The organism is Fluviispira sanaruensis, from assembly GCF_004295685.1.
Taxonomy (GTDB): domain Bacteria; phylum Bdellovibrionota_B; class Oligoflexia; order Silvanigrellales; family Silvanigrellaceae; genus Silvanigrella; species Silvanigrella sanaruensis.
Window position 1 is genome coordinate 57672 of sequence record NZ_AP019368.1, and the last position, 57671, is coordinate 115342.

The window sequence follows — 57671 nt, forward strand, 5'->3', positions numbered from 1 at the left end:
ATCAAATTAATGATTTAGTCTCTGCTATTTACAAGAAGATTGGTTTGACCATTCTTCTAGTTTTGGGCGCTTCTACTGCTTTTTTTCAAAAAGCAGCTTCTGCTGATGTAGTGGGCAAAGCTGAGATTGATTGGTTGTATGGTGTATTTTGGCCTTATTTCCAGTTTGGTGTTTTTGTCTTTGCGCTTGTTTATTTTGCAAAAAAGCCTATAACAGCAATGCTCGAAAAAAGACGTGACGATTTTAAAGCAAAACTATCTGAAGCTAAAGAGGCTGCTTTATTAGCGGAAAGAAAAATTAAGGAATATGAAAGTAAAATTGCTTCGTTGCAAAATGAAATCAATGAATTGAAAGAACGTAATTTATTCGATGCTAAAATTGAACGTGAGAAAATATTAGTAGAAGCTGCTAAGGTTTCTGAATCCATTTTAAGAGATGCTGAGCGCGCTGCGAAAGAACTTATCCATCGTAGTCAAGAAGAAATCAGACAGGAACTATTTATTTTAGCACTTGAAGAAGTTGAAAAGCGTCTTTCTCCCGAAAAATTGCTCTCACTTGACTCCAAATTAAAGTCAGAAACAATCGAAGGAATAAACTCTCTTAATTAATTTCTAAGTATTATTTTCTTGTTTTCTGTGGAGTATTTTTAAGTATGAAAAAAAATTCTGGACCTATAGCAAGACGCTACGGCACAGCTTTATATGAGTGTGCCATTGATGTAGCCAAGAATAGTGATGAATATTCTTTTGAAAAGTTTGCAGACACTGTTAGGGAATTGCTTGCTATATTTGATAAAAAAGTATTGTCTCATTTTAAGAGCCCAATTTTAACGATTGAAGAAAAGAATGCGCTTCTTGAATTAATTTTAGATAAGATCTATGCAAATAGTAACGATTTACCATTGGAACTAAAAGATTTTTTAAAGCTTATGATTGAAAACGGTCGTTTTTCAGAATTACCCATTGTTTTAAATAATTTTTTGATTAAAGCGGATAATTATATAGGTGTTGCGCGTGCAACTTTGGTATCAGCTAATAATTTATCTGAAACTGGGCGTGAAGAATTTTCTCAAGCTTTGTCTTCAGTATTAAAGAAAAAAATAGTTCTCGAAACGAAGATTGATGAATCACTTCGTTCAGGTTTTATAATTAAAGTAGGAAATACAAACGTAGATGCGAGTCTGCGTTCTCGTCTTTTGAATCTTAAAGAGTCTTTGAGTTAGGAGTTGAATTCATGGAGCATATCCGGGTTGATGAAATTAGCCAATTGTTGAAGCAGAAAATTCAGGCTTTTGGTCAGAAGGCAGAAGTGTCTGAAACTGGAACAGTCGTTTCTATTGCAGATGGAATGGCTCGCATTTATGGACTTGAAAAAGCGCTTATAAGTGAACTTGTTCAGTTTGATAATGGCGTTAAAGGTATTGTTTTAAACTTAGAAGAAGACAATGTCGGTGTTGCTGTTTTTAACGGCAGCGAAACAATTACTGAAGGTATGCAGGTTCGTAGAACTGGAAAAGTAAATAGCGTTCCAGTTGGACCAGAGCTTCTTGGTCGCGTTGTCAATGCTCTTGGTGAACCAATTGATGGTTTAGGTGACTTAAACGCATCTGAAACTTCTGTAGTTGAAGTCAAAGCTCCTGGCATTATGGCTCGTAAAAGCGTTCATGAGCCTATGCAAACAGGCCTTAAATCCGTTGACTCTATGATTCCAATTGGACGTGGACAGCGTGAATTGATTATCGGAGACCGTCAAACTGGTAAAACTGCGATTGCAATCGATACAATTATCAACCAAAAAGGCAATGGCGTTAAATGTATTTACGTTGCCATTGGTCAAAAATACTCAACAATTGCTCAAATTGTTGAAAAACTTCGCCGTGCGGGCGCACTTGAATACACGACAATCGTAGTGGCCGGTGCTTCTGAAGCTGCGACACTTCAATACATGGCTCCATACACTGGATGCACTATTGGTGAATACTTTAGAGATCGTGGTCAGCATGCGGTTATTTTCTATGATGACTTAACAAAACATGCACAAGCGTATCGTGAACTTTCCCTTCTTCTTCGTAGACCACCAGGACGCGAAGCATATCCTGGGGACGTTTTTTATCTACACAGCCGCCTTCTTGAACGTGCGTGTAAATTAAATGATGAACTTGGCGCTGGAAGTTTAACTGCATTTCCTATTATCGAAACGCAAGCAAACGACATTTCCGCATATATTCCAACAAACGTAATCTCGATTACGGACGGGCAAATCTTCTTAGAAGCAGACTTGTTCAATGCCGGTATGCGTCCAGCAGTAAATGCGGGTCTTTCCGTGTCTCGTGTGGGTGGTGCTGCGCAAACAGGTGCTATGAAACAAGTTGCTGGTAACATGCGTCTTGAGCTCGCTCAATATCGTGAACTTGCTGCATTTGCGCAGTTTGGTTCCGATCTCGATGCCGCAACTCGTAAACAGATTAACCGTGGACAACGTTTGACTGAATTGCTTAAGCAAGCTCAGTACTCTCCATTATCTGTGGAAAAACAAGTGCTTACTATTTTTGCTGCAATCAATGGATTCCTTGACAATATTGAGGTGCGTCATGTCCGCACTTATGAACGCCAAATGTTGAATTACTTTGAAGCTGCTCATCCTAAAATCATGGCTGAAATTGCTACAGGTAAGAAATTGAGTAACGAACTTCAAGCAGAGATTAAAATAGCTCTCGATGACTTCGCAAAGAGGTTTGAACCAAATGCCAGCAAATCTTAAGGACCTTCGCAATAGAATTAAAAGTGTTAAAAGCACTCAGCAAATTACAAAAGCAATGAAGCTTGTTTCTGCTGCTAAGTTTGGACGTGCACAACACAATGTTGTGAATGCTCGTCCTTACGCTCTTTCTCTTGCGCAGCTCACAGCAAAACTTGCAGGTTTAGTGAGTGGGGGTAGCAATCACCCGCTTATGAATGAAGTTTCTAGCAAGGTTGCTGCAGTGCTGATCATTTCTTCGGAAAGAGGTTTGTGCGGTGGATACAACTCGAACGTTTCTAAACAAGCTATAAGAACGATTGAAGCTCTTGAAGCCGAAGGGTTCAAAGTTACTGCTATTTGTATTGGAAAAAAGGCTTTTCAAACTTTAAACAGAAGAAGAAGAGTTGTCTTAAAAAAGAAAGACGATGCTAATTATCTTTCTGAAAATGATTATGTAGCAAACGCAAGTGCGCTCATATCGGATTCAGACTTAGTTTCTATTACAACTCCATTTGATAAGCCAACAAATGCGATGGCAACACGTTTGTCAGAAGCATTTGCTAAATTGTATACAGAAGAAAAAATAGGAAAGTTTGTTATTGTTTATAATAAGTTCCAGTCTGCAATGTCTCAAATTCCGACTGCTGATACTGTATTGCCTCTCCATGTTGGACCCGCTTCTGTTGAAGCGGAACCTATTTTTGAGCCAGAAATTGATGAGCTACTTGAGCACGTAATTCCTCGCTATATGACATCTAGACTGTTTCAAACACTTCTTGAGTCTGTCGCAAGTGAACAAGGCGCTCGAATGACTGCAATGGACAATGCAACTCGTAATGCGAAGGAAATGGAGCGTAAGCTACAAATTACTTACCAACGAGCTCGTCAAGCGGCAATTACAAACGAACTTATTGAAATTATCAGCGGTGCTGAGGCATTGTAAAATTAAAAATTTGGAGCTTTTTATGTCTGAATTAGGGAAAATTATTCAAGTTATGGGACCTGTTGTCGATGTGCAATTTTCACAAGGCAATCTTCCTGAGATTTTTCACGCATTACGTACAACAAATACATCTATCAACTCTTCTAAAGAAAATCTTGTATTAGAAGTAGCTCAACACTTAGGTGAAAACATTGTAAGAACAATCGCAATGGATTCAACTGAAGGTCTTTGCCGTGGTGTCGAAGTTCGCAACACTCATGATCAAATCACTGTACCTGTTGGAAAACCAGTTTTAGGTCGTATTCTCAATGTGACAGGAGATCCTATCGACGGAAAAGGTGATGTTCCTTCTGAAAGACGCTATCAAATTCACAGAAAAGCTCCTGACTTTACTCGTCAAAGTACAAAGCTTGAAATGCTTGAAACGGGTATTAAAGTTGTGGATCTCCTTGCTCCTTATCAAAAAGGTGGAAAGATCGGACTTTTCGGTGGAGCGGGCGTGGGTAAAACCGTTCTTATTATGGAATTAATCAACAACATTGCGAAGCAACACGGAGGATACTCTGTATTTGCAGGTGTTGGTGAGCGTACACGTGAAGGAAATGACCTTTATCATGAAATGAAAGACTCTGGAGTTCTTGACAAAGTGGCACTTGTGTACGGCCAGATGAATGAACCACCTGGAGCTCGTGCGCGCGTTGCATTATCAGGACTTTCTGTTGCAGAATATTTCCGTGACGAACAAAACCAAGACGTGCTTTTTTTCGTAGATAACATTTTCCGCTTTACTCAAGCGGGTGCCGAAGTTTCTGCGTTATTAGGACGTATTCCGTCTGCTGTGGGTTACCAACCTAACCTAGCAACTGAAATGGGCGATCTTCAAGAACGCATCACTTCAACAAATACAGGTTCTATTACATCTGTTCAGGCTATTTACGTTCCTGCGGATGACTATACAGACCCTGCACCTGCAACAGCTTTCGCCCACCTCGATGCAACAACAAATTTGGATCGTTCTTTAACTGAAAAAGGAATTTATCCTGCCGTTCACCCATTAAACTCTACAAGTCGAATTCTCGATGCGCAGATCGTTGGTGATGAGCATTATGATACTGCACGTCGTGTTCAGCAGATTTTACAACGCTACAAAGAATTACAAGATATTATTGCAATTTTGGGTATGGATGAGCTTTCTGAAGAAGATAAACTTGTCGTTGGACGCGCACGCCGTATTGAGCGTTTCTTGTCTCAACCTTTCCACGTTGCTGAAGTCTTTACAGGTAACCCAGGTTGCTATGTAAAAGTTGCAGATACTGTTCGCAGTTTCAAAGAACTTTGCGACGGTAAATGGGATCATCTTCCTGAATCTGCCTTTTATATGGTGGGTGGAATCGATCAAGCAGTAGAAAAAGCTAAAAAGATGGGCGTTAGCGTTTAATTTGGGGTACTAAATTATTATGATCGATGCAAAAGACAAAATGAGAGTTGTTATTCTCACTCCATCTAAACGTCTCCTAGATTTATCTGGTGTTTCGGAGCTTTATTTTCCATCGGAACACGGTGCTCTTGGGGTATTGCCTGGTCACGCTCCAATGGTGACAGCTGTTGGTACGGGTGTTGTGCTTTACTCACAAAATGATGTTTCTGGATTTTTTAAAGTCGCTGGTGGTGTAGCGGAAATTACAGGTAATGCTGTTAATTTATTAGTAGATGTAGGAGAAGAAGCTGCTACGATTGATTTAGACAGGGCCAAAAGATCTCTTGAAAGAGCTGAAGGTAGATTAGCTGCGAAAGAGCTTGGCAATGTAGATGTCAAAAGAGCAGAGGGTTCTAAAGCAAGAGCGCTTGCACGTATTGAAGTTGTAAATCTTCATACAAACAAGCATGCAAAAGATAAAAAATCTTCTTAGATTTTATGTATTAAGCAGGCTAAAAATCTTCTTTATACCTTTAAGCATGAAAAAAACTATAGCTTAAACACATGATCATTTGATGACTGTGTTCGAAGTACTAGCAGCTTACCCAATATTATTATGTTATTATTTTTGGAAGGGTTTGAATAAAGCTCTTCCTTTTTTTAACTAAAGAATAATGGTGCTAAAGATGGTCTCACAAAAGAGTTTAGTACAAGATGTCTTATATAAAGATAAATCAGATATCGTTTGGCTTGCTATTGATGGGAGAACAGCCCAACAAGGTGTTGTTTCGGGAATTTCTCGATTTGTTATTGGTCTGACACGCGCTTTGGTCTTAGAATTAGAAAATAGAAAAAAAAATCAAACTGAGAGTAAGAGAATAAAGATACTTATTGTCTCGAAATCTGAACCTGCGCAGTGGGTTGTTGAGCTTGTCCATAAATATCCAGATATCATTTCATATTGGAGTGGTGGTCCAGGGGCTTTGCAGAAATCCTACGATAAACCTATTTGGCTTTGGCCCACTTTTACTTTGAAACGTATACAAAAACTCACCCATAACCAAATAATTTGGTTTGCTCCGGCAAATTTTGATAGACCTCTTTTTATTTCTCGAAACAGTATGTCATCACGCGTGATACAGGTTATTCATGACTGTATTCCATTTATGCCTATTAAAGGTGTTGGATTTTTATTTAAAAGACAATTTAAATTTTTAGTTAAAAGAACCCTTTCCCGATTGCCTTTTGTTACGACTGTGTCCCCTCATTCTGCTAAACTTCTTCAAGGGCTTGTTAAAAAAAGAACTGCTCCTTTGCACATAATTGGAGATGCGGTTGATTTAGAATTTGGCAGTCAGCCTAAGATCAGACAAGCACGTGAATTGGTTTCGCGAAGAGAAAAGTTTTTAGAGCAGTTGGTTGAACCTGGGGAAAATGATAAATTTAGCACAGTGATAAACAAATTTCTTAAAGAAAAATGGGTTCTCGGTGTAGGTAGAAATCAAAAATATAAATACTGGGATCTGGCTGCGCAGGCAATTCAAAAAATCACTCCAGAAACAACAGGATTAGATGTTTGGTTTATTCGGATTGGTGCAGATAATAAAGAAATATCGAGTTATTTAAAAAGATGTGTTCCTCGAGAATGTGGTAAAATAATAGTTTTTGATAGCCTAAAAACAATTATTTTACCAGTACTGACTGATAGTGAATTGGCTGAGCTCTATCGAATTTCTGATCTCTTAGTTCATCCCTCAATAGCTGAGGGATTTGGATTACCCCCATTGGAAGCGGCGCTTAGCGGAACACCTGTACTTTATCGAACATCCACTGCTGTCGATCTGCATTTTCCTCCAGGAATATTACCAAGCAATTATTGGCTCGGGAGTGATTCAAGTTCTCCCTCAATATGGGTAAAACAAATTGAAAAACTTTTGCTTGATAAAAAAGATTCTGAATTTTATATTGGCTTGCAGAATGCAGATTCGACAAGAAAATATATTATAAAGAGATCGCAAGGAAGAAGCTTTGAATGGAAAGAATCAGCAAATTCATTACTAGCTTGGTTGATACAAGGTTCAGACATTTTAAAAAAGATAAATAAAAAGCCTTCTACTTATACTTAGAAGATTAATTTTGGGGAAGTAATGAAAACTGGAGTTTTGTTTTGGGGATTTAAAGATATAAATATAACAGCGGAATGTGCAAAAATACTTAAAAAGGGAAACCATATTCGTGATGTATATATTCAAATCTCTACCCATGAAAAAACTGTGTCCCTTCTGGATATATTTCCTGAAGAGATTATTCGTTGTGAACATGAAGATTTAAATTCATTGCAAGTGTGGTTACAAAAAAATGATAAAAAAAATATTATCATTGTCATAGATTTCTGGCCTTTTTTAACTTCCAAAAACTTTTCTGATAAGCTGAACTATTTCAAAGTTATATTAAAAATGCCCTTCCAATTTATTATTTATCTGCCTAAATATTATCACGAGATCAGTTTAAGAAGGAGTAATAAGAAATTAAATTCAATTTTTGAAAAAACAAATGAATTATTTTCGAAAGTAAGAGCAATATATGAGCTATCTTTAAATAGCACATCTTCTATTGCTATGCTTTCTTCTGCGCCAACAATTTCTTTTTTAAATAGATTGTGTAGACAAGAATTTTTTACGAAGAAAGAGCTTGGGTTCATAACATATGTACCAAATTTATTAAAGAATTATCCATCAAGTTATTTGAGTAATAAAAAATTTATTGATGATTTAGTAACTAAAATTTGTGAAATAAATGAAGGCATTCAGTTTTACAAGAATAGGGATTTTGTTAGTAATTTTAAAAATGAAATTAATTCAGATATTTTAAATATATATTACAAGGAAAATAAGAATAATAATAAACTATTTAATTTTGTTTTTACGTCATCAATAGATAGTTTTTATAAAATTAAAACCAAAGAAGAATATCGAGTTCTTCTTTGGTGTATTTACTTAGGAATAATTGAATATAAATATAAATATTCAGACATTTCTATTGAAAATTCTAAAAATGATGAATTAATATTCTCACGCATTTCTGTGTGAATCGTCTTTTCTCCGCATAAATGCTGGAGTTTCAAAGTCTGAATCATCGATTTCAATATCAGATAATTCCTTTGCAAGTTTTATTGCGCTTTCAGCGGCATCTTCTTGAGATATTTCTTCACTCTTTGATGACGTAGCGCCCATAACTTTCGCATCATGAGTACCGCGATTTATGTTTTGCTGATGGGAAGCCATATCAAAAGTCCACTTAGTTAAATCTTCAAGTTCAGAACTTGAACTTTCTGGTTTTGCAGTTGGACTTTGTGCTTGAGTCTGAAGACTATCATTGGATTGATTTTGTTTAGGAGTGTTCCAATTTAAATTTGTATGAGTCGACTCATTCTTGTGAATAGGCTGATGATGTTGCTGAATTGTTTGTGAATTTCTCATTTCGGATTGCGGATTATTGCGAAATCCAGAATTTATATTTACATGAGAGTTATTTAAATCATTAGGTGCTCTATTGATAAGTGGTGACTGTGTATTTACGGATGGACTGTTACCAAAACTTGGTTGAGAATCTCTGCCAAACTGGGGTCTTGGAAAATGGTTTGGTTGAGCATTTTGATTGAATTGATTTTGATTAATTGGTTGTTGAGTGTGATTTTGTACTTGACCTCTGACATCATAAGGGTTCACTGCTGGTATATTTTGCGCAAAATTATTCTGTGGGCGCTGAGAATTCATACCTGCGAATGGCTGTTGTGGAATGCTTTGCTGAGGTTGACTACTCACATTATTTTGCATGAACTGACCTTGTTGTGGAATATTCGCAAATCCATGAGCAGACTCTGGAAATGCTACGCGCGCTTGATCAAATCCTGTTGCAATCACAGTAACCCGAATTCTATCTTCCATAGCTTCATCGATAACAGCACCAAAAATAATGTTCGCATCTTCATGGGCAGCTTCCTGAATAAGTGTAGAAGCTTCACTGATTTCATGAAGTGTCATTGTGCTTGTACCAGTAATATTAATAAGAATACCAGTAGCACCTTCGATATCAATATCTTCAAGCAATGGTGAATTGATTGCTAAACGCGCTGCTTCAGCAGCACGATTTGGACCTGTTGCATCGCCAATTCCCATCAGTGCCATACCCATTTCGGACATAATTGTTTTTACATCGGCAAAATCTACGTTTACTCTTCCTGGGATATTTATAATATCTGAAATGCCTTTAACTGCATTTAAAAGAACTTCATCAGCTAATTTAAATCCATCAAGCATAGACATTTCAGGTGATGCAATACTTAAAAGTCTTTGGTTTGGAATCGTTATCAGAGTATCCACGGATTGACGGAGAGACTGTATACCATGTTCAGATTGTTGTTTTCTTCGTTTACCTTCAAATGTAAAAGGTTTTGTTACCACTCCTACAGTTAATGCACCTAATTCTCGAGCAACTTGAGCGATAATAGGAGCAGCTCCCGTTCCTGTCCCTCCGCCCATACCGCCAGTGACGAAAACCATATCTGCACCACTTAATACTTCTTGGAGGATTGCTTTGTCCTCGAGCGCGGCATTACGACCTGTTTCAGGGTTTGCTCCTGCACCGAGACCTTTAGTGAGCTCTCTGCCAAGTTGAATTTTGATGGGTGCAAGATTTGATTGCAGGGCTTGAACATCTGTGTTTGCTGCTATGAATTCAACACCTGACAAACCGGATTCAATCATGGTATTCAGAGCATTTCCTCCTCCTCCTCCCACGCCGATCACTTTAATTATTGCATTTGATGAATATTTATTACCTTTATCTGCTTTGTCACTCATTATATAAGTCCTCCGTCATTCTTATTTGTTAAAATATTATACATTATCGAGAAGCAAATGGTTCCTTTATTCGATGCCATATTTTTGTTGCGAATGAACTAATTCCAGATATTTCTTCGGTTTGTTGCAGTGAGTTATCCCCATGAACGGAAGCAAAAAGAGGTGATAATGTCCCAATGCTAGATGCCCAAATAGGAGATTTGAGGCCTTCAATTGCTCCAATAATATTTGCAGGCATTCCTATTCTTGCATTTAAAGAAAATATTTCTTCAGTTGCAAGGGTCATACCGCTTAATAATGCTCCACCACCCGATAAAACAATTCCTTTCGAAGTTCTTGCAATCAATCTTGATCTTCTCAAATCTGCATAAACGGTTTGTAAAATTTCACGAACTCTTGGTTCGATGACTTGATTAATTTCTTTGCGCGTTACGTAGCGGATTGCATTTCCGTCTATGCTGCTAATTTCAATTTTTTCATTTATATCTTTTGAAGAAGTTTCAATTGCTTTGCCAATTTCTTTTTTTACTCTTTCTGCTTCAGCTTGTGTGGTTCTTAAGCCGATTGAAAGATCTTTAGTAATATGATGTGAACCTATTGGATATTCTTTAGAGTAAACAGGAATATTTCCTAAGTAAACAGATGCGTGTGTTAAATGTGCGCCAATAGAAAGGGAAATACAGCCAAATTCTTTTTCATCACGCGTAAGCACTCCTTCCGCTGCAGCTAGTGGTTCGAAAGCAAAACTTTGTACGCGCACTCCAGCATTGTTGCAGGAACGTACAATATTGTGCAGATCGGCTTGAGGATAAAAAACCCTGTGATGCATAATCGAAAGAGTCGAGCCTCTCATACCTATTGGGTTTTGAATGCCATGCTTTCCGTCAACTGAATACGAACTGGGAATCATATGGACAAAATCAAAACCCATAGGTGGTTTTTGATTACGCACAGCCATAGAGACCTTTTCCAAATCTGAAACACGTATTTCTTCGCCTTTGATAGTACAAGTTTCAACATGATTATCGAATTGAGCGGCTGTTCCTGCAATGCATGCGCGGACTGATTCTATTTCAATTCCAGATTGTCGCTCAACTTCATCAATTGTTTCGAGTATTGAAGCAGTAACTGCATCAATACTTGAAACAACACCTTTTTTTATAGCGCCATTGTTTGCAATTCGAGCAGCACCAAGAATTTGAATTCGATTTGATTCTTTTTCATAAAAAGGAAGATCATCATGACTCATTTGCAAATCTTTATTTTCATAACTCGCAGCAACAAGACTTGTGTGTGTTGAACCAAGTGAAAGGGAAATACAGATATTTTTATTTAAAGATGTTTTCATTTCAATTTAACTTTGCATGCAAAATGTTTAAAAAGCATTTTGTGAACGCGATCTCATTAAACTTACACAATGAGAAAAAAAAAGTCATTAGTTGAAATTAAAAAACACTAAAATGATGGATTGAGATTTGATCCAAGAATCTTGAATGTAGCTTTATCTGAAAAGTCAAGATCAACTTCACTTGGATAAATATTTTTATTTGAAAGCTCTATTAAGAGTATTTTAAGCTTATCCATTTTGTCTCTAATTTGGCCATCTCCAAGTAAAGCATCAAATTCGATTAATTGATTGTTTATTAATTCTTCAGCATGCTGATCTTGCTTATCAGATTTAAGTGTATTTGATTTTTTATTCTTTAACATTTGAATGTTTCTATTTATTTTTAAAGAAAAGCCTGACTGAGAGGACCATATGATTTTGGCTAAAGAATAGCCAGATCCAACGTTTTGAATCTCGGAATTAATAAGGCGTATTTGCTTAATTAGCCAAGGGAAATTTACAGGACCGCTCGTTTCGGTACCTTTGATATCTGCTTGAAGTGATCTATTTTTTTTCAGTTTACTATAAAAATTTTTAGAGTGCCAATTTATTTTTAACTCTGGGGCTTCAACTTTTAGAAGCGAAGCAAATTCTTCTTGAGGTGGATTTTTAGAAATTATTTTCATATTATTGCTAATTATATATCGGTCATTATTTTTTGCTTCTATTATCATCACAGGGATTTGCATGATTGCATTTATTTGTAGTTTTCCATCAAGACCCAAACGAATCCAGTATTGATCAATAATATCAATTGAATTTAAGATGCTATCAACAGACTCTAAAAAGTGCGAACGCTTTTCATTTTTCTTAAGTGAAATTGCTAATTCTTTATTAATCAATGAATAAAGTTCGGATGTAACTTTGCTATTATCTGTATTTATTTTCACGCTATTTGGTAATATTGTTTCGCTGTATATATTTACATAATAAACGCTTATTTTAATAACAATTACGATTATTATTAAAATAGAAGAAATATATGACAAACGTGGTCTTTTTCTCAGTAGTGAATATAAAAATAAAGTTGATTGGTTTGCTTTTAAAAAGAACGTTTTAATGAAAAAAAATACTTTTGAAAGAAAAAAAGTTTTCTCTTGTTTCTTAATTCCTTTTCTATTGCGTGGTCCTGGTTTTTGAGCAATTAATAAATTAACTCGCCTTTGTTTTTTATTTCCATTCAAGACTCAGCTTCTCCATTATCATATGACCTGCTTGTCTAACATTGCCGGCACCTAAGGTTATCACAATTGCCCCATTTTCGGGAGGTTTATGATTCAATATATTTATTGCAGTTTCTGACGCTTCTTCTAATGAGTTGACTGAATAAGTGGTTCCTGGTGTATTATTAAAACTATTAATTTTGATTTGATGAGTAATATTTTCTTTATTTATTCCTTCGAGCGGAGATTCACCTGCAGCATAAATAGGAGTGACTATGACTTTGTCAGCATCTGCAAAGCATTTGGCAAAATCCTCCATTTGGAATTTTAATCTAGAATATCTATGCGGTTGAAAAATAGCAATAATTTGTTTCTCTGGAAAACTTTCTTTCGTTCCCTTCAGGACAGTTTCTATTTTTTTAGGGTTATGTGCATAATCATCAACAATAAGTACATTTTTTATTTCTGCAAGAATCGAAAAACGATGTTGCACACCTTCAAATTCGGAAATTGATTTACAGATTACGTTCATATCTAAATCAAGCAGAGATGCAACTGCAAATGTAGCCAAGGAATTTGTTAAGTTATAAAGACCAGGCATTTTTATTGTAACTTGTGATTGATATTTACCAAAAATTACAGGTGTAAAAGTGGTATTCATACCGTCTGTCAGCTTGTCAACTGCAGTTATGTCTGCATCTTGTCTTAAACCATAAGTAATTATTTTACGCCTTATTTTTGGAAGAATCATTTGAACAATAGGATCGTCAATACAAGCACAAACTGCTCCATAAAATGGGACTTTATCTATAAAAGTTTCAAAAGCCTTAACGATATCATCGAGGCTGCTATAGTGATCGAGATGATCTTTATCGATGTTTGTAATAATAGCAATTGTAGGAGTCAGTCGTAAAAAACTGCCATCACTTTCATCTGCTTCGGCAACGAAGAGATCTCCTTTGCCAAGTTTTGCATTGCTCCCAAATGAGTTTAATTTTCCTCCAATAACCACTGTTGGATCGAGGCCTGCATGATGCAAAGAAGATGCTAAAATACTTGTCGTTGTTGTTTTTCCATGTGTGCCAGCAACGATTACTCCATATTTCATACGCATAAGTTCAGCGAGCATTTCGCTTCTGTGTATGATTGGAATTCTTAAATTCTGTGCTTCAATTATTTCTGGGTTGTGCTTATTGATTGCGCTGCTAATGACAAGTACTTGAGAATGAGTGATATTATCTGCTTGATGTCCAATAAATATTTTAGCACCAAGTCCTTCTAATTTTTCGGTAATGGCAGTTTTTTTTATATCACTTCCTGATATTTTGTAACCTGAATTTATAAGCACTTCTGCAATTCCAGACATGCCACTTCCACCAATTCCTACAAAATGGATTCTTTTTATTGCATTAAACATAATTTATATAGCCTTTTTTAATTGATTATTTTGTAAATAAATTCGTCTTGAAATTTGAGACATTAAACCAATTATAAAATAATTAGCGATCAAAGCTGATCCGCCATTCGATATAAATGGTAAAGGAAGACCTTTTGTTGGTAAAGCTCCGGCAACAACGCCCATATTAATTATTGTTGTAATAACTAACATGGCAAAAGCTCCTGTTGCCAGTAAACGATCACGATGTGTGCTGCCATAAATTACAAGTCTAAGTATCGCATAATATAAAACCGAATATAAAATGGCAAGAACAAGTATGCCGATAAAACCCATTTCTTCAGTAATAACTGCTAATATAAAGTCGGTATGTGCTTCTGGCAGAAAGAAAAGTTTTTGTTGGCTTTCTCCTATACCTCGGCCAAATAAACCGCCATTTGCTACAGCTACGAAACTTTGTATAACTTGAAATCCAGAGCCGAGCGGATCCTTAAATGGATTTAAAAAAGTCATAACCCTTGCAATTCTATATGGTTCAAATAAAATAGCAGAGATTAATCCAAAAATAAGAATTCCAAAGATACCTGCAAAATATCTTTTTGGTAATCCGTTTATAAATAGAACTCCGAGGCAACCAGTAATAACAACAACGGTTGTACCAAGATCTTTTTGCGCAATAATAGCTATTGGGGCTAACAGTAAACAACCATATTCTATTAAGGGTGGATATTTTTTTGATTCAATATATTTCTTATTTATATTATCTTGTTTAGAAATAATCCATACCATATACATTATAGAAAAAACTCTTAAAAATTCAGAAGGCTGTATGGGCATTATCCCTAAATTTAACCAACGTGATGCACCATAGACCTTTCGACCAATTCCAGGTAAATGAGTGGCAAAAGTCATAGTTACGAGTATAAAAAATAAATATTTAATAAATTTATAATACAATTCAAATGGGATCATAGCTCCAGCTAATGCTGCTAATAATGAAGGTAACAGAAAAAATGCTTGTTTTTTCGCGAAATAAAATTCAGTTCCATAATGTTGCGCAGAATAAACAGATGATGCACTATAAACAAAGAGAATACCAAATCCTGTTAATGCAATGACAGGAACCCATAAGACGTTTCCCCCATATGTTATCCAAGTGCTCGGTTTTGAATTATCAAGAATGTTTTCAATTTTTTTAGATTCACTCTCTATCTCTTTTGATGTGTTCATTTTCTCAGATGATGTCACTTTTTATTTTCCTTTAAACAAGAAAAAGCCCATTCGCGAAAAACATTTCCTCTGTGTTCAAAGTTTCTAAACTCATCAAAGCTGCTACAAGCAGGAGAAAGTAATATAATATCACCATCATTTGCTTCATTTAACGCGAGATCTGCTGCTGCAAGCATATTTTCAGAGCTTGGAGAAATTTTATTTTTATAGGCTTTTAAATCATGTTGGATATTTTCTGAAGCTTTTCCAAATGGATATATTTTACTCAGATATTGTCTAAAAAATAATCCAATCGGTAAATAATTATCACCCTTGGGCATGCCGCCAAGTAAAAGATGCATGGGGCGTTGAAAAGATTTTAAAGCAACAAGAGTGCTTTCAACATTGGTAGATTTTGAATCATTTATAATTAAAATCTCTTTTTCATTTCCATTTGAATCGATAAATGTTTTAAATTTAGGAGAAATATATTCAAGTCTATGTTGTAAATGAGTGTATTCTGATGTTTCTAATTCCCATTGTGATAAAATAATATTATCATCTATACCTAAATGCATAGCCATAATACTTGCACATAATATATTAATCATATTATGCTCGCCAGGAATGCATGGATTTCTTATTTCCCAAGTCTTAGTAGAGTTTTTTAGCTTTAGAAATATATGTATAGAATTGTCTTTATTGTCATATTTTGCGTAGGCAGATTCAAATTCATTTTCAGACATCAATTCACTTACTGGTAGTTTTTTTAAATCATGATAAATTGCATAGGGTAATATTTTTCCAAATGAAATTTGATTGCGAATATCATACTCTCTTCGGGCTTTAATGGGGGTATTTAATATATTATCAAATTGCTTTTGATTGCTTGATTCGATAAGAATTATTCTTGCTCTAGGCAGACTGAGTCCCATGTTTACTGCGGTTTTTATAACATTCTTATCAATTATAGCTATACCAGAATCGTGAGTCAACAATATAAGCCGCCATTTTGCTTTTATATATTCTTCAATATTTTCATAGCGACCTAAGTGGTCATTTTGCAAATTTAAAAATACTGTGCACATTGGGCGCATGGAATAAGTGGTTTCTAATTGATAACTACTCAACTCAACAGAAAGTATTTCGATAGATTGATTGTCATATATTGCTTGCGACATTGATGTGCCAATATTTCCGCAAGATATTGATTTGTATTCTGCTCTTTCAAATAATTGAGCGGCATAATGTGTGGTGGTACTTTTGCCATTGGTTCCAGTAATACCTACAATAATGCAATTCTCAGGAAGAAACCATGATGCAACTTCGATTTCACTTACGATTGGTATATTATTTTTCTTACAAGTAATGGAAATTTCTTTATTTAATGGAATACCAGGGGATAATACAAGAATATCGCAATTATTTTTTATTTTTTCGATTGAATGAAATCCATATTCATATGGAATTTTCTGTGAAATTAATTCATTTTCGATATTCTTAGATATTAAATTTTCTTCAGTAACAAATACATTGGCTCCATGTTTTTTTAATATTTTGGCTGCTGCAATCCCGCTTTTAGCAGCTCCAGCAATATAAAAATGTACGCCTTCAACTTTTGGTCTGTGTGCCATAAAATTTTATAACCTTTAACGTAACTTTAAAGTCAAAATGCTAAGGAGAGCAAGAATAAAACTTATTATCCAAATTCTCACAGTTATTTTTTGTTCAGGCCAGCCTTTTTTTTGATAATGGTGATGCACTGGCGCCATGCGAAACACTCTTTTTCCTCTTGTTTTAAAAGAAGCTACTTGAATAATAACACTTAAAGCTTCGGCAACAAAAACACCGCCCATTAAAACAAGAAGGATTTCGTGACCAGTTATCACTGCGACGGTTCCAAGTATTCCTCCAAGAGCGAGTGCGCCTGAATCTCCCATAAATATTTGAGCAGGAAAAGTATTGTACCAAAGGAATCCAATAGAAGATCCAATAAGTCCAGAAAGAAAGATACTTATTTCGCCAGATCCAGCAATTGAATGATAATAAAGATATTTAGAAATTATTACATTTCCAGTAACGTAACTTAAGATTGTCAAGGTTAATGCACAAGTGATAACTGGACCAATTGCTAATCCATCCAAGCCATCAGTTAAATTAACAGCATTACTTGACCCAACAATAACAATTATTGCAAATGGTGCATAAAGAATTCCCATTTGAATAACCATGTTTTTTAGAAATGGAATATTAACAAATGTTGGATTCATAGAAATTGATTTAGGATTAACTAAATGACCTGCTGCCCAGAGATGCCAGGCAATTGCTAAACCTCCAAAAAATAAAAGACCAAGCATTTTCTTTTTGCTAGACAACCCATCCGTATTTTTTTTTGTAATTTTTAAGTAGTCATCTAGGAAGCCAATAAAACCAAAACCAACGCTGATAATAAAAAGTGTAATAAAATGGCGATTTGTTGGATCCATCCATAAGAGAGCACTAAAAAGAGTCGCAAATATTATAACAATGCCTCCCATAGTGGGAGTTCCTTTTTTTTGCATTTGTTCTTCAAGGCCAAGTTCTCTAATAGGTTGTCCAGCTTTGAGTGATCTTAAAATTTTTATCGCTTTTGGGTATAAGATCATTGAAATAATAATACTTGTTATGAGGGCAAGAATTGCTCGGCTTGAAAGATATGAGAAGGCTTTTAGGCCTGAAAATTTAGGGCTTAGCATTATCAGTTTATTTATAAGTATATAGATCATTCTTACTTTTTCTCCTTGGATAAAACAGATCTTGCTATGAGAGCATCTGAAAAGGGATGCTTCGTTTCGCCTATAATTTGATAATCCTCATGTCCTTTGCCTGCAACTAAGATAAGATCATTTGCGTTCCCTTGTTGGATGGCAGATTCAATTGCACTTTTTCTATCAATTATTTTTAAGCATTTCACTTTATCTATAACTCCACAATATATATCTTCAATAATTTTCTCAGGATTTTCTGTACGAGGATTGTCTGAAGTTATTATTGTTATGTCTGACATTTCAGATGATATTTTACCCATCAAAGGTCTTTTACTTTTATCGCGATCGCCACCGCAGCCAAAAACTGTTATAATTTTTCCTTTATTTTCTGATTTTAAAATATTTTTACAAACTAATATAGCTTTTTCAAGTGCATCAGGTGTGTGTGCATAATCAATCAATACAGTTGGCAAATTATTGTTTGAGTTGTCATTTGAAGTGTTTACAACCTCAAGTCTTCCTGGGATATTTTTAATATTTTTTAGAGAAGATATAATTTCATCAAGATCAAATTGAAATGAAATTGCGCATGCAATAGAACTCAGTATATTTTCAAATTGAAAATCTCCAATAAGTGGGCAATGAAACTTTAGTTCTCTGGTTTTATTCATATAATCTGAATCTAGGCAGAATATACCAGAAATACCATTTAATGTCGATTTTTTATCTTTAACATAAAGGTAAAGTGTTTTATTAAAATAACTTTTATAAGAATTTATAAATGATTCACATAATAATGAATTTCCTACACCAATCAAAGTTCTCTTTTTATTAAAAGAATTTTCTACAAAAGAAGTCCAGTTATCATTTTGAGTACAAATTATTGCAGTTCCGTCTTCTTTTAGATATTGAGAGAAGAGTTTCTCTTTAGATTCTTTGTAATCAAGCATTGTTTTATGATAATCAAGATGATCTTGTGTTAAGTTTGTGAAAACAGCTGTGTCTACTTTCCAGTTGCCTAGTCTGTTTTCTTTCAACCCATGTGAAGTAGTTTCCATTATGATTTTATTGATATTTATTTTATCTATAGCGTTGATTATACTTAATAATGTTGGATAGTCAGGTGTTGTCACATGGGAACCTGGAAATTTATCTTCACCAATTTGCATGCCAAGAGTGCCAATCTTTAAAACGTCTTTATGGGAAAGTTGTTCAAATATTTGGCCTGTTATTTGAGTGACAGAAGTCTTTCCGTTCGTTCCTGTAATTCCTATTGATTGGAATTTGCTTTTGTCAAGGTTGTATGCATATTCGATGATATAATTAATAGATAATTCAATATTATTAACGGCAATAAAGCGAGGATTTGAAAGAATGCCTTCAACCCATTCATCCGTTTGATTCAAAAGTTCTTTTAATTCATAAATGAATTTTGGATTGCCAATAAATATATTTCCTGATTCTAAGATTTTTTCTGCAAAAATATTACCATTAAATCGATTTCCTCTTCTTGCTATATATATAAAATGCGGTTCTCGTGCGTGAGGTTGGATTTTAAGATAGTTTTCAGCATCTACTGAATTTAAAAATATTTCGCATTTAGAATTGGATATATAGTCTTTTTTATGAGATATTAAAATATCCTTTAACTCTTTTATCATAAAAATATCATGCATGCTTATTTTAGGGTGTGATAATTTAAATTTTAAGGACATTCTTTTAACGTTCCTTTTTGGGATTTTCTGAAAGTTGAAGCGCAGAAACCTGTGTTGTTTTATGAAAGCTTTGCGATGAGCTCTTTGCTTTGTATTTTTTGAGATATGCATTTTCATAAGGTTTTACGTTAAATATACCTTGTGCGTTTAAATAATGAACTGTTTTTTTTCCAATATCTGCAAACACGGGTCCAGCAAGTGGACCGCCATATGCAGGGCGAATGCTAGCTTCATCAATTACAACAACAATAGCAAGCTTTGGATCATTTGCAGGAATGATTCCTTCAAAGACCGCAGTTCTGCCAGAATAAGCACGATCTTTATTTGACCAAATTTGTGCTGTGCCTGTTTTTCCAGCAACAAGCAGGCCAGGTATACGCGCAGGTGCTCCTGTACCGCCATTTTCTTCAACGACGGACTGCATCATTTGAGAAATCATTTTACTTGTTTCTGGTTTAATATATTCTAATGGAGGAGTTTCTTGATTTAATTGTTTTACTTCATCGACTGCAAGTAAATTAACTCCGTGATCTTTTCCTCCTCCTACAATAATCGATAGCGCATGTGCTAATTGCAATGGAGAGATGGCAAAGCCTTGGCCAAAGGCCATATTGGCAAAATTCATTTCTCGCCAATATTCCGTTTTTTTTATTCTTCCTCCCCATTCACCAGGTAAACCTGTTCCGGGTTGGCGGCCAAAACCGATTTTAATCAGAGCGTCGTAAAAATTTTCTCTTCCCATTTTTTGCACAACTTTATATGCGCCAATATTGCTGCTCACTTTTAATATTTCTTCTGGAGTCAGCCAGCCGTGGGGGTGGGTATCATGGATATATCCACCAGGTAGAGCCATCTTCCCATTTTCTGCATATATTTTTGATTCTGCATTGATAACGCCTAAGTCGAGTGCTTTCGCTATCCACATGGGTTTAACGACGGAGCCGAGCTCAATGGCATCCATGATGGCGCGAAATCGTCTCGCTTGGGGGTCATTTTCAGGTGGCGAATTTAAATCATAGGTAGGGTGACTTGCAATTGCTAAAAGCTCACCCGTTTTTACGTCCATGACGATAGCAGATCCCCCTTTAGCTTTTGCTTTAATGACCCCCTCTCTCAATGCATTTTGGGCAAATTCTTGGATGGAAATATCAATGGAAAGTTTTAAAACTTTACTGCTTGATTCTGGTTTCGACGCATTATTTGGCGTGATCATCACAAGTCTGCCACGAGCATCACGCATGACTTCAATTTTAGTTGGTTTTATATTTAGGCGAGAATTGTATATTTTTTCAATACCTTCAAGCCCATTTCCTTCCGTTCCCACAAAACCTATCAATTGAGCTGCCAATTCTTTTTCGGGATAAAAACGTTTAGGTTCATCAACTACACCTATGAAATCTTGCCATTTTTTAAGTGAACCCATTTTATTAAATTCAGTAAGACTCATTTGTCTTTTCAACCAGATAAAATTTCTTTTATCTCTTGAATAATTGTAAAGTTTATCATATGGAATATTGATTTGATTCGCAACTTTTTCTATTAACTCGACTTCTGTAGGCATTTTTTTTGTGAGTAGAAAAATGCTTGGCCTAGAAACACTGACTGCTAATATTTTACCGTTTCTATCAGTAATCGTAGCTCTTGGTTTTGCTAAAGTTAGAACAGTTTCAAACTGTTTCGTACCTGTTTCAACCAGCTTATTTCTGAGAGATGTCGGGATAAATGTGATCCAGGCATAGCGAATAAGAATTAAAATAAGGAAAATACTACTTATAAAGCCCATAGCATAAGCTCGAATTCGATAATTTGGAATATTATATACTTTGCTGGGTTTTATAAAACTTTTAAATTTAACAAACAAACTTCTGTCAATTTCAGATTTATTTGCCACTTTATTTACCTACTGAGTTAATGCAACGATTGTTCCATTCTCATAACACGTTTTGGGTCAGGTAATATATATTTTGCTCTGCCTGATTTGTCTTTTAATGAGAGCAGATTGTCACGAACCGTTCTTTCCGTTGCCGCAAGCTCTGATTGCAGTTCAACCTGGCGCTGCCGCAGAGATTTTTCCTTTGTTTTCAGTGAAGCAATTTCATAACCAACAGAATATGTTTTTGATCTCATCGTGATAACAACGACCCCAACAATAATGGTCAGAAAGATTATTGCAATAATTGCATCGAATTGTTTGAATAATTTTAACATAAATTAAGACCCTTTGTCTAAGCAAAACTCAAAACAACGCAATCTTGCAGAGCGAGAGCGATTATTTCTAAGGCACTCCTCTTCTGAAGCAACGGTTCCTCCTCGAGGGACTTCTTTGCCAAATCCTTTAGAATGATTTTCTTCTAAATGAAGCATGAGATGCAAGGGGATATTGAGTTCTTTTTTTTCGTCCATTTTTTCTTTTGCATTTTTGCCCTTTTGCCAATTTCTCATTGCATGCTTAACAATTCTATCTTCTAGGGAGTGGAACGAAATAAAACCTGCTTTTCCGTGTGGGTGAATAATTTTAGGGAGATCTTGAAGCAATTTTTCAATAGATGCAAGTTCATTATTTACTTCTATGCGCAAGGCCTGAAAAGTTCTTGTTGCTGGATGTGCTTTTCCTTTGGGATATGCCAATACTCTTTTAACATAGTCAGCAAATTCAATTGTATTTGCTGTTTGAAGTTTAGCAATTTTTCTATCTTCGACAATTGCTTTAGCGAGTTTTCGAGCTTTGGGTTCTTCACCGTAATCAAAGAAAATTCGAGTCAATTCTTTCTCTGAATAATTGTTGAGAATATCAAGAGCAGTAAGGCTTTCATGGGTATCCATCCGCATATCAATAGGTCCTTCATTGAGAAAGGAAAAGCCTCTTTCAGCCCAATCGAGTTGGGGGGAGCTCACTCCGAAATCGGCGATTAAGCCATGAATTTTTTTGCCTGGGAAATGAGATTCAATAATGGATCGTGTTTCGCCAAAATTTTCATTAAATATAAAAAAATTAAACTGAGGATATTTGTTTTTATAAATATTTAAAATAGATTTTGCATATGATATTGCTGTTTCATCCCTATCAAAAGCAATTAAAGTTAAAGAGTATTGTGTAAATAGATTTTTTTTAGCAAAAATTTCAACTAATTGGCAAGAATGCCCTCCGCCCCCAAGTGTGCAATCAACAAATATAAGATTCTTTGTTTCTATGCAATTAAGAGATTGCAGCAGAATTTCGCTAGGAAAAACTTGGTCTATTGTCTCTGATTTAAGAACTGTGGTGTGATGAAACTCTTGATTCAATGAAAACCTCTTTTTTTTCTATCTTAGGTATTTATGTGGTGCTTGGCTTTTAGCATATTGTCAAAAGCGTGGCACTCTCTTTTGTGCCTAAAGCATTCAACTTCATTATAGCAAGTCCGATAATGAACAAGCATAAAAAGATCACTGCTTAAGGAATAAATGTGCCATGAAGAATTATAATATGCAAAAAATGAATTCATTTTATAAGAAGATAAAATTGCTTATATTGTGCATAATTTTTGGCATGGCTTTTATTGGCTGTGAATCATCGAAGCAAGACACTCATGATAATCCTGCACAAAATATTGATAACTCTCAAAGTAAAAACAATACTGGAGAAATATTAGAATATGCAGAGGGACTCGTGCCGCCTCCTAGTCAAAATATTGTTTTAGCTTATTATGTGCAAGCTGGAGATAACTTAGCAATTATTGCAAAAAAGATTTATGGTGATAAAAAAGAATGGTTGAAATTAGCTGAACTTAATAATCTTATTGATCCTCATAAAATATATGCAGGCGACGTTATATATTATTCTTTAACTATTAAAACAAAAGCATTTTCTGAAACATATGAGGGAGCTCCTAAAGCAAAAATTATCGTTAAAAAGGGAGATACTCTCACTCACATATCAAGAGCTGTTTTTGGTAAATCAAAGGACTGGAGAGTTCTTTGGAAAGAGAATCCACATATAGTTAATCCTGATAAATTAAAAGTAGGTGACGTTATTTATTTTAGACCAAAAGCTTTAACGGCAGAGGCAAGCTCTTTTTCAAGTTCGGTAATTGAAAATAAAAATGAAAATATACCTCCACCACAGACAGATAATAATAATTCTGATGAAAAAGGTGATTCGTTGCAAAGCAAAGTAGAAAATAAAACGGAACTATAGCAAATTATCTGAATGTTATTTTTTTGTAATATAAATTATAAAACTATTATCGGTTTCAGAATTTTCGACTAAATTTAATGGAATAAACATACTTCTGTCAACGATATTTATATCTCTAAAGCAAATAATTATCTTCTGATTTAGTAATTCTTCATAAAATGTATAGTTTGGGTTTTCTTTTGCGAATTTTTCAATAAGACCCTTCAAGTTATTTGGGATGTTCTCTGAGTAATTAATTATTAATTTATTATCTTCAGAGTTGTTTTTTGAATTAAAATATTTAATACATTCGAAGTACTGCTTAGGTGTTCCTATATCAAACCAATAGTTGTTTTTTGGAAATTCCATATGAGCAATTTTGTAATTATTATGTAATATTTTCCTAAAAAACAAATCAATACTCGATTTTTTTTCAATTGGAGAATTTATAAGAATTTTGTGGCTGATAATCTGGTGAGTCGTAAATATTCTTGGAGTTTTTTCTTCATTTGATTGAAAGTTTTCTCCAAAACCTAATACATATTTTAAATCTTTCGAAACCCAAGTGGCATCCTTTCTAAAATAATTTAGTTCTTTAGTACACATAAGGGCAAGTTCTTCTGAACTTTTAATTTCCCATTTGAAAAGCATATTTTCAAGGGGAAACTGTGCGGCTATATCTCCAGATACAACAATTAAATCTTTGTTTGAATTTGCCGGGTCTTCATTTATGAGTGAATGAAATATGCGAGAAATCCCACCACCAGTTTCAAGAATGTTTTCTTCATGCCAGAAGATAATTCTAGCAGGATCGTACCCTTTTTTAATTGCAGTACTTGTAAGTTCCTTTTGTGTTTCATAAGCCAAATAATGAGTATTACAATGAACTTTCTCAAATCCTGCTTGTAGAAAAATCTCTATACTTAGAAAAGCGACAGGAGTGTCTAAGATAGGACAAATTACTTTTGGCAAATATTGGGTTAAAGGTTTTAAGCGAGAACCAAAACCTGCGCATAAAACAACTGGTATATATTTTGAAGTGTCAATTTTTTCTAGCATCATTTCCGTCTGTGAATTGCGTTTGGATTAAATTATCCAATTTTTCTGAAAACTCGCCTTTATAAAGATTTTCGATTAATTTAAAGAGGTGTGGTAGCATCATTTTCAAATTTGTTTCTTCATGTATTTGTGCGAGTTCCGAGTTAAGAATTTCCAACGTTTGTTTTACATATTTTAAATAATTGGATTTTCCTTTTTTTGTTGCAAGATATCCAAAGCTTCCAATTGCTTTGATATTTCTTTGCAGACCCATAAGTAATATTTCTAAATTAAAATCACTTTCTGAAATAATTTTTTTATTGTATTTTTTTCTAGATTTGTTTAGTTCTGCTAAATAATATGCAAATAATTCTTTTCGAGTTTCCCAAGTTATTTTTACATAACTATCGCGCACTAGACTAACCACATCATATGAATGTGGACCCATGCGAGCATCTTGGAAATCTATCCAATAAATTTTATCATCTTTAATCATTATATTTCTGACGTGGTAATCTCTATGACATAGAACTTTTTCAAAATTATCTAAGCGATTTGAAAGTAATTTCATGTCTTCAAATATTCCTGAATAACAGTCATTGTCTTCAGTAATATTGAGTTGCATAAAGCCATTTAAAAAATGCGTTACAAAAAAATTGAGTTCATAGTATAATTTTTCAAAATCAAAATATCTTTGAATAGCTGGATGGTCTATTTTTACAATTGGGTATTGTGCTTTTAATAAAAGGGAAAGTGAATCTTTATAATACTGAATAGCCTGTGCGCATTTTGGATTATTGATATCGAGCATTTCTTCTTTAAGTGCAGAACTTAAAAAATTATCGCCTAAATCTTCTGTCCAAATACAAGCATTTGTTTCATCAATTTCAACAATTTTTGGGATAGGGAGTTCCATTTTGTTTAGAGCATTGTGCATTCCAATCCAGCTTATAGGATCGCCGCCATATCCTCCTTCCCATTTAGGAAATTGCATGCAAATTAAACTTTTAGGGTCGTTTAAAAGGCGGAAAAACTTACGGTCACTTGCATCACCTGCAATGAGTATGAGTATTGGCTCTTGGCTGCTGATTGCTTGGTCAGAATTTATTATTTTGAAATCATGAATTCTTAGCATGAGTTGATCCGATTCCATGTCAATTGAAAGAATTCCATTCATTATCATTCCCTTAGCATCAAAAGTCATCATTTGAACTCAGAGCGTGTTCGTTTTCTCAAGTGATGCGCAATTATAATTGTGGTATAGAGGTGTGTATTTCGTCAACCCTAGCGAAAGGTTTTAGTGTGAAAACCATTTCAGTGCGTGGAGCGCAAGAGCATAATCTTAAAAATATTGATTTAGACATTCCTAAAAACGCTCTTGTCGTTTTTACGGGAGTGAGTGGATCTGGGAAAAGCAGTTTAGTCTTCGATACCGTCTATGCAGAAGCGTTTCGCCGCTTCACGGACTCGAGCCAGGCTTCATATTATGTTATGGGAAGCTCACAATTTGCAAAAATGTCGCGTCCACGTTTTCGTTCCATTATGGGTTTGCCACCTGCATTAGGACTGTCGCAGCGACAGGGTGTGGCAGGCAAAATTTCGACAGTTGGGACTATTTCTGGAGTGTCCGATTTGTTTCGGGTTTATTTTGCTGCATTTGGGGATTTTTATTGTCGCAAATGTGATATTCCTTTAAAGGCTTTTTCATTTAGTGAAATATCGAAAAAAATTATGGAAGAATTTGAGCAAAAAAAGATAATGCTTATTGCTTCTATTGCTGAAAAAAGAAAAGGTCTTTTTAAAACAGAAATCGAAAAATTTAGAGAGCTTGGGTTTTCCAAATTAAGAATTAATGGAGAGATTTTCGATTTACAAGACGAAAAAGTGAAAATAACGATAGATGCAAAAAAACTTAATACAATAGATATTATAATTGATTTTCTCATAATAAACAGTGAGAAAAAGCAGAGGATCGAACGCTCTATATTTCAAGCCCTTGAATATGGAAAAGGGATTTTAAAGGTTGAAATAGGTAATAAATATTATATATTTAATACTAAATCAAGATGCCCACAATGTGGAGAGAGTTCACCCAAAATTGATCCGAGGTACTTTAGTCATTCTTCAATTGGTCAATGTGAAAAATGCGAAGGAGAGGGTAGTGAAGGAGAAGGACTTCCTGCAGATTTATTTCCTTGTAAAATATGTAGCGGTACCCGATTAACTCCCATTCGACCAATCGTTAGAATTTTAAGAAAAACTTATGAAGAAATTCATTTAATGAATATGAATAAACTATTTGATTTTGTCGATACTGATTTAAGAAATATCTCGCAAGGTGATAAATCAAAAGAAAAGATTTTTTCTGAAATATTTCGTTCTATAATAAGTATAAATAAAGTTGGCTTAAACCACCTGATATTAAATCGTGCTGGTTCATCGTTGTCTCCTGGCGATCTGCAACGCTTACGTCTTGCTTCTATGATTTCAAATAAATTGTCAGGTGTGATGTATGCTGTAGATGAGCCATGCCAAGGATTAACAGCAGAAGAAGTAAAAAAAATCACACTTATTTTCAAAGAGCTAATAAAAGATGGCGCAAGCATACTCGCCGTTGAGCATCACCCGACTTTTCTCTCTGAATGTGAGATCTTATTTTTAATGGGCCCGGGCGCAGGTGTGCATGGTGGACAAATTGTTGCCAAAACCACTGACCACGTGCATTTAAAGGACCTTCTTGCCAAGCAGCAATTGCAAAAAGTTGTATCCAAGATTGAAGTTCCAACATCAATGCCGGCGAAAATAAAAAAGCTAAGTAAGAAGAGTTCAAAATCGGTGGATAGTGCTGTTTCATTGGAAAACACTCCTAATAACCTAGAAAAAGGTTATATTTCTTTTTCGGATATTTCCCTCCGTAACTTAAAAATGCAGGATATCACAATTCAACAAGGGGCCATTACGGTGCTTCGAGGTGAGTCAGGTAGAGGGAAATCCTCATTTTTAGATTTATGTCTTTTACCAGCGCTCTCTGCATTTGGTGGGAAAGGCTTAGAAGAAGATTTAACCCGTATCCCTCAATATGGAAAATTTTCAAAGGTTAATAGCAAAAATATATCTGTAAATATAGTTGGTTATGTAAAACCCGGCAGTATGACACGCAGCTCTCGCAGAAGTGTTGCCTCAGCTTTAGAAGTTATAGCTCCCCTCAGGGAAATTTTTGCAAAACTCCCTGCAAGTCAGGTTATGGGTTTAACAGAAAGTCATTTTTCTTGGAATTCTAAGTTCGGTAGATGCGATAAGTGTGAGGGGAGAGGATATATAGAGCTTCCGCAGAAATATGCTCAATCGGTTCGTGTTGAATGTGAATTGTGTCTTGGGGCTAAATTAAATTCTCGGAGTCTATTACCTAGGTTTAAAGGTGCAAATTTAGCAGATATTATGGATTTTACGTTGGAACAAACATTAGAAGTATTTGAAAATCATAAGCATATAGCCAGTAAAGTCTCGCGTGCCTGCCAATTTGGTCTTGGTTATATTCAGCTTGGTCAGGGGATGGATTCCTTAAGTGGGGGAGAATTGCAGCGATTGAATTTAACACTTGAACTTAAAAGAGCGAGTCTTGAAGGTGCATGGTTCATTTTAACCCATCCGAGTACAGGACTGCATGGACCAGATATTCAAATATTAGGAAATCTAATGAAAGTCATGACCGAGCGGGGTGCCACATTTGTTTTAATAGAAAATCGTGAAGAGTTTTCAAAATTTGCTGATAACATTATTGAGTTTTAAATATATATTAGAAAGAATTGCCTAGAATTTTTTTCATTGTTCCAATTTTTTGCTGTCACTCATTTATTATTTCTTATTTATTTCCGAAATTATTTTAAATAAATCATTAGAAATGATTTTCCGGGGGGTATATGCAAAAAAACGGTGTGAATTTTAGTATCCGTTACTTGGAAAACCAATCAAATTCATTTTGGCGAGAAATAAATCCTACGGCAAAATCTTGTTTGAGTCTGAAAAGATTATTAGAAGTGTATGCAGCCAAAGAAGAATGGGAACAAGTTATAAATTTATCTTCAAGAGCTGTATTGCATTTAAGTAAAAATTACGATCGTGCAGATTTTTACCATATTTGGATGTGTGCATTAAATGAAACATTTGATAACAAATCGTTAATTGAATTGGGTAAACACCTTATTAGGATGAGACAACTTCATCCAGTTTTTATTGCATTAGCATTGATAGCTTTTCAATTTGCAGAGTGTGTGAAAACATCTGATAAGTTATTTAATTATCTTAAAAAAAACAAAGGTATACATAATAGATTTGCTTTTGAGGCATGTGGAATGTACTTAGTAAATAGATCTGATGAAATGGATATGCAAAAAGGATTAAATTTATTAAAAAAGACATGTCTCGAGAAAAATGCAAGCTATTTTAGTTGGCGGAATTATTTAAGGTGTCTATCACAAAAAGATAAAGAAGGAGACATGTGCTGGACTTATAATGCAATGCATTTAAGATATCCATTTGCACAAGAACCATATGTTGTAGCAAGTTTAATCGCCATTGAGGAGAAAAATTGGGAAGAAGCTATGCGTTTGCTCAAACAATTGATAAATGACAATCCAAATAATATGAATGCAATTTTAGCTTTAACTCAATGTCATGAAGAACTTGGGCATTATGCAGAAGCGCTCAACTTATTAGTTAAAAACAATGATAAGTTTCAAGCTCATAATTATGATTATTATTATTTATTGGGGCATATATTAAGGAAAATAATAGAAAAAGATTTTGATGAAGATCTGAAAAAAATGTCATTAAATTATTTAGAAAAAAGTTTATTTATCGCAAATTCTTTACACTTTCCAATAAATGCTATTATGAAGGAAATCAAGGAAATTCAATTTATTGGCAGAGAGAATGAAAATATTGTAGAAGATGAACTATATGAAATAAATAAATTTAGTAATGTACAAATGAGCAATGAGAATACAGAGTCTGAGAATAATTTTTCAGACAGAAAAGTTGGATAATAATAAATTAAAGCTCAATGTATTCTAATTTTTTAATGTAATTTGATCCCATGTCATTGCATTGAAGAAATTATAAGTCATATAAAATTCACCGGATTCACCCATTCTCTGACCCCATGAATTACGGATTTTTATTAATTTTTGTTTATCATCATATCCATAAGCAATGACTTCATGGCCTATGCCATTAAGGGAGCAATAATTTCTAGAGTTTCCTTGATGGCAAGCCCATAAACCACCGCTATAACTTCTTTCTCCAACTTTGACATCGAATCCATTTACTTGAGGGATATTAACACCCAATAATACACGATATCCTTTGTCAATAGCGCCTCTTAATGCCTCAATACTTCCTTGGTTTTCATAGAACCATGTCATACTTTCAGAGTATTTTTTATCGCTGACATTTCTATAGTTTTGTGGACTAACAACTTGTCTGCTGTTTGGATAAGTTGAACCGAAACATTTTCCTTTTTGAATATATCCATTTTTCCAAATCATGTTTAAAACGATTTTAGCAAAAGTACCATTCCAGAGATTCATATCTAACCCTCGTGCAAGTGCAAGGGCGCATTGTTGATCGATATAATCACCAAGTTTATCTTTTGCATTCAGTGCCGCTGTAACTGCAAAGGTAACGCAAGTGCCATCTGCGCCTTGATTAAGGACAGGTACATTATTCATACTGAGATCAATCGAGCCCTGTGAGTTGGAAAACGGAATGATTCCTTCCCTATAATCATATTCACCACCCATTTTTTGCATATCTATATTTGCTTGTTTATTTTTTTCTATCATCGCTTGAGTGGGTATTATTTTTAGGAATTTATATTTTTGAACTTCTTCTGGAATAATGACAATCTTATCTGGAGATAGTATGACTTCTTTATCAAATTTCAACTCAAGTTCTTGGATTCCATCTATTGTAACAAATTCAGAATTATCTTCTTGACCGTATGAATTAAAACCCATTAAAAAGATCACTGAAAAAATAAAAATAATTTTTCTAAACATAGGTGTCTCCTTGCTCTGGTTTGAATTTTAAAATACAGAAGCAATTTCAACTATTCCCTCCTTTAAAGATGAAAGTTATTATTTTTTTGTTACTTTAATAAAGTAACAAAAAAATATTCCAGAAGAACTTTTATAATAGTATAATAAAAAAATTAAAAATCAAATATTTTTTAAATTTATTTTCTCAATTTCTTTATTTTTTTTGGTAAAAGATAAAATATATTTATTAAAATTTTATCTTGTCTGAGAATATGAGTTTTAAATGGGTTATATTGTTTGATATATTAGTTTGTAAATAAGTGCTATTATCTAAGTATTTAAAAGAAAAAATTTTCATTCCGGATAACATTATATCGTAATCTTTTTCTTTTTGATAATAACATTACCTGGAAAATAACTAATTGGTGAATCTAAAATTATGGATTCTACATAATTTGAATCTGAAAGTTCACTTTCAAAAAATCTAAATTAAAATAAACTTGAAATAAATAAAATTATCATATTGGAATTTTCGACGAGACTATTTCTCTCTTGAAAACCACAGATATTTAATATAGACCTTTTATAAAATTCTTAAATTTGTGCCCAGTACCTCTTTCCCATGCGATTATACCGCTTAGGGTTGAGGAAATTACGCCCTGACCGGGGAAAACGCAATCTCCAATAAGATACAATTTCGATTTATTATTGTAATGATAAATCATAGAAGGAGTTGGTTTAAATAAAAAGTTTTTGAAATTTGCAACGAGTCCTCCGACCTGTCCTTTATTTCTCAGTGTATATTTCTCATATGTAAATGGTGTGGCAATTTCACAATCTAATATTTGCAAATTTATTGAATTTTCGATTCTTTTTTTAATCTGCTCCAAGTAAATTTCTTTCTTATTTGGTTTAAATAAACTGATTTCAATATGAAGAGTAGCAGTAAAGCACCGTATTTTAGAGTCGTGTTCATGCTGATAGATTGATAAATAGAGTGAAGATGACAGTTCAGCTTCTTCAGTTTTATCTGGAAAAAGTTGGTGATACCATGGTTCTCTAGGATATGCTAAATCATCATTAAAATAACCATAAAGTGCAAGAGCTCCCCAGCCCTGAGATTCTTCACTTTTTTCTTTCCATTTCTTGAAAGTTTTGTGATTATACAAAAACAGATCTTCATTGAATAGTTTAACAACGTTCCATATTGAAGAGTTAACAAAAAGATTATCACGCACAACATAATTTTTTTGGTTTTTATTTCGATCGATCGTTTTTATAAAATATCCGTCATCAAAATGTGTTATTTCTGTTACTTCTTGAGCATATATGACATGCATTTTTCTTTTAGAAATTTGAGTCGCCATAGGCTTGAAATAACTTCGCATACCTCCATCTAATCTATAAATGCCTTTATGCAAAATGCTTAAACCCATGCATCCCACAAGCCAAGGTGTGTTTTCCATGTCGGTTTGTGCTGTATCTATAAGTAATGAGTTAATTACTTTGTGTGAAATAACATGCTCTTCCTTTATGCCGAAGAGAGAGACAATTGTTGAAGTTCTAAAAAAAATTGTAAAAATAGTTTTAATTTGCCCTATAAAATTTAAAGAAAAGAATATTGACAGGTTTTCGAAAAATTCTTTTTTTGAAATTATCGGAAATTTAGGAATAGTTTTGATTAAGCTCCATAAATAAGTAGAATTTTTGTTTGTAAATTTAAAAAAACGAATTAAATTTTTTAATTCGTTTTCATCAATAATTCCTTCGATTATTTTAATTTCACCATCAGATTTTAATAACAATTTAATATTATACTCAGGAAGATGGAAAGTAATATATTCTATTTTGTGACTTTTAATATCAGGATCGCGATGGGCATGGCCAAGATTAAATAGATTGTATTGAATTCCATTTTGTTCGCATTCAACTAATTGGGTTGCGCCTACATCAAATAGGCGGCGCGGATTTCCTCTAGCAAAATAGCTTGCACACCCTCCAGGTTCAAAATGGTGTTCAAGAGCTAAATTTTTTTCATTTGGATTGCTGAGGCTCAATAATTTTGCAGTGGCAATACCTGCTGCACCAAGGCCGATGACTAGGTTATCAACTGTTTCTGAAGATTCAGTATCCACATTCTCATATCCTATAATAGAGAAAAATTGAAAAGTGCTTATTTATTTTTGATACTAACATTATTTATCTTTTGATTTCAAATGGGCGAACATTTGCTCGCAGTTTTGACCTTTCAGTATTTAAATATTCACTGAGTCTTTCGCTAAATTTAATTTCTTGTAGTTTGGATTTCCAATTTCCATAATTTTTTTCCAAATCACTGCCTGAAGAAAATTGTGCTCCAAGATATTGAAAGAAAAATGCTGAACTGCCTATATAGAGAGGGCCAACAACTTCATTTACTTTTAGATTCGTAAGTTTTTCTCTCAGAACGGAGGGAAGCTCAGTCAGCGTGCGTGGGGGAAGAAGACCTTCGGTATCTGTCGCATCACTGGCCATTGAGTATTTTTTGACAAGATCTATGAAGTCATCCCCTGATGCAATTCCTTTTTCTACATCCTGTATAGGTTTAAAACTATTAGGATTAGAACTGAGATTTTCGGGAATTTTTATAAGTAAACTTCTAAGTTTTACAGTGCTAACTTGCTTAACGCTACCGGTTTGTTGTAAATAGAAATGATTGATTTCATCATCGGTGACACTGACTTGCGGGCTGATAATTCTGCCTATAACCTGTTGTTTTAACAATTCATTCTTGAATTCTACGCGATAATCATCAATACTTCTGCCCATTTGCGTTAATTGTATGCTCAAGTCAGCTTCAGTAAGTCCTCTCTGTTTAATAAAATCTTGAATTCGACTTTCAAGTTCCTCTTCGGAAATATCGAAGCCTAGCTCTATGGCCTTAATTTGTAATACTTTCTGATTAATTAAACCATCCAAAACTTGGTGAGCCTGAGCAGGGGTGAAAGATCCACCAATAATATACCCATTTGCTTGGATATTGCTTTGGCCTTGAGTGGCAACGAAAACGGCTTGTTGAAAATCACTTAATAAAATTACTTGATCAGCAACTGTCGCAAGAACTCCATCAATGGTATTTGAGTCAAAAGGAGTTGTTGGAGCCAAAGTTGTGATAGTTTCTGCTGTACGAGAATTCTTTTCAATATCTTGACTTGAAACGCAAGATACCAATAGATAAGTTGAACTTAATATCGCTAGAAAATTTATTTTTTTCATTTTATGAGAGATCTCCAAAACAGCCTTACCATTGCTAGGTTTAAAAGAGTTGGCCAAGAAAATCTTCATAATTCATTATATACTTAAAAGCAAAGAACTTTTACTTATTGGGAGAATTATCAATATATTTTATTTCTACTTTTATAGTTAAGTTCTTAGCAATTTTTAATCTTTTAGCTTCGAATTAACATGCTAATATTACGTGAATAAATTTCTATTTTAAGAAAAAAGCTAAAGACCTCCGATCAATTAATTGGAGGTCTAAGTTATGAGAGTCAATGTCTTTTCACCTCTTTCATACACTTGGGAAAGATTTGCAGAATTACAGCACCAATACGCGATGGCGCGAGGGCGCAGGGATGTTAGGCATTTCGATTATTTGTCTGAAGTGCGCAATGATGAAAGAATTAAAGAGAAATATCTAGATAAAGAAGCGTTGAAAAAAATAATTCTTAATATCCTATATAGTAACGAAACAATACGTGAAACACAAAAAAAGGAATTACAAAGAATTGATTATGAGCGCACATATTTTGAAAACCTGTACTTTTTAAATAGGGATATAAAGAAGCATACCGAGATGGTTAGATATCTCAGAATGAAAGCGCTTGATCATTATGTATTGAATTTGAAAATTGAGAATGAACTTATAATTAAAAAGGAAATAGAGAATGAATCTATAAAAAATAAGGAAGTCGATCCGAAGAAAATGAAATAGGTTGAATGGAGTTTGTAATGTTTTCTATGATGAATATGATTTGATTTTGGTAATTAAATTGCAAAAATCACTCAAAATATCGTTTAAAAAATCTGTATCCATTGGATTTAAATTAGAAGCTGTCTAACATGATTTTTAGTGAAGATTGATTATTTTTAAGAAGATGGAGCCTTAGTTTTCGACTAAAAAAAACAAAAAAGGTACCATCATGGAATATAAAGAAATTTTAAGTGCTTCGCAAGTCATGATTCAATTTAAACTAGAGATCAGATCAAGGAAACACGATCCAGAAGAAATCCTTTCTGGAATATTTTATATATTAATTACTGGCATTCAATGGAGGAATTTAAGCAGAAAATATCTGCCGAAAAGTACTTGCTACTACTGGTTTACAAAGCTCTCAAAGTTGGATGCATGGAAAGAAACCTACACGCAGTTTTTTGCAAGCTATAAAAAATATTTTAGTGCAAATTTAAACACGGTTTCAGTAGATGGAACTTTTGTAAAAGCTGTTAAGGGCGGAGCAATGATCGGGAAAACTAAGATTCGAAAAGGAACAAAAGTCATGCAAATGGTAGATAAGGAGGGACTCTTAGTTTCTTTGCATATTGACTCTGCAAATCCTCATGAGTCACGTTTACTGATGAAAACCATAAAAAATTATCGAAAGGTTAATATTCGTTATGAGCGAGACCCTAAACTATTTGAGAATTTTATATGGATAGCACATTGCTTAATATTTATTAAAAAATTCAATATTCATAATGATTACTTGGTGGCTTAATTATGTTGGGTAGCTTCTAAATTCTAAATCTTCTATTTGTACTTTACGTCCATTTGTAAATATAAGATTTTTTCTAAAAGTTAAAACATAATACTTTTTTTATAGTCTCAATAAAAGGACTCTAGCGATATAGTTTTTAACACAAAATTGCTATTTATATAGATTAGAAGATTTAGAACTGCTGAATTAAATACATTTTTAGTATCCTCAGGAGTGTTTTGCATCCAAGGATTATCAGATTTACTTTCGCTATAAAATATAATAATAATATTATCCATTTCAGATCCCCAAATATTTAAATGAAAAATGAAAATTATTAATTTTATTGTTTTAGGAGTGAAGTGATATAATTTCTTAGATATTACGTTTTCCAAACTGATTTTAATGATGATGGCATATTTTGTGAGTACAATGATCTAATGTCTGGTTTAATTAATTTGAAATTTATTACATCTTCAAAATATCTATTACAGCTAATTTTTTCATTAATTTTAATTATTATTCATCTCAAATTTTTGCACTGAAATAAGAAGAGTTGTGGTTATAAAAAAGTTATTTATTATGCAAACGTGAGAGCTATGATTTGGTGCTCTAAAGAACATATTTAATGAATCTATTATTTCCCACTTTTCTAGAGTTGACATAAGAGGACTATAATAGTTAAATTTCTTATTTAAAAATTAATTTATTTCAAAAATAATTTCCAATTGAAAATTATTCTGTAAACTTAAATAAGTAACCAAAAATTCTTTTAATATATTAATAATAATTTGTCAATGTAAATATTCTTACAAGTTTATTTATAACCAAAAAATATATTGGTGCCCAAAGCTTATAAAAAATGACAGCATCCAAATAGTACATAAAAATTAAAATTTCATTCTGGTTGGTTAATATATTTCTTCTATAAAAATCCTATTATTAAAAATTTAATTCCTCGCAATGAACTCTTTTATAGGCGCACCTAAAAGTGAAGTCGACAAAACATAAATCCCATGATTTGAAAATGCCCAAATTAGATTTCGATCCCATTCTACGAAAATACTGTGTACTGGATTCGAAGGATCGCTTTTCACCTTCGTTTTTCCGTCTTTTCCGATAAATTCACCAGACATTTTTGGAACAAAATAAGCTGATATCGTAGGATTTTTAGGATCCTTCACATCAAATATTTGCACTCCAGCGTTGTAAAAGGCATATGGTAAATATCTTTGATTTGGAGTTCCTGTATTTATGGATGCATATCCACTTCTTTTGGGCCCAAAACTACCTCTTCTTTGACAATAATCTGTGAAAGGAGCGTTTTTAGGCGGAGTTGGTCTAGGTAAAGTATTTACAATTTTAGGATGACTTGGATCTTTTACATCAATAGCATATATTTCTTTATATGGCTCATGGCAATCTTCGGCTAAAGGATATCCACTGTAATAAATCATGCCCGTTGAATTGGCTTTAGAAACATCTATATTGTCACCAACTGTTCCTGAAACATTCAATGGAAAATCTAAATGAGAAATTGTTGTTAATTTATTTGGATTGGAAATATCAACAGCGTAAAAACCCAGACCACCCATTGCAGCATAAGCATATTTTCCTCCTTCTTCTATGTCTTTTGGAATAAAGAGCGGCATTCTTGCGCCCATCCATGTTGTTTTATTTCCAGCATGTTGATTTTTTGCATACTCTTTTTCTTCACCTAATTTTTGACCAGGTACAGACCAAATCGAAAGCCTTTTGGGTTTTTCGGGATTAGAAACATCATAAACCAATTGAGGGGCAGAAAATAAATATGATTTATATTCTGTCAAAGCGTAAGAATCATCAGGTGCTCCTGCAACAAAAAGATATTTGCCACCATAATAAACAGGAACATCTAAACAACCAGAACCTTGCTGTGCTATTGTATTTCCATTTGCATTTTCATCCAAAGATGTTTCAGAAAGGAGTTTCCATTGAGTCCATTCAGGGTCTGTAACTTCATATATTCTAAAACCTCTCAACATTTTTCTTTCACGAATTGCTTTTACTTGATCTTTATACAAATATTTATTTTCGAGGACTCCATAGCGTGGGACTTCGTAACATTGCACTGCAATTGTTTTATTCAAGGTTTTATTATATTTTATTGTTAATGGTCCAAATTGATGCTCTCCATTTTTAATATCGAAATTTTTTCTATTCATGAATTTAATATTTTTTGCATCTGTAATGTCGAATAAATTATACATAGTTGTTTCATAATCATACAAATAACGCCGTCCTTGCCAGTTTAAAACTGCTTGCCAACTGTGTCCATAGCCTGCAACATAAGGAATAAATCCCTCCATTTTCATGTTATGGACATATTGATTATTGTCATAATAATTTAAGCTTCCTTTAAAAGGTTGTGGGCCTTCATTGTCTGGGGTTATAGAAGGATGGATGAATTTACCTGTTTTTTCATTGTATCCCCATGTTTTTTCATTTGGTTCAGTTGGTTCTCCCGCTAATTTCTGTGTGCTTTTTTTATCTTTTATTTCAATTGGTATATTATTTTTATCGAATACACTTGCATCTACATTAATATTGATACTTAAAGCGAAGATAGGTCCAAATATTTTTAATAGTAAATGTTTATTTTTTGTTTTCATTCGGGATACTCCTTTAAATAAATTTTATACAGAGAATTAATAATACAAAATTATATTTTTGGCAAAGATATATATGAGTGCATATAAAAATATTTTAAGAAATAAAATGTTTATAATAAGGGCAATTAATAAATAAATACTTTATTAATTGTTCTAAATACGGAAATAAGTTTATTAAATTAAATAAATTCAATAAACTAAAATAATTATTTTATATTTTATAAGAAATGCTATGATAAAATATTAATAAAAAATTATTTATAAATTAAGAAAATTTCTACAAAGCAAATATCGTCATAACGTAGAGTTTATATTTTTTTTGAAAAACTCTTGATTTACTTTTAATTCTATATCAAAATCAGATCAATATAAAACTTCATTTAAATGAAAATTTTTAAAAAAGATTTTTCCATCCGTAGGCAATTCTCCTGAGCTTGGTTTTGTTACTTCAAAAAATGTTGGAGGCCCAAAGTGGCCAGTTTGATAATAAGAGTTTTGTCTTCTATATAAATTAAATGCTTTGTCTTTATTATTATATAAATATTCTCTAAAATGTTGGACATTTTGATATCGCAAAGCTTCTCCAAATCCACCCTTATTTTTTGAAAATATTTTAGAAAATCCGAGAAATCTACTGCTCTTCAATCTAGATATGTTTGATTTTAAAAACGAGGCTAATTGCTCATGACCTGGTAATCTATTTGCTCCTTCATGCTATATTCTGCAACTTTGATAAGAGCAGGATATGGAAAATGAGTTCCACCAACCGTGTGAAAATATGGAACGACGAAAATTTCATTAAAATCTATACTAAATAAACCGCAAAAAGCATTATCTTTTATTCCAAGTAGTAGTTAAATTCGAGAGCAGTAATCAATTGTAATATTCTTGGGCAATTTAATATCCGAACCTGAATAAACTTTTGTATGTTTACGATTCCTGTACGTTCATCTCAATTTTGACAATGTTATATTTTTATATTTAAAATTTAATTCTCATTATATGAAATATTTGCTAATTTTTTATAAAAAATTTTTTTTAAATTTTAAGTTGATATTAAAATAAATATTCTTTTTAATGAAAATTATTTATATCGGAATAAATTTGAATTTGAGAGTATTCATTAAGAGATTTTATAAGCTTAGAAAGAATCTTTATGGAAGTTGGAAAATAGATGGAACTTACTTTAAAGTGAAAAGTGAATGCTGTTATCTCTTTAGAACAGTAAATAATTTTGTAAAAATATTGATATTTATCTTTCAATACTTAGAGATACAACTTAGCTAGGTAATTGTTTCTAGAGGAGATCTGCTTGAAAAGTAATAACTTTATTCTTTGATATTTCTAATTTTCGGCAACATAAATATAAGAGAGCATCAAATGTTAAAAATAACCTTAATGACTTGGAACTGTGGGAATTCAGTTCCTTCAGAAGATACAATAGCTAAATTAAGATACAAATTATTTCCTCATGATAATAATCGAGAATGGCCAGATTTAATTGTGATAGGTTTACAAGAAGCCAGTAGAAAAGGTGCAATATTTGGTGCTATTGGAGGACATTCTCTAACAGAAAGTTTATGTAGAAATTCTCCTTATTCAAAAATATTAAGTCATTCAATGATTGGATTGACTAAGCCAGGAAAAGAATATCCAAACACTCAACATTTAGGTATTTTATGCAGATCTCGCGGCATTAATGTCAAGTCTGGAAATATAAGAACCAGTTTATCTGGCAAAGGAGGTATATTTGGTAGCTTTACTTATAAGAACATTAATATTACAGCTATTACTGCGCATTTAGATGCAAATTGTGATATTAAGAGAGATAAACATGTTAATGACATTATGAGTAAAATTAATCCAACAAATTTAACTCATTGTACTTTTTTTATGGGAGATCTTAACTATAGAATACATATAGATAAACTTATACGTATTGGAATTAATCCTTATACTGATTCATTCGTAAAAGCATTATTTTCACCAAATGAACTCAAATCCCTTTGGAAAAGCAGTTATTTAAATCAGTCCTCACTTGTCAAAAAGCATGGGTTTATTTTCCCAATATCGCAAAAAATTTTTCTTCCTACATATAAATACCCTGAACCAAACAAAGGTGCTGCATTGATAAGATCTCGAGAAGTGCTTGCTGAAGCAAGTGAAAATAAAAATTCTAAGACAGATATACGTTTCATCTATCAGGCCATCAGAAATTGCCTTCTGGATAATAAAAAAAATAAAAGACGTAACGAGCTCGAAATGGGGTGGCTAGATCAAATTGGATATATATTAAAAAATTCGGATATTAATATATTAGAATATACAAGTATGCCAAATATTATGCAATCAGACCATCTTCCTGTCATTATGAAAGCTATAGTTACAGAAAATAATTAATTTCAATATTCCATCATAAATGACTAAGTATTACAATAAAGTCGTATTAAACAAAGGCTCTAATTCTGAGAATTCAACCCACTCTCCTTCTCCTTTTTTATTCTGCAGCCAATATGAAAATAATTCCATGTCTGAGCAGTGGTCATCGGTAAAAACAATTGGCGAAAGAGGAGCCATGATTTCGTCGTAATAATTTTCAAAGAGCCTTGTAAAGTAACGAGGGCTTTTGAGACGATCGCCTTGTTCAAAAGGAAGGCGACTCTTTTTAGCCACTCTGCCACGGACGACAACGGCAACGTCAAATTCTTTAAAATCGTTATTTGAGATAAGGCAAAGACCTGATTTAGGAATATTGCTCATATAATTTTTATTAAAGTACTCAGAAATTTGATTGATATCTTTTATGAGTTTTAAATTACGAAGGTAATTTGAGAAATTTTTTAGAGCATTGATTTTTTTATTTTCTCTTTCAATTTTCTTAATTTCTTGCTCAATATTTCCATTTAAAAGAGAAATAATAACTCTCAAATGCGCAAATCTTTCCTGCATAGTAAAGTTGTTAAATTCTATTGGAAAATGTTTGAGCAGTTCTTGCACTTCTTGTAACACGGCTTTGGGTTGGGCAAATGGGCCAAAACAATAGCCTACGCCTTCTTTTAAATGTCCTATGCGCACACATGATTCAATGGAATGATTTCTGCGTCTCAATATTTTGAATTTGTCGGAACGCGAAATACTTAAAATACGTCTTGTTTTTGTAATTGGAATGACTGTGTCATCCTGTTCACCAAAAGTTGCATAGAGATTATTATTTATTTTATTTTCTTCTACATAAGTTTCTTCTTCCAAAAACTCCCCATTATGAATTTCTTCATGTTGAGGAATAATGAAAGGCACTTTATGAGGATAATCTCGTGCATATTCAAGCATATCTTCAGGAATAAAAATTTGTAAAAAATTTTCGCTTCTGCTTTGACTTTTTCGTGGATCTATTGAAAGTGAAAGACGCTTTAATTCACGTTTTTCTTTAATGAGAGATTCTAATAAATTATTCGTACGCTCAAATTTAAATCCAGAGGCGTCGACAACTATACGATTCATCTCTTTGTCTAAACTAATTTCTGTTAATTGCTGTAATGATTTTCTTAAATTTACACTTGCAGTGATATATGAAATTTCATGATGAGAATTTAATATATAAAGTATACCGGGTGTGGTCGGAATATTGTCCACGATCGTGGGATTTATTCCCGGACCAAGCTTACGGACAGTTTCTGCGTCGGCTTGTATTTTAAAAAGGTCTTCGCAGGTTTTAAAGCCATTTCTTTCGCAAACTTCAAGTAATTTCCAGAAAACCGATGAGGTCATTTCAGCATCATCGAGTGCCTTGTGGGCGTCTAATACAGGTATTTCAAAATATTCAGCAACCCCTGATAATGTTTTTGAAGGCATTTCTGGTAAAATATTTGAAACGATGAGATGTGTGCAGAAATAAAAGTTTTTAAATTCTAAGTTTTTTAATTCTCTCATATGATGAACTAAATAAGCAATATCACCTTGGGCACCGTGTGCAACTATAACAGAATCTCCAATGAAATTTATAAAGTCATCAAAAATTTCTTCCAAGGTTGGCGCGTTTTTGATCATTTCATTATTAATATGAGTGATTTTTTGCACGATATTTGGAATATTTCTTTTGGGATTTACTAATGTTTCAAAACGCCCAACTTCTTTGCCATGTTTGTATTTAATCGCACCAATTTCGATAATTGAACTATTTTGTGGATTCCCACCCGTAGTTTCAAGATCGAAAAACACAATATCAATTTGCGCTGGCAAACGGCTGATCCATTGCGGACGGTTTGGATTCGCTATGATTTCTGTGGGAAGGGTCTGCTCTTTTCGCAGGGTTTTAAATCCAGGCTTAAATGAGCGGTTGTGCTTATTTTGAAACGTCATTTGATATCATTCCAGGCGAAGTAAAGAAAGGGGGTAACGGATTGTAGAGTCTGCCGTTATCCACGCTTCTTGTCTCCCATAATATTACTTTGGCGTCAATAACGTATGTAGCTCGCTGACGTTTATGCTTTGATATTCGGTTGCAAGATAGCTTTGATCAAAAATTTTTTTCGCTTCATATAGTATTTTTTCTTCGAGATATGTATCTGTACTTGAAGGATCGTGATGAAATATTATATAATTTTTTACATTTGCATTTTTAGCCAAAGTGGCGCCTTCTTTTGCAGTAGAATGCCCCCAACCGATATGATTTTTATAGTTGCTCTCTGAAAATGTGGAGTCGTAAATAAAAATATCAGTTTCCTTAATAAATTTTTCAAGCTCAATATCTAAATTAGAGCCATGTTCATGGTCTGTTGCATAAACCACGCTGGTTCTTTTGTCTAAACTCCAAATTCTAAATGCGAGCGCTTCTTGTGGGTGATTGAGAGGTTGAATGTTAATATGAATACCATCTATATCAATTTGACTTAGACCATTTAACTCGTGGAAATAGATATTATTGAGAGCGGGAAGTTGATAAAATTCGACAGGAAAAAAAGGGGCTATAAAAAAATGTTGAATAATTTCTTTCAGTGTTTTTGAGAACTTAGCTTGACCATAAATGTGAATTTTACAATCCTTCCTAAAAAAAGGGAGGAATTTTGTTAAACCTATGATATGGTCATAATGCATATGGGAAAAAAATAGGTGAAAGACTCTATCTCCTCGCAACAATGCGTTTTCACAGCACTTTATTATACCTGTGCCTGCATCAAAAATTAAAGAATTGTGCTTTTGCGATGAAATGTTAAGTATTTCAATACAAGGAGTGTTGCCGCCATATTTTAGCCTGTTTTGTTCTGGAGTTGGAATGGTCCCACGCACGCCCCAAAACGTAACAAATTGCTCTGTACCCGTGAAGGTTTTATTTGTGGATAATACTGTTTTTTTGGGAGATTTGCTCTTATAAGAGCGATGAGCCACAAATTCTCCTTCCGCAAACCATTATTACATGCTACGGCCAAACTGTTTGAAGTTGATACCTCTGTTTTTCGTCCCTCTGTACAAATGTGTTATCCGCTTTATATATAAATACTCTTTTTATAAGACTGCCTGTTTCAAGGTGATTTGGTCAAGGAGTTGGAAAAAAATGTTCATGCTACGTACGCCAAAATATTTATCTCAAGAAAGTTATGAAGCAAGCTCCTACCGTACGCTGAGCTCTGCAAGCGAAGCTTTGCATGCTATACCATGGAAACCTGATGCAGAAAATCCATTGGCGCCTGCTTTATTGAATATAGATTGGTTAACGGCGCAGCCCATGCTGCCATTTTTGACTCAAGTTGCGCCTGCTCACCTACTTTATCGCAGCATTATGTCACATGGTATGGGCGATTCCATTGAGGTTATTGAGTGGATTCGTGGTGCTCAGTTACAAAAAGTATTGGATTTCGATCTTTGGGAGAAATCTTCAGCATTGCAAACCGAAGACATCTCTTACGATAAATTTATGTCATGGCTGAGATTATGGTTACAAATCAGTCCTGAATTTGCGGTAGAACGTTTGCTTGAACTTGAAGAAGAAACCATTGTACTTGTCTTTTCAAAAATATTTGAAATAATTCCTGAAGGAGTTACACAAGTAACTGAAGAAATGCGTGAAAATTGGTGGGTTACAGAAGATAAAAAATTCTTTTTACGCTTACGTGACGAGAATCCGGAAACTTTTGAACAAATTAAACCATTTGTGGATGCCCTGTACAAAAATAACGTGCGTCTTGCAGGTTCTGTTTTTGCCCATGCTGCTATGCTTGTTCGGCAGGAATCTCTTGAAGATGGTTTGCGCTGGAAAAATGCTCGTCTTGCCGATCAAGGTTTTGTGGCGCAAGAGCAGGCATTAAAAACTCTTGCGCCTAAGAGCCAAAAAGCTTTGAAACAAATTATTTTAGACGCTCAGAAACTCGAAGAAAAAAGGGTTGAAGCTTTTAATAAGCTAAAAAACCCTATTGTATCATTAGCTACTGAAAGTGCTATCGATCCAGAGGCTGTTGATAATATTACAGAATTTCTTTCAAAACTCGACTGTGAAGAAGGCGTGCGCTATATGCAGCTTGCTTTAGGGGAAGGAACTTTAAAGCAGCTTACAGGCTCGGAAAATATTTCTCCAGAGTATTTTTATGAAGACAGAGATTTTATCAATGAATCTACAGAAAAAATCATTGAAAAATGTCAAAAATTATTAGTGAGATCCGAATTTGTTTACTCCCGTTCAGTTAATAAAATGAACTTGTTAATTGAGAAGGTTTTTGCTGAAATAACAAATAATGACCCAATGAAAGGTTCTCTTTTAAAAGAAAGAGTCGCACATATTTCAAATATTTTACTTTCTGGGGTAATGCACTCCATTAGTAATGACTCATTAAGCCGTTCATTAGGCATTGTAAAAGGTTTGCTCAATATTGCCTTAGAGGTTTGTTTGCTCAACCCAATTGATTACAATATCAAGTTGCATGAAGAAAAAAGTGAATTAGAAAAAGGTGTGGAATGCTTTAATCTTGTTGGTCCTGAATTTCTTTTTCAAGTCGGTTGGAATCTGTTACTTAACATTGCTAAAGAAACAGCACAAACCCTTTGTGATTTCGATATAAATGATCCAATGGTTAGAAATCACCTTAAGACAATTCGTCGTATCACTTTAAGTGATGCTTCATTTATTGAAGTATCTCTTACTAAACTCGTCGAAAATCAGAGACACTCTGATGTGAGTGTCTGGTTAAGTTCTGTTGAAAGTCAATTATCACCTGAAATATTTTTTATTATTGAGTCTCTATTGAATAGGGTTCCAATGTATCCGAATATCCTTTCTATAGATAAGCAGAGTGATACATTGAAATTTACCCGAACAGTGAAGCCTTTTGAAACTCTAGATGATATAGAGAAGGTGAAACTATTTCTTAAGAATTTTACTAGAAATTTAGCTAGGGAGTAAAAAATTTGAAAAAACTAGCATTTTTACCTCATAATAAAATAGAAAATATTTGGTTAGAAGAAGAATATTTAAATATTAAAAAACTTTTAAATAAAAAGCATGCGGCCTATTTAGAAAATGAAGAATTTGAAATTGAAGCTGGTGTTTGTAAAGAGCAAATTCAATTAAAAGTTTCCTTAAGGAAGCATGACAACAGTGTTTTATATCCAATTGAATGTGTTTATGTTAGAGAGTTAGATGATAAAGTAGATCATAATGAAATTGCTATAAATATGATTGATTATCTTGATCTCTATTGGGCAGATTATTTTATTGAGGATCGTGATATTTTTGTTCCACTTGATTGGAGCAAGCATGAATTCGAAGGAATTACTTTTTATTTAAGAGGATTTATTCGCAATATAAATCTTGAAGAACAAGCGGAAAGCTTTTTGGCACAGCATGGCTACGGTGATTACGAAATCAAATCCATTTCTTCTGAGACTTAAGAGTATGAAAAAAAGAGTTTTAATTGCAATGTCGGGTGGTGTTGATAGTTCAGTCGCAGCAGCTATCTTAGTTGAACAAGGATATGATGTTATCGGCGTGACCATGCAATTGTGGGACTATTCGCAAAATGAAAGCAGTTGCGATCCAAATAGTAAATTCGATACATGCTGCAGTTTAGATGACGTAGCGGATGCGCGTTTGGTTGCACATAAGCTGGGTATTCCTTTTTATGTTTTTGATTATCAAGACGATTTTAAAGAAAATGTCGTTGACTATTTTACCGATGAGTATTTAAAAGGGCGTACGCCAAATCCTTGTGTGGCATGTAATACTTTTTTAAAATTTGATCATTTACTAGATCGAGCGCAAAGACTCGGCTGCGACTATGTTGCTACAGGGCATTATGCGCAAATTCATTATGATGAAGTGTATGGACAATATAAATTAGTTAAAGGGTTAGACTCTAAAAAAGATCAAAGTTACTTTTTATTTTCAATGACCCAAGACAGACTTTCTAAAGTGCTTTTCCCAGTTGGAAATTTAACTAAGACTGAAGTCAGAATTATTGCTGAAAAATATGGTCTGGTAAATGCAGCCAAAAAAGAAAGCATGGAAATCTGCTTTATTCCTAATAATGATTATGCTAAATTCATAGCAGAAAGAACTTCTGAAGAAGATCTTATCAAAGGTGACATTCGTCATGAAGACGGACGTTTATTAAGTAAGCATGATGGTATTCATCAATTTACAGTAGGTCAAAGGAAGGGCTTAAAAATCTCATCTGAATATCCATTGTATGTGACACGTATTGATTCTGAGACAGGAACTGTATTTGCGGGTGAAGACAAATATCTTTATCGATCTGGATTTTCTTTTAAAAAATTCCATATGATTCGTAATTTTGGAAATTCTATTGATTTCGAAGTTAAGATTCGTTACCGTTCGCAACCATGCGCTGCAATCTTAGAAAAAAATGGTGAAACTGTTTCTTTAAAATTTGTAACACAACAAAAATCAGTCACGCCTGGACAAATTGCAGTTTTATATTTGGGTGATGAAGTTGTTGGTGGTGGTTTTATTGATAAGGTCTTTGTCTAATGCTTGAAAAACGTCTTACCTTACTTAGGACGCACTTTAAAGAGCTTAATTTCAATAAATTAAGTCGAGTCTTCCCGCAGATTGAAGCGAATATTGATAAGCTTGGAGAAATTCAAGGGCATCGCTATCAAGATAAAAAATTGGCTGCAATTTCTCTTGTGCATCGTTCATCTCTGGTCTATTGGCCTACAGACAAGTCTGGAATTTTTTCAAACGAAAGACTTGAGTTTTTAGGTGATGCTTTTTTAAGTTTTTTTGTTGCTTCTGAAGCAATGATTGAACACAGATCTCTTCAAGAGGGCGACTTATCTCGTCTTAGAGCTGCACTCGTCGGTACAGAAAATCTTGCATTAAAAAGCCGTGATCTTGGAATAGGTGAATGTTTACTCGTTGGTAAGGCAGAAATGAATTCTAATCCCCAGCGGCGTGACAATGTCCTAGCAGATGCCTTTGAAGCCGTTACAGCTGCTTTGCTATTAGATGCAGGCGAAGAAAAGGCTCGGGCTTGGCTTTTAAAAATATTTTCTGAAGATCTCCTAGCAGGAAAAGATACTTTATTGAAATTTGATGCAAAAAGTAAACTTCAACAATGGACACAGGGAATCATTGGAGTTCCTCCTGTATACAAAGCGATTGGAACTGAAGGAACGCCACAGGAAACCTTTTTTATTGTGGCAGCTTTTATCGGTGAAACTGAAATAGGACGTGCTTCTGCTGCAAGTAAACGAGAAGCAAGTAAAAAAGTTGCTGATAAAATCATTGAGAAAATTGAGAGTGGTGAATTGACAAAAGAAATGATTGTAAGTTTTTTTGGAAAAGAAAAATGAATAAAAAATGTGGATATATAGCTCTTTTAGGGCGCCCGAACGCAGGTAAAAGTACCTTTTTAAATGCGTTTCTTGGTGCAAAACTTGCGGTTGTAAGCAATAAGCCTCAAACGACAAGAAATAAAATTCTAGGCGTTTATACGGATGGTGAAAGCCAAGCCCTTCTGTTAGACACACCTGGAATTCATAAAGCCCAAGGTTTGCCAAAAATGAACCAAGTTATGAATAAAGTTGCTTGGAGTGTTCTCGCAGACGCAGATTTTGTCTGTTACTTAATTGATGTAACTCAAGGTTGGACAGAAGAAGACGCAAAATGGGTCGAAGGTATATTAAAAAAATACAATAAAAAGGCTCTGCTTCTTGCAACTAAGTCAGATAAGGTTAAAATGGAAGAAGTAGAACAAGGAATGATCAACATTGCAGAAGGATTTCAAGCGTTATCCGAGAAAATATCTGCTTTGGGTGAAATTAAGTGTCAATTTATCGGGGAAACCCCACAAGCAATTTCTTCTAAAAGACCTGAAGAAGTCGCTCAAATGAGACATTTTATCTTAGATCAATTGCCCCAAGCCGAATGGTTGTATGCAGAAGATGATTTAACGGATCGCCCTCAGAAATTTGTATGCGCAGAAATTATTAGAGAGCAAATTTTCCGCCAATTAGGACAAGAGCTTCCTTATAAGATTGCAGTCATCATTGAGCTATTTGAACATAAAAAAAATGTTACAGATATCTCAGCAACTATAGTTGTTGATAGGGACTCGCACAAAGGTATTGTCATTGGTAAAAATGGTTCACGTATAAAAAGTCTTGGAACCGATGCGAGAATTTCGCTTGAACGTCATCTTGAAAGAAAGGTTTTTTTGGAATTATTTGTTAAAGTAAAACCAGGATGGACCGAAGATTCAAATATGTTATTGGAATTTGCAAATTTGCAAGAACCAGATGATGTGAAGTAGTTCCCTAGGAAATTTATTCAAAATTTGACTAGGGCAATAATTTCCTAATGTAATGTTTTTTGCAACTTGAACTCTAATTTTATTTATGAGAGTCTTTAAGAAGCGAGATAAATCTCTCCTTCTAAAATATCAAGTTTCCTTCTAACAGCGTAGGAATTTTTCATTGAGTTTAAACCTGAACTTATTAAATTTTTAAATATTGTTCATTATTGTTGTTATCTCTTTATTGGAGCTTGCACGTGATTTATTTTCACTCCCGTTCAAAAATTAATTTATCACTGTTTGAAGAATCATCTAATGAATCTGTTTCTGTTCCCGCTAAACGTGGAAGAGGTCGTCCGCCTAAGTTGAAGGCTGTTACCTCTGAACTAGTTGAGAAAAAATCAATTAAAGAGGATGCAATGTCTACTTCAACCCAAAAGAAATTAGAAATTCAAGAAAATCAAATTGATGATCCAGAAAATAATGTTTCTATAAGCTCAAATCATGAAGTTGTTAATAACGATGATGATTCTGCTAACCAATGGGAATTAGAGCAGATGAATTCCTTCGAAAATGAAGATGAAATTCAAATTTTTGAAGATAATATGGAACAGAATTTTGAAGAAGAATTTACCGATGAAGATGCGCAGCAATTATCTGAAACAAGAGATTTTACACAAAATCATGTTTCCTTAAATTTTTCATGGTCACTCATGAATCAATTGCGGCAAATGTCGAAAATGGAAGGCATTGCTGTTGAAGATTTACTGGTCGAACTTGTTGCAGAAGGTGTGGCAAAACGGGTGTTTGAAGATCAAAATCGTCCTGTTCCAAGTCATCTGATGACAAGGACTGGTTATGTGCATTCGGATGGTAATCAAGTTGCACCACAGCCACATTTAAGCCATCATGCAATGAATAATAATAGACAGCAAGCGAATAATAATTTGCAAAATCGAAATCGCTTTAATTTCCAGCAAAGAAATATGCAACATCAACAAAATCGCAATCAAAATAATAATAGAAATTATCAACAGAATAATAACAATAGGCAACAACAAAACGGGCAAAATGGTTTTAGAAACCAATACAATAACAATACTCAGCAGAGATTTAATGCGAGACCGAATAATAATCATAATTCTCAAAGATTTTATGATGAATCTTCGTCTAATACTCAGCAAGGTAACAGCTATAATAGACCTCAGCGCGATCATAATAAACGCTAAGCTAAACAAATGCACAAATTGATTGCTATTACAGGCGGAATAGGTTCTGGGAAATCAACTCTGGCAAAAAAACTTGCTCTGAGAGGTTATTGTGTTTGGGATGCTGATTTATTTTCTCGAGAAGTTTTATTTTTTCCACAAGTGCAAGCACGCATTAAAACAATTTTCGGTGACTCAGTCTTCATTGAAAATGGAATTTTAGATCGAGAGCTCATTCGTAAGCAAATTTTTTCATCACCAAAATTAAAAAAATCTTTAGAAGGTATTTTGCATCCTGCAATTGCTGAGTTATTAAAAGCAAAATTAACAGCTTTAAAAGAGAACGCACCATCAGCATGGGCGTTTTATGAAGCTTCTTTGATTTTAGAGCTTGGGCGAAAAGCAAATTTTGATGCTTGTGTTGTTGTTATAGCAAAAGAAAATATAAAATTAAAAAGACTAAAATTAAATAGAAAACTTTCGGAAACGGATGCACGTAAAATAATGCAAACGCAGATGCCTGACGATGAGAAAATTAAATTTGCAGATTTTGTTATTGATAATTCAAAGGATGAATCTGATCTTGAAAAATTGATTGATAATCTACTTATATTCTTGCGTGAAAAATTTTCTTAATTGAATTTTTGACATTTCTTATTTCATAAATCCTTATAAAATAAAACTATCTTAAATTATTTCTTATTAAATTGGAGAAAATGCAAGATGTTTGAAGTGTCTTGTGCCTCTTGTCAGTCATCCTTTGAGTTTAATCCTGATGATTACATACATTTATGTCCATTTTGTTCTTCTGGTTTTGTTATAGATGCTGAAGAAGGGGCTAAAGATTTAATTGGGGATCATTATATTGTTTCTTCAAATATTCAAAAAAATAACATAGAAGATATTTTTAATGAATGGATATCTAAAAGGTACCACCGACCTGAAAGAGTAAAAGCTGAATTTTCGATATTAGGCTCATATGGCGTCATGTTACCTTTTTGGGTGATTTCAGCTGAAGCTCATACATTTTGGAGTGGGCACAGTGCAAAACAGACGCGATATTCTGGTCAAACAAGAGATATGGCTTCAGGCTTCATGAAAGAAGAAGGGCGCTTTAGTAGGAGGTACCGCTGGTGCATATTGGCAAGAAAGTCACCAAAAGAGCATTGGGGGATGGAACGGTTACACAATCCAAAAGAGAAATTGATGGTTGATTGGGATGGGTTTCCTTTAGATGAATCATTAGGAGCACCCGATGAAGGAATGCAATCATTGTATGAGTCAAAACAGCCTTTTAAATACGAGCTTGCCAATGAAATTGCAATAATGGGAATACAGACAAAAGAGTTGTCAGCAGTGACTCGGGCAAAAGATCAAATAAATGAATATCATCGAAGAGTTGCAAAGACAAAAATTGGAACTTTGTATGAGCATCGAACAGAAATTGAAGTGATTGGTTTGCATGTCGTGCATATTCCATTTTGGATTATTCGTTATTCATTCACTCCAAAAAGTGTCTTCAAATATTTTACAACAGCTCGAGAAAGAAGATTGCTGGTTCAAGGATACACCAAAGCTGTGTTAGATGCGGAATTGCCTTTAAATTCTTCTGATAAAGTCATGACGAATATGCTTGTCTGTGGGACACTTGCCTTTGTAAGTTTAACTCTATCAGTTTTCTTACACCCCATATTTTATATTTTATTTATTATGTTTTTATTAGTAGTAGTTTTATCCGCTTGGAAAATAATAAATAGAGATAAAATAGATCAAGAACTTGTTAAAGGTAAAGAAAACTTAGAACCACTTCGCTAAAAAAAATATCTGTGTTCATATGAAATGAAAAGTATATATTTGATAAGTTCCTTATGTGGCTTTTTGTACTCAGGGCAAAAATAAAAGAATACAATTACATATCTATTTGGAGTTTATATGCAAGGTATTTTTAATTTAGTTTGTAAATTTTTTTTATTAATGATTTTAGCTTATAATGCAAATTTTGCACGCGCAAATGAGCACCGCTTAGGTTTGTCTTTAGGTGGTGGAAGTTTAGCTTATGGTATTGGACATTTAAGTTACGATCAAATTGGAATTTTGCCACATAAGCATTGGTCTATAGGACTTGAAGCAGGTGGCTTTTTTGGGGGTTTTTTAATAGCACCCAGAGCATTATATTGGGAAAAAGCCTCTTCAATGTCTGGTTGGTATGTTGGTCCTAAAGTTGTTTTTGGTAACTCAAATTATCTAAATTATAGCTCATCATTTTTTGCTATAGGTGGAGAAGGCGGCTGGTCTTATCGTTTTACAGAAGGTCCTAAAGGGCTTGATTTCGGTGGAGGACTTGATCTTTATGCTACGAATCATGGATTTTGGGGTGCGATTAAATTCACAGTGGGTTTTTTAATACCAAAATAATGATTCATTCTATATAACTATTCACAATGTAATTATATAAATTGTAATTGATTCCAAATAGATCGCTAAACATTTTATTCCATTCGTTTGATTTTTTTAGGGAGGGAATGGATTCCTGAATAAAATTATTTAATTCAATATTATTTTTTTCTATCCACCATGCTAAGATTCGATTGCGATAGGGTGTGACATTTCCAACGAAATACACTTTACCTTTTGTTAACATATTTAAAACCAGCATCGTTTCTGCTAATGTGCATTCTCTCTTATTTTTTTGCAACATGCCTTTCACAAGTCCATAGCGCGAGCTGACATAAAGAATTCTGCTTTTAGGAATTTTGAGACGTTCCAGTGTATTATCCAGCTTAGTATTTTTTATCGCTATAAAATTGACTGATTTATCGAACATTACTTCCATAACTTGTTCTATATTGTGCAAATCTGAATTTTTTTGTTCAAAATTACAGATCAATGAGAGATTTGATTTAAACATAGGAATAGCTTGAGCTTTATTTACCCTCCAATCGCTCATACTCATGAATTCAAAATATGCGTCAACTTTTTTAAATAACTGTGGGGTATATTCCTTTTCTTTTATGATATTACCATCTTGATTAGTCCAAAACTCTGAGAATTTATTAACATAGGTAAATTGAATGGTTATTTTTTTATTGAACTTTTTCAAAGTATAATTTTCAAAAAATTGATTTATCAATTTATTTTTCTCTAAACTTTTGAAACTGTCAAACTCATCTTTTTCAGGATTTAATACTGCAACTTGAATGAAGCCAGACTGCATGATTTCTTTTAAAGTTCTAGCACCAGCAGTTAAACTAACAATGAGTGAAAGAATGAAAATTATTTTTTTCATGATATTTTTACCAAAGGTGTGCCAATATTTACGTGAGTAAAATATGCACAGTAATTAATCTGTTAAAATCTTATCGATATCTTATTAAATCAAGAAATAAATTTGAAATCAATTAAGGTGTTGATATGGATGTCAAAAAATCAGTAACTATTTTTATTCTTGCAAGCGTTTTTTGGCTTATCATTTTTACTTTTTTTTTCGGAATTGACAGTGCAAAAAATACGAGTTTGAAAAATAAGTTTGGTTTAGACGATGAAAAAAGTAGTTTTAAAAAAGATAGTTATACTAGAGAACAGAAAGAATTTATTGAATTATTTCAATCCTCTTTTGAGGATAGATAAATTAAAGATTCTTCTTTTTTAAATGTTCGGAGATTAATTTTTCATACAATTCATTCGATTCTTCATCTGATATAGCTGATTTTTGTGCTACATAAAAAATAATTGCGCTTGTTATCAGAATTACTATAAAATCCATCTGCATACTTATTAAAGCAATACCACCGCCAAATGTTCCTAAATAAGAAGTAATTGTAGATAAAATAAGATAAAGAATTATCCAAGAGAAAGATTTCATATGCAGTTTTTCCTGAGCAGAATCTTTCGCAAAATAGTGTGAACCTATTACGATAAAGACACCTAATCCAACTGCACATTGAAGTTTCCAGACTGTGTTCCAACCACTCCATTGCAATAATAAGTTGCAGATATAAAAAGCAATAAATGATATAGCGTTTGCAAACGGCAGCTTAAATGGTCTAAGGATATTTGGGAATTTTTTTCTAAAAATCGGGAGACATATCGGTCCACAAGCAAGTGATACGACAATGGCTGCAGATAAAAATGCCACCATGGATTGCCAACCTGAAAAGGGAAGAAAGAACAGCATGCCAATGATAAAATTAGCTACGATAGCAAGCCAAGGAATAGAAAAACGATTCACTTTCGCAAAGGCTTTTGGCGCATCATTTTGTAAACTCATTGAATATAGAATTCTGGAAGAAGAAGCAACAAATCCAACAGCAGTTCCGAGGGGTGATAAAATGGCGTCAAAATAAAGAACTTTAACCATAAATGCGAGGCCTAAACCAATAAATATACCGGCAAATGGGCCTGCATCACCTGTAAAACTAATTTGACCCCATCCATTAACTAAGGAGTTTGGATTCAGAGATATAATGAAACCAAGCTGAAGTACTGAATACAAAATCATGCAAGCAAAGAGAGAGCCAAAAAGTGCAAAAGGAATAGATTTCTGAGGATTTTTTGCTTCGCCTGCAAGAAAGATTGCCGTTTGAAAGCCAAAAAAAGAAAAGCTCACGCCACCGATAGCAATTCCAGATAATATTCCATTAAAGCCAAACGGAGCAAAATCGTGCGAACTTAAGTTTTCTGGGTGAATTTTTGTTGTTAACAAAAGATAAGCAACAGCAATAGGAATAATTAATTTCCAAATGACAACCATCTTGTTGGTTTCCGCCATAAATTTCACACCGATAACATTAATGATAGATAAAAGTGCCATAAGGGCAGTGGCTACCAATAGACCTCTTGTAGTCAAGACATCTGCATTGTTTACGCGTTCCGTGACGTTTGGAATATAATTTGAAGCGTATTGCATAACGGCTTGAACCTCTATAGGCACAACAACCATTGTCCAAAGCCAAGTTATCCAACCAAAAATGGCACCAGCCATTTTTCCATGACTCATGAGTGAGTAAGCGATTGATCCGCCGCTGAGTGGTAACATTGTTGAAAGCTCAGCAAATGTCAGAGCAATAATAGCAACAAATAAACCTCCTAGCATCCAAGCAACGATAGCTGCTGGTCCAGCCAGTTGGGCGGTGTAGAATGAACCAAACAGCCATCCAGAACCAACGATCGAGCCAATTGATAAAAAAAGAAGACTGGTTTTTGATATATTTCTTTTAAGTTGCATATTATCTCTTACCTGTTGAATAGTTTTATCACGGTTCAGCCATGAATGTTGACTAGAACATGTGCTGCTATCCTATGCTATAAAACGATTGGCCTGTCATCCAGTATTTTGTTTTTTTTTTTGAAACCATTGTAAGCAAAGGTATTTTAAATGTTAAAGTCGAAGAGTGCAAAAATAACTGATTTATATATTGGAGAAAGATTTGACGTTGCTGCTGCTGCATTGTTTCAAGAATTAAGTCGCAAAAAAATAAAATCTATAATTGATGCAGGTGGAGCTTATATAAATAAAAAAAGAATATCAATAGCAAAGACGCAATTAAAATCAGGTGACAAAATTGAGTTATTTTGGGAAGAAATACAAAAAAAACAGGAAAACTCTACGGAAAAAGAGTATTCAATAAAAAATACGCTTGGGACATCGATCACACAAAAAACGTTTATATTTGAAAATGAGAATTTTTTTGTTATTGATAAACCAGCGGGTATTGCATCTCAATCAACGTTATCATCAAGTAAAGATACAATCTTTTATGCACTTAATGCTTATGATGCGAAAAAATATAAAATTGAAAATATGTTCCTTGTACATAGATTAGATAAAGACACATCTGGCTTAATGATAATTGCTAAAAACAAAGATGCGCAAAAGAAATTTGAAGATCTTTTCAAAGAAAAAAATATTGAAAAAACGTATGATGCACTTGTATTTTTTACTCCAAAAAAAGTGGACGGTAAAATTAATTTTCCAATTGCAAAGGATAGCTCAAGAAAAAATTGTTACTTTGCAGTGACTAACCCTAATTCAAAAATTAAGGATATCAAACAGGCTGAGACGTTTTATAATGTAGAAAAAGTATTTGGAAAAAATGAAGTTTCTTTAATTCAATGCAAACCAAAAACAGGGAGAACGCATCAAATTCGCGTACATCTTTCTGCTCTTGGTTGTCCACTTTTAGGAGATAAAACATACTCGCAGAATATTCATGGACATCGCTATTTACAACTCGCATTGCGGCATATGTTGCATGCAAGTCATCTCAAATTTACCTTGGATGGAGAAAATTTTGAGTTTAATGCTACAATTCCAGATGACTTCAGACGTATAATAAAAATTGTTGAAAGCATTCAATAATTTTTATATGTAGTAAATATTTCGCTGCAACTTGAAAATATGATTAGATAGTTTTATCAGAAATAAGACTTGTTTCTTTGTTTTCGAAAGTACAAGTAGTTAAACCTATAATTGGAAAAAACGAGGAGGATATTCATCATGGCTTATAAATTGATTACGGTTCCACAAGGTGGTGCGGCAATTAAAGTGGATTCAACTGGTAAATTACAAGTTCCAGATAATCCAGTTATTCCTTATATTGAAGGAGATGGTACAGGTCCTGATATCTGGAAAGCTTCTCAACTCGTTTTTGATGCTGCGGTTTTAAAAGCTTATGGTGGTAAGAAAAAAATTCATTGGATGGAAGTTCCTGCGGGAGAAAAATCATTTAATGGCAATGGAAATTGGCTTCCAGACGAAACAATCGACGCAATAAAAGAATATAGAGTTGCCATTAAAGGCCCCCTTACAACCCCTGTAGGAGGAGGTATTAGAAGTTTAAATGTGGCCTTGAGACAGATTCTTGATTTATATCAATGCGTGCGCCCCGTGCGTTGGTACACCAACGTGCCATCGCCAGTGCGTGAGCCACAAAAAGTAAATATGTGTATTTTCCGTGAAAATACTGAAGATATTTATGCTGGTATAGAGTTCAAAGCGGGAAGTGATGATCAGAAAAAATTACGTGATTTTCTGGTAAACACTCTTGGTAAGAAAGTACGTGAAGATTCTGGTCTGGGAATCAAACCAATCAGTGAATTTGGTTCAAAACGACTTGTACGTGCGGCAATAAATTATGCAATTAAAAATAAATGCAAAAGTGTTACTTTAGTGCATAAAGGTAACATTATGAAGTTCACTGAAGGTGCTTTCCGTGATTGGGGCTATGAAGTTGCTAAAACTGAATTCCGTGATCAATGTGTCACTTGGGAAGAATGCGGTGGTAAAGCTCCAGCAGGAAAAATAATTGTCAAAGATGCAATTGCAGACAATATGTTTCAACAAGCTTTGCTTCGTCCAGATGAATATGAAGTCCTTGCTTGTACAAATTTAAATGGAGATTATCTCTCCGACGCTCTTGCTGCACAAGTGGGTGGTCTTGGTATCGCTCCTGGTGCAAATATTGGAGATGGATATGCTTTATTTGAAGCAACCCATGGAACTGCACCAAAATATGCTGGTCA

General features: G+C 33.8%; 48 protein-coding genes (2 of these 48 cut by a window edge). 26 read left to right on the forward strand and 22 right to left on the reverse strand.

Annotation, left to right across the window (positions count from 1 at the left end):
• The 8 genes from EZS29_RS00270 to EZS29_RS00305 all read left to right on the forward strand — a co-directional run.
• Positions 1-608, forward strand: partial view of a F0F1 ATP synthase subunit B gene (locus EZS29_RS00270; protein ID WP_130605374.1) — the 3' portion only. It extends 400 nt beyond the left edge of the window; the window shows 608 of its 1008 coding nt (coding positions 401-1008); its start codon lies off the left edge, out of view; it ends in the stop codon at positions 606-608.
• Positions 609-652: 44 nt separating this feature from the next.
• Positions 653-1222, forward strand: a complete 570-nt coding sequence (atpH, locus tag EZS29_RS00275; RefSeq protein WP_130605376.1) for an ATP synthase F1 subunit delta — start codon at positions 653-655, stop codon at positions 1220-1222.
• An 11-nt stretch (positions 1223-1233) separates the two neighbouring features.
• Entirely contained in the window at positions 1234-2760 is a 1527-nt protein-coding gene (gene atpA, locus EZS29_RS00280) for a F0F1 ATP synthase subunit alpha (RefSeq protein WP_130605378.1), read from the forward strand.
• The gene (atpG, locus tag EZS29_RS00285) at positions 2744-3682 is read left to right on the forward strand and encodes an ATP synthase F1 subunit gamma (protein WP_172603684.1); all 939 of its coding nucleotides are present in this window, start codon (positions 2744-2746) and stop codon (positions 3680-3682) included. The genes atpA and atpG overlap by 17 nt, the downstream gene beginning before the upstream one ends.
• A 22-nt stretch (positions 3683-3704) precedes the next feature.
• Positions 3705-5120 carry a F0F1 ATP synthase subunit beta gene (gene atpD / locus EZS29_RS00290; RefSeq protein ID WP_130605382.1) on the forward strand — a complete coding sequence of 472 codons (1416 nt, stop codon included), beginning with the start codon at positions 3705-3707 and terminating at the stop codon, positions 5118-5120.
• Between the two features lie 19 nt (positions 5121-5139).
• The gene (gene atpC / locus EZS29_RS00295; RefSeq protein WP_130605384.1) at positions 5140-5592 is read left to right on the forward strand and encodes an ATP synthase F1 subunit epsilon; all 453 of its coding nucleotides are present in this window, start codon (positions 5140-5142) and stop codon (positions 5590-5592) included.
• Positions 5593-5785: 193 nt separating this feature from the next.
• Entirely contained in the window at positions 5786-7225 is a 1440-nt protein-coding gene (locus EZS29_RS00300; RefSeq protein WP_172603685.1) for a glycosyltransferase, read from the forward strand.
• Positions 7226-7246: 21 nt separating this feature from the next.
• The gene (locus EZS29_RS00305; protein ID WP_130605388.1) at positions 7247-8188 is read left to right on the forward strand and encodes a hypothetical protein; all 942 of its coding nucleotides are present in this window, start codon (positions 7247-7249) and stop codon (positions 8186-8188) included.
• Here EZS29_RS00305 and ftsZ read toward each other — a convergent pair.
• From ftsZ to rsmH, 11 genes are all read right to left on the reverse strand, one after another.
• Complete coding sequence (gene ftsZ / locus EZS29_RS00310) at positions 8171-9961, reverse strand: cell division protein FtsZ (protein WP_130605390.1); 1791 nt, start codon at positions 9959-9961, stop codon at positions 8171-8173. The genes EZS29_RS00305 and ftsZ overlap by 18 nt on opposite strands.
• Before the next feature lie 43 nt (positions 9962-10004).
• Positions 10005-11309: a cell division protein FtsA gene (gene ftsA, locus EZS29_RS00315; protein ID WP_130605392.1), complete on the reverse strand. Its 1305-nt coding sequence runs from the start codon at positions 11307-11309 to the stop codon at positions 10005-10007.
• 107 nt (positions 11310-11416) lie between these two features.
• Positions 11417-12532 (reverse strand): hypothetical protein, encoded by a 1116-nt coding sequence (locus EZS29_RS00320; protein ID WP_130605395.1) that lies wholly within the window; start codon positions 12530-12532, stop codon positions 11417-11419.
• Positions 12519-13928: a UDP-N-acetylmuramate--L-alanine ligase gene (gene murC / locus EZS29_RS00325; protein ID WP_130605398.1), complete on the reverse strand. Its 1410-nt coding sequence runs from the start codon at positions 13926-13928 to the stop codon at positions 12519-12521. Before murC ends, EZS29_RS00320 begins: the two co-directional genes overlap by 14 nt.
• 3 nt (positions 13929-13931) lie before the next feature.
• The gene (gene ftsW / locus EZS29_RS00330; protein WP_130605400.1) at positions 13932-15155 is read right to left on the reverse strand and encodes a putative lipid II flippase FtsW; all 1224 of its coding nucleotides are present in this window, start codon (positions 15153-15155) and stop codon (positions 13932-13934) included.
• On the reverse strand, positions 15152-16750 hold the full coding sequence (locus EZS29_RS00335; RefSeq protein WP_130605402.1) for a Mur ligase family protein: 1599 nt from the start codon (positions 16748-16750) through the stop codon (positions 15152-15154). The genes ftsW and EZS29_RS00335 overlap by 4 nt, the downstream gene beginning before the upstream one ends.
• A gap of 15 nt (positions 16751-16765) precedes the next feature.
• Positions 16766-17881: a phospho-N-acetylmuramoyl-pentapeptide-transferase gene (mraY, locus tag EZS29_RS00340; protein WP_130605404.1), complete on the reverse strand. Its 1116-nt coding sequence runs from the start codon at positions 17879-17881 to the stop codon at positions 16766-16768.
• A 2-nt stretch (positions 17882-17883) separates the two neighbouring features.
• Positions 17884-19578: a UDP-N-acetylmuramoyl-L-alanyl-D-glutamate--2,6-diaminopimelate ligase gene (locus EZS29_RS00345; RefSeq protein ID WP_172603686.1), complete on the reverse strand. Its 1695-nt coding sequence runs from the start codon at positions 19576-19578 to the stop codon at positions 17884-17886.
• Positions 19579-19582: 4 nt separating this feature from the next.
• Positions 19583-21469, reverse strand: coding sequence for a peptidoglycan D,D-transpeptidase FtsI family protein (locus EZS29_RS00350; protein WP_130605408.1), 1887 nt, complete (start codon positions 21467-21469; stop codon positions 19583-19585).
• A 17-nt stretch (positions 21470-21486) separates the two neighbouring features.
• Positions 21487-21786 (reverse strand): hypothetical protein, encoded by a 300-nt coding sequence (locus EZS29_RS00355; RefSeq protein ID WP_130605410.1) that lies wholly within the window; start codon positions 21784-21786, stop codon positions 21487-21489.
• Positions 21787-21789: 3 nt separating this feature from the next.
• Positions 21790-22863 (reverse strand): 16S rRNA (cytosine(1402)-N(4))-methyltransferase RsmH, encoded by a 1074-nt coding sequence (rsmH, locus tag EZS29_RS00360; protein WP_130605412.1) that lies wholly within the window; start codon positions 22861-22863, stop codon positions 21790-21792.
• A gap of 166 nt (positions 22864-23029) precedes the next feature.
• Between rsmH and EZS29_RS00365 the strand changes: the two genes are divergently transcribed.
• The gene (locus tag EZS29_RS00365) at positions 23030-23755 is read left to right on the forward strand and encodes a LysM peptidoglycan-binding domain-containing protein (protein ID WP_130605414.1); all 726 of its coding nucleotides are present in this window, start codon (positions 23030-23032) and stop codon (positions 23753-23755) included.
• A 15-nt stretch (positions 23756-23770) separates the two neighbouring features.
• Here EZS29_RS00365 and EZS29_RS00370 read toward each other — a convergent pair whose 3' ends face one another.
• Together EZS29_RS00370 and EZS29_RS00375 are read right to left on the reverse strand one after the other, a co-directional pair.
• On the reverse strand, positions 23771-24793 hold the full coding sequence (locus EZS29_RS00370) for a nucleotidyltransferase family protein (protein WP_172603687.1): 1023 nt from the start codon (positions 24791-24793) through the stop codon (positions 23771-23773).
• Positions 24777-25949, reverse strand: coding sequence for an aminoglycoside phosphotransferase family protein (locus tag EZS29_RS00375; protein WP_172603688.1), 1173 nt, complete (start codon positions 25947-25949; stop codon positions 24777-24779). The genes EZS29_RS00370 and EZS29_RS00375 overlap by 17 nt, the downstream gene beginning before the upstream one ends.
• Before the next feature lie 125 nt (positions 25950-26074).
• Here EZS29_RS00375 and EZS29_RS00380 point away from each other — a divergent pair, with 125 nt between their 5' ends.
• Both EZS29_RS00380 and EZS29_RS00385 read left to right on the forward strand, forming a co-directional pair.
• The gene (locus EZS29_RS00380) at positions 26075-28561 is read left to right on the forward strand and encodes a hypothetical protein (protein ID WP_130605420.1); all 2487 of its coding nucleotides are present in this window, start codon (positions 26075-26077) and stop codon (positions 28559-28561) included.
• A gap of 131 nt (positions 28562-28692) precedes the next feature.
• On the forward strand, positions 28693-29817 hold the full coding sequence (locus EZS29_RS00385; RefSeq protein ID WP_130605422.1) for a tetratricopeptide repeat protein: 1125 nt from the start codon (positions 28693-28695) through the stop codon (positions 29815-29817).
• Positions 29818-29841: 24 nt separating this feature from the next.
• Here the strand turns inward: EZS29_RS00385 and EZS29_RS00390 are convergent, their stop codons facing one another.
• The 3 genes from EZS29_RS00390 to EZS29_RS00400 form a co-directional block, all read right to left on the reverse strand.
• Positions 29842-30831: a C1 family peptidase gene (locus EZS29_RS00390; RefSeq protein ID WP_130605424.1), complete on the reverse strand. Its 990-nt coding sequence runs from the start codon at positions 30829-30831 to the stop codon at positions 29842-29844.
• A 548-nt stretch (positions 30832-31379) separates the two neighbouring features.
• Positions 31380-32945 carry an NAD(P)-binding protein gene (locus EZS29_RS00395; RefSeq protein ID WP_172603689.1) on the reverse strand — a complete coding sequence of 522 codons (1566 nt, stop codon included), beginning with the start codon at positions 32943-32945 and terminating at the stop codon, positions 31380-31382.
• A 64-nt stretch (positions 32946-33009) separates the two neighbouring features.
• Positions 33010-34065: a SurA N-terminal domain-containing protein gene (locus EZS29_RS00400; RefSeq protein ID WP_172603690.1), complete on the reverse strand. Its 1056-nt coding sequence runs from the start codon at positions 34063-34065 to the stop codon at positions 33010-33012.
• 268 nt (positions 34066-34333) lie between these two features.
• Here EZS29_RS00400 and EZS29_RS00405 point away from each other — a divergent pair, with 268 nt between their 5' ends.
• Positions 34334-34783 carry a hypothetical protein gene (locus EZS29_RS00405; protein WP_130605430.1) on the forward strand — a complete coding sequence of 150 codons (450 nt, stop codon included), beginning with the start codon at positions 34334-34336 and terminating at the stop codon, positions 34781-34783.
• 208 nt (positions 34784-34991) lie between these two features.
• A complete protein-coding gene (locus tag EZS29_RS00410; RefSeq protein WP_130605432.1) occupies positions 34992-35567 on the forward strand; it encodes a transposase in 576 nt (191 codons plus the stop codon).
• 929 nt (positions 35568-36496) lie between these two features.
• Here the strand turns inward: EZS29_RS00410 and EZS29_RS00415 are convergent.
• Positions 36497-38197: an LVIVD repeat-containing protein gene (locus EZS29_RS00415; RefSeq protein WP_130605434.1), complete on the reverse strand. Its 1701-nt coding sequence runs from the start codon at positions 38195-38197 to the stop codon at positions 36497-36499.
• Positions 38198-38560: 363 nt separating this feature from the next.
• Complete coding sequence (locus EZS29_RS00420) at positions 38561-38773, reverse strand: hypothetical protein (protein ID WP_130605436.1); 213 nt, start codon at positions 38771-38773, stop codon at positions 38561-38563.
• An 804-nt stretch (positions 38774-39577) separates the two neighbouring features.
• On the opposite strand from EZS29_RS00420, the gene EZS29_RS00425 reads away from it, so the two are divergent.
• Positions 39578-40597: an exonuclease/endonuclease/phosphatase family protein gene (locus tag EZS29_RS00425; protein WP_130605438.1), complete on the forward strand. Its 1020-nt coding sequence runs from the start codon at positions 39578-39580 to the stop codon at positions 40595-40597.
• A gap of 30 nt (positions 40598-40627) precedes the next feature.
• Here the strand turns inward: EZS29_RS00425 and EZS29_RS00430 are convergent, their stop codons facing one another.
• On the reverse strand, positions 40628-42556 hold the full coding sequence (locus tag EZS29_RS00430) for an exonuclease domain-containing protein (RefSeq protein ID WP_130605440.1): 1929 nt from the start codon (positions 42554-42556) through the stop codon (positions 40628-40630).
• 84 nt (positions 42557-42640) lie between these two features.
• Positions 42641-43582, reverse strand: coding sequence for an MBL fold metallo-hydrolase (locus EZS29_RS00435; RefSeq protein WP_130605441.1), 942 nt, complete (start codon positions 43580-43582; stop codon positions 42641-42643).
• A gap of 166 nt (positions 43583-43748) precedes the next feature.
• Between EZS29_RS00435 and EZS29_RS00440 the strand changes: the two genes are divergently transcribed.
• From EZS29_RS00440 to EZS29_RS00480, 9 genes are all read left to right on the forward strand, one after another.
• On the forward strand, positions 43749-45587 hold the full coding sequence (locus EZS29_RS00440) for a DUF6178 family protein (RefSeq protein WP_130605443.1): 1839 nt from the start codon (positions 43749-43751) through the stop codon (positions 45585-45587).
• A 5-nt stretch (positions 45588-45592) separates the two neighbouring features.
• On the forward strand, positions 45593-46075 hold the full coding sequence (locus EZS29_RS00445) for a hypothetical protein (protein ID WP_130605445.1): 483 nt from the start codon (positions 45593-45595) through the stop codon (positions 46073-46075).
• 4 nt (positions 46076-46079) lie between these two features.
• Positions 46080-47174, forward strand: a complete 1095-nt coding sequence (gene mnmA, locus EZS29_RS00450) for a tRNA 2-thiouridine(34) synthase MnmA (protein WP_130605447.1) — start codon at positions 46080-46082, stop codon at positions 47172-47174.
• Positions 47174-48001, forward strand: coding sequence for a ribonuclease III family protein (locus EZS29_RS00455; RefSeq protein ID WP_130605449.1), 828 nt, complete (start codon positions 47174-47176; stop codon positions 47999-48001). Before mnmA ends, EZS29_RS00455 begins: the two co-directional genes overlap by 1 nt.
• Positions 47998-48960 (forward strand): GTPase Era, encoded by a 963-nt coding sequence (gene era / locus EZS29_RS00460; protein ID WP_130605451.1) that lies wholly within the window; start codon positions 47998-48000, stop codon positions 48958-48960. The genes EZS29_RS00455 and era overlap by 4 nt, the downstream gene beginning before the upstream one ends.
• A 239-nt stretch (positions 48961-49199) precedes the next feature.
• Positions 49200-50171, forward strand: a complete 972-nt coding sequence (locus tag EZS29_RS00465; RefSeq protein WP_130605453.1) for a hypothetical protein — start codon at positions 49200-49202, stop codon at positions 50169-50171.
• A 9-nt stretch (positions 50172-50180) separates the two neighbouring features.
• Positions 50181-50786, forward strand: a complete 606-nt coding sequence (gene coaE, locus EZS29_RS00470) for a dephospho-CoA kinase (RefSeq protein ID WP_130605455.1) — start codon at positions 50181-50183, stop codon at positions 50784-50786.
• A gap of 87 nt (positions 50787-50873) precedes the next feature.
• Positions 50874-51965 (forward strand): hypothetical protein, encoded by a 1092-nt coding sequence (locus EZS29_RS00475; RefSeq protein WP_130605457.1) that lies wholly within the window; start codon positions 50874-50876, stop codon positions 51963-51965.
• Between the two features lie 117 nt (positions 51966-52082).
• Positions 52083-52565 (forward strand): hypothetical protein, encoded by a 483-nt coding sequence (locus tag EZS29_RS00480; RefSeq protein ID WP_130605459.1) that lies wholly within the window; start codon positions 52083-52085, stop codon positions 52563-52565.
• 4 nt (positions 52566-52569) lie between these two features.
• Here the strand turns inward: EZS29_RS00480 and EZS29_RS00485 are convergent, their stop codons facing one another.
• Positions 52570-53436 carry a hypothetical protein gene (locus EZS29_RS00485; protein ID WP_130605461.1) on the reverse strand — a complete coding sequence of 289 codons (867 nt, stop codon included), beginning with the start codon at positions 53434-53436 and terminating at the stop codon, positions 52570-52572.
• Between the two features lie 125 nt (positions 53437-53561).
• Between EZS29_RS00485 and EZS29_RS00490 the strand changes: the two genes are divergently transcribed.
• On the forward strand, positions 53562-53777 hold the full coding sequence (locus EZS29_RS00490) for a hypothetical protein (protein WP_130605463.1): 216 nt from the start codon (positions 53562-53564) through the stop codon (positions 53775-53777).
• A 1-nt stretch (position 53778) separates the two neighbouring features.
• On the opposite strand, the gene EZS29_RS00495 is transcribed toward EZS29_RS00490, so the two are convergent.
• Complete coding sequence (locus EZS29_RS00495) at positions 53779-55374, reverse strand: APC family permease (RefSeq protein ID WP_130605465.1); 1596 nt, start codon at positions 55372-55374, stop codon at positions 53779-53781.
• A 150-nt stretch (positions 55375-55524) separates the two neighbouring features.
• Here EZS29_RS00495 and EZS29_RS00500 point away from each other — a divergent pair, with 150 nt between their 5' ends.
• Together EZS29_RS00500 and icd are read left to right on the forward strand one after the other, a co-directional pair.
• Positions 55525-56508: an RluA family pseudouridine synthase gene (locus EZS29_RS00500; protein WP_130605467.1), complete on the forward strand. Its 984-nt coding sequence runs from the start codon at positions 55525-55527 to the stop codon at positions 56506-56508.
• A gap of 138 nt (positions 56509-56646) precedes the next feature.
• Positions 56647-57671, forward strand: the 5' portion of a protein-coding gene (gene icd, locus EZS29_RS00505) for an isocitrate dehydrogenase (NADP(+)) (protein WP_130605469.1). Its footprint extends 208 nt past the window's final position; the window shows 1025 of its 1233 coding nt (coding positions 1-1025); its start codon is at positions 56647-56649; its stop codon lies off the right edge, out of view.

Coding starts and splice junctions, on each gene's coding strand:
- EZS29_RS00390 (WP_130605424.1), bottom strand. CDS start 30,831: ATGTTTAGAAAAATTATTTTTATTTTTTCAGTGATCTTTTTAATGGGT.
- EZS29_RS00440 (WP_130605443.1), top strand. CDS start 43,749: ATGTTCATGCTACGTACGCCAAAATATTTATCTCAAGAAAGTTATGAA.
- EZS29_RS00430 (WP_130605440.1), bottom strand. CDS start 42,556: ATGACGTTTCAAAATAAGCACAACCGCTCATTTAAGCCTGGATTTAAA.
- EZS29_RS00365 (WP_130605414.1), top strand. CDS start 23,030: ATGAAGAATTATAATATGCAAAAAATGAATTCATTTTATAAGAAGATA.
- EZS29_RS00385 (WP_130605422.1), top strand. CDS start 28,693: ATGCAAAAAAACGGTGTGAATTTTAGTATCCGTTACTTGGAAAACCAA.
- EZS29_RS00410 (WP_130605432.1), top strand. CDS start 34,992: ATGGAATATAAAGAAATTTTAAGTGCTTCGCAAGTCATGATTCAATTT.
- EZS29_RS00335 (WP_130605402.1), bottom strand. CDS start 16,750: ATGGCACACAGACCAAAAGTTGAAGGCGTACATTTTTATATTGCTGGA.
- EZS29_RS00345 (WP_172603686.1), bottom strand. CDS start 19,578: ATGTCCTTAAAATTTAAATTATCACACCCTAAAATAAGCATGCATGAT.
- ftsZ (WP_130605390.1), bottom strand. CDS start 9,961: ATGAGTGACAAAGCAGATAAAGGTAATAAATATTCATCAAATGCAATA.
- ftsA (WP_130605392.1), bottom strand. CDS start 11,309: ATGAAAACATCTTTAAATAAAAATATCTGTATTTCCCTTTCACTTGGT.
- atpC (WP_130605384.1), top strand. CDS start 5,140: ATGATCGATGCAAAAGACAAAATGAGAGTTGTTATTCTCACTCCATCT.
- murC (WP_130605398.1), bottom strand. CDS start 13,928: ATGTTTAATGCAATAAAAAGAATCCATTTTGTAGGAATTGGTGGAAGT.
- EZS29_RS00475 (WP_130605457.1), top strand. CDS start 50,874: ATGTTTGAAGTGTCTTGTGCCTCTTGTCAGTCATCCTTTGAGTTTAAT.
- EZS29_RS00305 (WP_130605388.1), top strand. CDS start 7,247: ATGAAAACTGGAGTTTTGTTTTGGGGATTTAAAGATATAAATATAACA.
- EZS29_RS00455 (WP_130605449.1), top strand. CDS start 47,174: ATGCTTGAAAAACGTCTTACCTTACTTAGGACGCACTTTAAAGAGCTT.
- EZS29_RS00375 (WP_172603688.1), bottom strand. CDS start 25,949: ATGAATGGAATTCTTTCAATTGACATGGAATCGGATCAACTCATGCTA.
- atpH (WP_130605376.1), top strand. CDS start 653: ATGAAAAAAAATTCTGGACCTATAGCAAGACGCTACGGCACAGCTTTA.
- EZS29_RS00355 (WP_130605410.1), bottom strand. CDS start 21,786: ATGTTAAAATTATTCAAACAATTCGATGCAATTATTGCAATAATCTTT.
- EZS29_RS00495 (WP_130605465.1), bottom strand. CDS start 55,374: ATGCAACTTAAAAGAAATATATCAAAAACCAGTCTTCTTTTTTTATCA.
- EZS29_RS00370 (WP_172603687.1), bottom strand. CDS start 24,793: ATGCTAGAAAAAATTGACACTTCAAAATATATACCAGTTGTTTTATGC.
- EZS29_RS00485 (WP_130605461.1), bottom strand. CDS start 53,436: ATGAAAAAAATAATTTTCATTCTTTCACTCATTGTTAGTTTAACTGCT.
- EZS29_RS00400 (WP_172603690.1), bottom strand. CDS start 34,065: ATGAAAAAAATAAATTTTCTAGCGATATTAAGTTCAACTTATCTATTG.
- atpA (WP_130605378.1), top strand. CDS start 1,234: ATGGAGCATATCCGGGTTGATGAAATTAGCCAATTGTTGAAGCAGAAA.
- EZS29_RS00300 (WP_172603685.1), top strand. CDS start 5,786: ATGGTCTCACAAAAGAGTTTAGTACAAGATGTCTTATATAAAGATAAA.
- EZS29_RS00480 (WP_130605459.1), top strand. CDS start 52,083: ATGCAAGGTATTTTTAATTTAGTTTGTAAATTTTTTTTATTAATGATT.
- EZS29_RS00500 (WP_130605467.1), top strand. CDS start 55,525: ATGTTAAAGTCGAAGAGTGCAAAAATAACTGATTTATATATTGGAGAA.
- EZS29_RS00490 (WP_130605463.1), top strand. CDS start 53,562: ATGGATGTCAAAAAATCAGTAACTATTTTTATTCTTGCAAGCGTTTTT.
- mraY (WP_130605404.1), bottom strand. CDS start 17,881: ATGATCTATATACTTATAAATAAACTGATAATGCTAAGCCCTAAATTT.
- coaE (WP_130605455.1), top strand. CDS start 50,181: ATGCACAAATTGATTGCTATTACAGGCGGAATAGGTTCTGGGAAATCA.
- era (WP_130605451.1), top strand. CDS start 47,998: ATGAATAAAAAATGTGGATATATAGCTCTTTTAGGGCGCCCGAACGCA.
- atpG (WP_172603684.1), top strand. CDS start 2,744: ATGCCAGCAAATCTTAAGGACCTTCGCAATAGAATTAAAAGTGTTAAA.
- mnmA (WP_130605447.1), top strand. CDS start 46,080: ATGAAAAAAAGAGTTTTAATTGCAATGTCGGGTGGTGTTGATAGTTCA.
- atpD (WP_130605382.1), top strand. CDS start 3,705: ATGTCTGAATTAGGGAAAATTATTCAAGTTATGGGACCTGTTGTCGAT.
- EZS29_RS00425 (WP_130605438.1), top strand. CDS start 39,578: ATGTTAAAAATAACCTTAATGACTTGGAACTGTGGGAATTCAGTTCCT.
- EZS29_RS00405 (WP_130605430.1), top strand. CDS start 34,334: ATGAGAGTCAATGTCTTTTCACCTCTTTCATACACTTGGGAAAGATTT.
- EZS29_RS00415 (WP_130605434.1), bottom strand. CDS start 38,197: ATGAAAACAAAAAATAAACATTTACTATTAAAAATATTTGGACCTATC.